Origin of the sequence: Nostoc sp. DedQUE12b (assembly GCF_034530835.1) — a bacterium.
Lineage (GTDB): Bacteria > Cyanobacteriota > Cyanobacteriia > Cyanobacteriales > Nostocaceae > Nostoc.
Genome location: NZ_JAVRCI010000033.1, coordinates 1 through 57,671, shown reverse-complemented (window position 1 = coordinate 57,671; position 57,671 = coordinate 1). Strand labels below are relative to the sequence as shown.

The 57,671-nt window shown below is 43.8% G+C and carries 50 protein-coding genes; 25 read left to right on the top strand and 25 right to left on the bottom strand.

The window, feature by feature from the left end; translation table 11 throughout:
- Positions 1-103 precede the first annotated feature (103 nt).
- The 3 genes from RMY16_RS17515 to RMY16_RS17505 form a co-directional block, all read right to left on the bottom strand.
- Entirely contained in the window at positions 104-1,321 is a 1,218-nt protein-coding gene (locus tag RMY16_RS17515; protein WP_322737471.1) for a glutathione S-transferase family protein, read from the bottom strand.
- 794 nt (positions 1,322-2,115) lie between these two features.
- Complete coding sequence (chrA, locus tag RMY16_RS17510) at positions 2,116-3,336, bottom strand: chromate efflux transporter (RefSeq protein ID WP_322737470.1); 1,221 nt, start codon at positions 3,334-3,336, stop codon at positions 2,116-2,118.
- The gene (locus RMY16_RS17505; protein ID WP_292740392.1) at positions 3,333-3,773 is read right to left on the bottom strand and encodes a beta-lactamase hydrolase domain-containing protein; all 441 of its coding nucleotides are present in this window, start codon (positions 3,771-3,773) and stop codon (positions 3,333-3,335) included. Before RMY16_RS17505 ends, chrA begins: the two co-directional genes overlap by 4 nt.
- Positions 3,774-4,378: 605 nt before the next feature.
- Here RMY16_RS17505 and RMY16_RS17500 point away from each other — a divergent pair.
- On the top strand, positions 4,379-4,921 hold the full coding sequence (locus tag RMY16_RS17500; protein WP_322737469.1) for a GNAT family N-acetyltransferase: 543 nt from the start codon (positions 4,379-4,381) through the stop codon (positions 4,919-4,921).
- Positions 4,922-5,209: 288 nt separating this feature from the next.
- Here RMY16_RS17500 and RMY16_RS17495 read toward each other — a convergent pair whose 3' ends face one another.
- Positions 5,210-6,571 (bottom strand): RNA polymerase sigma factor, encoded by a 1,362-nt coding sequence (locus RMY16_RS17495; protein ID WP_322737468.1) that lies wholly within the window; start codon positions 6,569-6,571, stop codon positions 5,210-5,212.
- A gap of 130 nt (positions 6,572-6,701) precedes the next feature.
- Between RMY16_RS17495 and RMY16_RS17490 the strand changes: the two genes are divergently transcribed.
- The 4 genes from RMY16_RS17490 to RMY16_RS17475 all read left to right on the top strand — a co-directional run bounded on the left by RMY16_RS17490 (position 6,702) and on the right by RMY16_RS17475 (position 8,469).
- The gene (locus RMY16_RS17490) at positions 6,702-7,061 is read left to right on the top strand and encodes a YciI family protein (RefSeq protein ID WP_322663763.1); all 360 of its coding nucleotides are present in this window, start codon (positions 6,702-6,704) and stop codon (positions 7,059-7,061) included.
- A gap of 34 nt (positions 7,062-7,095) precedes the next feature.
- Complete coding sequence (locus tag RMY16_RS17485) at positions 7,096-7,539, top strand: YybH family protein (protein ID WP_322737467.1); 444 nt, start codon at positions 7,096-7,098, stop codon at positions 7,537-7,539.
- 22 nt (positions 7,540-7,561) lie between these two features.
- A complete protein-coding gene (locus tag RMY16_RS17480) occupies positions 7,562-7,972 on the top strand; it encodes a VOC family protein (RefSeq protein ID WP_322737466.1) in 411 nt (136 codons plus the stop codon).
- 95 nt (positions 7,973-8,067) lie between these two features.
- Complete coding sequence (locus RMY16_RS17475; RefSeq protein ID WP_322737465.1) at positions 8,068-8,469, top strand: VOC family protein; 402 nt, start codon at positions 8,068-8,070, stop codon at positions 8,467-8,469.
- A gap of 293 nt (positions 8,470-8,762) precedes the next feature.
- Here the strand turns inward: RMY16_RS17475 and RMY16_RS17470 are convergent, their stop codons facing one another.
- The 4 genes from RMY16_RS17470 to RMY16_RS17455 form a co-directional block, all read right to left on the bottom strand.
- Complete coding sequence (locus RMY16_RS17470) at positions 8,763-9,203, bottom strand: hypothetical protein (RefSeq protein ID WP_322737464.1); 441 nt, start codon at positions 9,201-9,203, stop codon at positions 8,763-8,765.
- Between the two features lie 82 nt (positions 9,204-9,285).
- Entirely contained in the window at positions 9,286-10,140 is an 855-nt protein-coding gene (locus RMY16_RS17465; protein ID WP_322737463.1) for a DUF72 domain-containing protein, read from the bottom strand.
- Between the two features lie 180 nt (positions 10,141-10,320).
- Positions 10,321-10,992 (bottom strand): pentapeptide repeat-containing protein, encoded by a 672-nt coding sequence (locus RMY16_RS17460; RefSeq protein WP_322663773.1) that lies wholly within the window; start codon positions 10,990-10,992, stop codon positions 10,321-10,323.
- Between the two features lie 148 nt (positions 10,993-11,140).
- Complete coding sequence (locus tag RMY16_RS17455) at positions 11,141-11,635, bottom strand: hypothetical protein (protein WP_322663775.1); 495 nt, start codon at positions 11,633-11,635, stop codon at positions 11,141-11,143.
- A gap of 868 nt (positions 11,636-12,503) precedes the next feature.
- On the opposite strand from RMY16_RS17455, the gene aroF reads away from it, so the two are divergent.
- On the top strand, positions 12,504-13,394 hold the full coding sequence (gene aroF, locus RMY16_RS17450; protein WP_322737462.1) for a 3-deoxy-7-phosphoheptulonate synthase: 891 nt from the start codon (positions 12,504-12,506) through the stop codon (positions 13,392-13,394).
- 90 nt (positions 13,395-13,484) lie between these two features.
- Here the strand turns inward: aroF and RMY16_RS17445 are convergent, their stop codons facing one another.
- Positions 13,485-14,603 (bottom strand): LLM class flavin-dependent oxidoreductase, encoded by a 1,119-nt coding sequence (locus tag RMY16_RS17445; RefSeq protein ID WP_322737461.1) that lies wholly within the window; start codon positions 14,601-14,603, stop codon positions 13,485-13,487.
- 229 nt (positions 14,604-14,832) lie between these two features.
- On the opposite strand from RMY16_RS17445, the gene RMY16_RS17440 reads away from it, so the two are divergent.
- Both RMY16_RS17440 and RMY16_RS17435 read left to right on the top strand, forming a co-directional pair.
- Positions 14,833-14,973 carry a tyrosine-type recombinase/integrase gene (locus RMY16_RS17440; protein WP_322663781.1) on the top strand — a complete coding sequence of 47 codons (141 nt, stop codon included), beginning with the start codon at positions 14,833-14,835 and terminating at the stop codon, positions 14,971-14,973.
- A 486-nt stretch (positions 14,974-15,459) separates the two neighbouring features.
- Complete coding sequence (locus tag RMY16_RS17435; protein WP_322663783.1) at positions 15,460-15,762, top strand: hypothetical protein; 303 nt, start codon at positions 15,460-15,462, stop codon at positions 15,760-15,762.
- 93 nt (positions 15,763-15,855) lie between these two features.
- Here the strand turns inward: RMY16_RS17435 and RMY16_RS17430 are convergent, their stop codons facing one another.
- The 3 genes from RMY16_RS17430 to RMY16_RS17420 form a co-directional block, all read right to left on the bottom strand.
- Positions 15,856-16,614, bottom strand: a complete 759-nt coding sequence (locus RMY16_RS17430; RefSeq protein ID WP_322737460.1) for a sterol desaturase family protein — start codon at positions 16,612-16,614, stop codon at positions 15,856-15,858.
- Between the two features lie 272 nt (positions 16,615-16,886).
- Complete coding sequence (locus RMY16_RS17425; RefSeq protein ID WP_322737459.1) at positions 16,887-17,273, bottom strand: response regulator; 387 nt, start codon at positions 17,271-17,273, stop codon at positions 16,887-16,889.
- The gene (locus RMY16_RS17420) at positions 17,245-19,275 is read right to left on the bottom strand and encodes a response regulator (RefSeq protein ID WP_322737458.1); all 2,031 of its coding nucleotides are present in this window, start codon (positions 19,273-19,275) and stop codon (positions 17,245-17,247) included. The genes RMY16_RS17425 and RMY16_RS17420 overlap by 29 nt, the downstream gene beginning before the upstream one ends.
- Positions 19,276-20,078: 803 nt before the next feature.
- On the opposite strand from RMY16_RS17420, the gene RMY16_RS17415 reads away from it, so the two are divergent.
- The gene (locus RMY16_RS17415) at positions 20,079-20,483 is read left to right on the top strand and encodes an NIL domain-containing protein (RefSeq protein WP_094347724.1); all 405 of its coding nucleotides are present in this window, start codon (positions 20,079-20,081) and stop codon (positions 20,481-20,483) included.
- Positions 20,484-20,513: 30 nt separating this feature from the next.
- Here RMY16_RS17415 and RMY16_RS17410 read toward each other — a convergent pair whose 3' ends face one another.
- Entirely contained in the window at positions 20,514-21,581 is a 1,068-nt protein-coding gene (locus tag RMY16_RS17410; RefSeq protein ID WP_322737457.1) for a DUF3616 domain-containing protein, read from the bottom strand.
- Positions 21,582-21,858: 277 nt separating this feature from the next.
- Here RMY16_RS17410 and RMY16_RS17405 point away from each other — a divergent pair, with 277 nt between their 5' ends.
- On the top strand, positions 21,859-22,842 hold the full coding sequence (locus RMY16_RS17405) for a CHAD domain-containing protein (protein WP_322737456.1): 984 nt from the start codon (positions 21,859-21,861) through the stop codon (positions 22,840-22,842).
- Positions 22,843-22,900: 58 nt separating this feature from the next.
- On the opposite strand, the gene RMY16_RS17400 is transcribed toward RMY16_RS17405, so the two are convergent.
- Positions 22,901-23,125 (bottom strand): hypothetical protein, encoded by a 225-nt coding sequence (locus RMY16_RS17400; protein ID WP_322737455.1) that lies wholly within the window; start codon positions 23,123-23,125, stop codon positions 22,901-22,903.
- Positions 23,126-23,551: 426 nt separating this feature from the next.
- Between RMY16_RS17400 and RMY16_RS17395 the strand changes: the two genes are divergently transcribed.
- Entirely contained in the window at positions 23,552-25,153 is a 1,602-nt protein-coding gene (locus RMY16_RS17395) for a B12-binding domain-containing radical SAM protein (protein WP_322737454.1), read from the top strand.
- 663 nt (positions 25,154-25,816) lie between these two features.
- On the opposite strand, the gene RMY16_RS17390 is transcribed toward RMY16_RS17395, so the two are convergent.
- Together RMY16_RS17390 and RMY16_RS17385 are read right to left on the bottom strand one after the other, a co-directional pair.
- A complete protein-coding gene (locus tag RMY16_RS17390; protein WP_322737453.1) occupies positions 25,817-27,091 on the bottom strand; it encodes a HAMP domain-containing sensor histidine kinase in 1,275 nt (424 codons plus the stop codon).
- Positions 27,092-27,207: 116 nt separating this feature from the next.
- Entirely contained in the window at positions 27,208-27,882 is a 675-nt protein-coding gene (locus tag RMY16_RS17385) for a response regulator transcription factor (RefSeq protein ID WP_322663799.1), read from the bottom strand.
- Positions 27,883-27,981: 99 nt separating this feature from the next.
- Between RMY16_RS17385 and RMY16_RS17380 the strand changes: the two genes are divergently transcribed.
- The 4 genes from RMY16_RS17380 to RMY16_RS17365 all read left to right on the top strand — a co-directional run bounded on the left by RMY16_RS17380 (position 27,982) and on the right by RMY16_RS17365 (position 34,466).
- Entirely contained in the window at positions 27,982-28,368 is a 387-nt protein-coding gene (locus RMY16_RS17380; RefSeq protein WP_322737452.1) for a hypothetical protein, read from the top strand.
- Between the two features lie 205 nt (positions 28,369-28,573).
- Positions 28,574-29,923: an efflux RND transporter periplasmic adaptor subunit gene (locus tag RMY16_RS17375; RefSeq protein ID WP_322737451.1), complete on the top strand. Its 1,350-nt coding sequence runs from the start codon at positions 28,574-28,576 to the stop codon at positions 29,921-29,923.
- 141 nt (positions 29,924-30,064) lie between these two features.
- A complete protein-coding gene (locus tag RMY16_RS17370; protein WP_322737450.1) occupies positions 30,065-33,238 on the top strand; it encodes an efflux RND transporter permease subunit in 3,174 nt (1,057 codons plus the stop codon).
- A gap of 148 nt (positions 33,239-33,386) precedes the next feature.
- Positions 33,387-34,466 (top strand): WD40 repeat domain-containing protein, encoded by a 1,080-nt coding sequence (locus RMY16_RS17365; protein ID WP_322737449.1) that lies wholly within the window; start codon positions 33,387-33,389, stop codon positions 34,464-34,466.
- Between the two features lie 10 nt (positions 34,467-34,476).
- Here the strand turns inward: RMY16_RS17365 and RMY16_RS17360 are convergent, their stop codons facing one another.
- On the bottom strand, positions 34,477-35,499 hold the full coding sequence (locus RMY16_RS17360) for a phosphatase PAP2 family protein (RefSeq protein ID WP_322737448.1): 1,023 nt from the start codon (positions 35,497-35,499) through the stop codon (positions 34,477-34,479).
- A gap of 133 nt (positions 35,500-35,632) precedes the next feature.
- A complete protein-coding gene (locus RMY16_RS17355; RefSeq protein ID WP_322737447.1) occupies positions 35,633-36,268 on the bottom strand; it encodes an HMA2 domain-containing protein in 636 nt (211 codons plus the stop codon).
- A gap of 445 nt (positions 36,269-36,713) precedes the next feature.
- Here RMY16_RS17355 and RMY16_RS17350 point away from each other — a divergent pair, with 445 nt between their 5' ends.
- Positions 36,714-39,080 (top strand): WD40 repeat domain-containing protein, encoded by a 2,367-nt coding sequence (locus RMY16_RS17350; RefSeq protein ID WP_322737446.1) that lies wholly within the window; start codon positions 36,714-36,716, stop codon positions 39,078-39,080.
- A gap of 9 nt (positions 39,081-39,089) precedes the next feature.
- Here the strand turns inward: RMY16_RS17350 and RMY16_RS17345 are convergent, their stop codons facing one another.
- From RMY16_RS17345 to RMY16_RS17320, 6 genes are all read right to left on the bottom strand, one after another.
- Positions 39,090-39,668: an HMA2 domain-containing protein gene (locus RMY16_RS17345; protein ID WP_322737445.1), complete on the bottom strand. Its 579-nt coding sequence runs from the start codon at positions 39,666-39,668 to the stop codon at positions 39,090-39,092.
- Positions 39,669-39,919: 251 nt separating this feature from the next.
- Positions 39,920-40,228, bottom strand: a complete 309-nt coding sequence (locus tag RMY16_RS17340; protein WP_322737444.1) for a DUF5132 domain-containing protein — start codon at positions 40,226-40,228, stop codon at positions 39,920-39,922.
- Positions 40,229-40,298: 70 nt separating this feature from the next.
- Positions 40,299-42,548: a heavy metal translocating P-type ATPase gene (locus RMY16_RS17335; protein WP_322737443.1), complete on the bottom strand. Its 2,250-nt coding sequence runs from the start codon at positions 42,546-42,548 to the stop codon at positions 40,299-40,301.
- A 144-nt stretch (positions 42,549-42,692) separates the two neighbouring features.
- A complete protein-coding gene (locus tag RMY16_RS17330) occupies positions 42,693-43,529 on the bottom strand; it encodes a hypothetical protein (protein WP_322737442.1) in 837 nt (278 codons plus the stop codon).
- A 38-nt stretch (positions 43,530-43,567) separates the two neighbouring features.
- The gene (locus RMY16_RS17325) at positions 43,568-44,836 is read right to left on the bottom strand and encodes an HMA2 domain-containing protein (RefSeq protein ID WP_322737441.1); all 1,269 of its coding nucleotides are present in this window, start codon (positions 44,834-44,836) and stop codon (positions 43,568-43,570) included.
- Between the two features lie 726 nt (positions 44,837-45,562).
- A complete protein-coding gene (locus RMY16_RS17320) occupies positions 45,563-45,739 on the bottom strand; it encodes a hypothetical protein (protein WP_322737440.1) in 177 nt (58 codons plus the stop codon).
- Between the two features lie 29 nt (positions 45,740-45,768).
- Between RMY16_RS17320 and RMY16_RS17315 the strand changes: the two genes are divergently transcribed.
- The 9 genes from RMY16_RS17315 (at position 45,769) to RMY16_RS17275 (ending at position 56,882) form a co-directional block, all read left to right on the top strand.
- Positions 45,769-45,972, top strand: coding sequence for a hypothetical protein (locus tag RMY16_RS17315; protein ID WP_322737439.1), 204 nt, complete (start codon positions 45,769-45,771; stop codon positions 45,970-45,972).
- Positions 45,973-46,097: 125 nt separating this feature from the next.
- Positions 46,098-47,462, top strand: coding sequence for an LLM class flavin-dependent oxidoreductase (locus RMY16_RS17310; RefSeq protein WP_322663828.1), 1,365 nt, complete (start codon positions 46,098-46,100; stop codon positions 47,460-47,462).
- 72 nt (positions 47,463-47,534) lie between these two features.
- Positions 47,535-48,902 carry an LLM class flavin-dependent oxidoreductase gene (locus RMY16_RS17305; protein WP_322737438.1) on the top strand — a complete coding sequence of 456 codons (1,368 nt, stop codon included), beginning with the start codon at positions 47,535-47,537 and terminating at the stop codon, positions 48,900-48,902.
- 181 nt (positions 48,903-49,083) lie between these two features.
- On the top strand, positions 49,084-50,622 hold the full coding sequence (locus RMY16_RS17300; RefSeq protein WP_322737437.1) for an amidohydrolase family protein: 1,539 nt from the start codon (positions 49,084-49,086) through the stop codon (positions 50,620-50,622).
- 249 nt (positions 50,623-50,871) lie between these two features.
- Positions 50,872-51,540 carry a dienelactone hydrolase family protein gene (locus RMY16_RS17295; protein ID WP_322737436.1) on the top strand — a complete coding sequence of 223 codons (669 nt, stop codon included), beginning with the start codon at positions 50,872-50,874 and terminating at the stop codon, positions 51,538-51,540.
- A 178-nt stretch (positions 51,541-51,718) separates the two neighbouring features.
- Positions 51,719-52,339 (top strand): GDSL-type esterase/lipase family protein, encoded by a 621-nt coding sequence (locus RMY16_RS17290; RefSeq protein WP_322737435.1) that lies wholly within the window; start codon positions 51,719-51,721, stop codon positions 52,337-52,339.
- A gap of 110 nt (positions 52,340-52,449) precedes the next feature.
- Positions 52,450-53,448: an aldo/keto reductase gene (locus RMY16_RS17285; RefSeq protein ID WP_322663837.1), complete on the top strand. Its 999-nt coding sequence runs from the start codon at positions 52,450-52,452 to the stop codon at positions 53,446-53,448.
- A gap of 77 nt (positions 53,449-53,525) precedes the next feature.
- Positions 53,526-54,581: an aliphatic sulfonate ABC transporter substrate-binding protein gene (locus RMY16_RS17280; RefSeq protein WP_416211682.1), complete on the top strand. Its 1,056-nt coding sequence runs from the start codon at positions 53,526-53,528 to the stop codon at positions 54,579-54,581.
- Between the two features lie 435 nt (positions 54,582-55,016).
- The gene (locus tag RMY16_RS17275) at positions 55,017-56,882 is read left to right on the top strand and encodes an ABC transporter ATP-binding protein (RefSeq protein WP_322737433.1); all 1,866 of its coding nucleotides are present in this window, start codon (positions 55,017-55,019) and stop codon (positions 56,880-56,882) included.
- A gap of 113 nt (positions 56,883-56,995) precedes the next feature.
- Here the strand turns inward: RMY16_RS17275 and RMY16_RS17270 are convergent, their stop codons facing one another.
- Positions 56,996-57,370, bottom strand: a complete 375-nt coding sequence (locus RMY16_RS17270; RefSeq protein ID WP_322663843.1) for a hypothetical protein — start codon at positions 57,368-57,370, stop codon at positions 56,996-56,998.
- Positions 57,371-57,671 lie beyond the last annotated feature (301 nt).

Genomic DNA, 57,671 nt, shown 5'->3' with positions numbered 1-57,671 from the left:
TGTCTCCCCTCCCGAAGAGCGGGGAGGGGCTGGGGGTGGGGTGCAATGACTGTGGAAATCATAGCTAATTACCAGGACTTGATATAACTTGGAAATGCGATCGCTAATAAAGAGATGCCAACACTTTATCTGCTGCTGCGCGGAATGCAGTTGCAGCACCAGCGCTCATATCCCGTGGCGCACAGATGCGATTTCTCACATAGGCGAGTGTGATAGCACCAACCGCCGCCGCAGTCGGATCAGCATTGTCTTTACCACCCACGCGTCCCCACGGTAATGCTGCACCATTGCCATTGATGAGATAATCAGCCAGCAATCTGAGGTGAAAATCAACCGCTTCTTTAACGGCTGTGGTGTCGCCATTGACCGCCAATGCTTGCACCCCGGAGTTTTTCAGAATATCTCCTAAAGCAACTTCTCGGTTATCAGTCAACCTTTCAGCCGCTTCTGCCCGAAATTGGATTTCTTGGCTAATAGCCGGGTCAGGTGGCAAAGGATTGCCGATTGGTGTCACGCCCCACCGACGACGCAAAAGTAAATTGTTGGTGGTATCATCCGATTTGACGCGGTGATAAGCGGGACGCTGTTTGAGCGCTTCAAACCAAGCGTTGATCCGAGGATACCGGGGATTTCCCTTGAGGTGATATCCCCGATAAACGGGTAAGTTAGCCGCCAATCTGTCTAAATGGGGACTATAGGTAATATCTACGACGCTAAATGTTGACAAAAAGTATGGGCCAGGATACTTTCCGAGAAGCTGCTCCAGTTCGTCTAATTTCGCTTCAAAAGCTGCTTGTAAACTTGCTAATTCATGCGGATCTTCCGGGGCTTGTCTGAGAAATTTGTAGGCGATGTCTCTGACACCATTGGTTTCAGCATCCTCAAGCCATTGTCTAGCAAGGGCATTTTCTTCTGGGTCTTCAGGCAGCAAGGTTGGCCCAAATCGTTCTTCCAAGGCTAACAGAATATCTTTGGATTCGTAAACTAACTTGTCCTCAATTTTGGCCGCAGGGACAAGGGTTGTGGGAACTAAATCGGTATACCATTTAGGCTTGTTGCTCAAGTCGATAAACTCTGTTGCAAAGGGAATTTCTTTTTCTTCGAGAGCAAACCAAACGCGTTCGCAAAATGGACACCAAGAGTTAGTATCGCGGTAGAGCAGTACTAGCGGTTCTGTATCTGGCGGCAGTTTATGGAGACTGCTAGGGATGGGAGCGGTAGAAGGAGATTGCCCTGGTCTACGCACCCGTCGAGCCGGGGTATTTTTTTGGGCAATTTCTAACAGTTGTTCCCAATTAGATGCTGTGTCTTGAATTGACATATTTCACCTTAGTTTAAGTTAACTTTCTTTCCACAAATGAGTTAGAGTTGATTTATAAATTAAATATAAGTACTGGCGTGGCAAGGTTAAACTGTTGCTAACAAAATTCTCGGATGGTTGAGGAACGGAACCCAACACTCCGATCAATGTTGGGTTTCGCGTTGCTCAATCCAAACTACATCTATTTTTAAATAGATAAAAAGCTAAATTTTTGAACTCTGACTATCAACTACTAAAAAACCATGTACTTACCGTATTTAATGGTGATTATCACATAAAAGTAGTTTGAAAGCAAGATTTAATATATCTATTTTTTGACTTACTTAAGCCGTCAAAATCAGAAAAATCTCTATCAATTCCAGTCATAGAGAGCATAGAAAGCTTACAGCTATTTTCAGGTAAATAGACTACGCGGTAGGAGCGCAAGGCCTTCTTCATTGGTGTCAACTTAACGTGAAACCCTTGCCAAAACGTGATACTCAGTTGTCTGGCTTCCCATCACGATCTGCGTTACCCCACCCTAACCAATACGGTTCGGATAAGCATTTTTCACTTTCCTTATGATCTGGGGAAAGGGTAAGGGGTAAAGGATGTATTCAAAACCCTTCCCCTTTCCCCTTTACCCTTTAACCGAACCGTATTGCCACCCTAACCCTCCCCGTATGTATTGGGGAGGGAACTGGATTTTCTTGTTTCCCCCCTTTATAAGGGGGGATTAAGGGGGATAAAACGCATGTGGAATAAGCGTTTGAGCTTAAGTTGACACCAATAGGTCTTCTTGCACCCCTACGACTTCATCGAGTGTAGCCCAAGAGTGAAGCACCCCAGCCAATGAAGGCGCTACCAAATACTAGCCATGCAGCATTGATGCGAAAGCGAATAGCTAAAATGGCTGAGACGATCGCGATCGCCAAGCCAAGAAAATCTACAAATGGGGCTTGTGGTAATGTTAAAGTTGCCGCCCCCAGTTGCAGAGTAGTAACAACCATTAACGCTACAGCACTAACATTCACAGCATCCAAAAATGCTCTAGTCCAAGAAGAGGCTCGTAAGCGTGGAATTAGCGGATTCAGGGCAGCAACGAAAACAAAAGAAGGTAGAAAAATTCCAATGGTGGCAACAATTGCGCCAGGTATGCCAGCAATCACATAACCGATAAACGTAGCAGTGGAAAGTACTGGCCCAGGAGTAAATTGACCAATTGCGATCGCATCTAATAACTGCTGTTGTGTCAGCCAGCCGTATTCTTGAACTAATCCTCCTTGCAGAAAAGCCACCAAAAGGTAGCCACCACCAAACAAGACACTACCGACTTTCAGAAAAAACCAACCCAACTGCCATAAAGAAACGTTGGCTACAGTAGATGCAGTAGCTAGCGATGTAGCAAGTACAGCGGATGCTTTCAAAGTTGCACCTGTACTGAGACTAGCAATCAGAAAGTTGGCTTTATCTCCTGGTTTATCGTTTTTCTCGCCAGAATTTAACCAAACCATCCCCAGCAATCCCCCAATTAATAGGGCAATTACTTCATTTAATTTGAATAACAATGTCAGCAATGCCACAGCGAAAGCGATTACTAATAATTGGTGAGTTTTCACAGCCTTTTTGGCCAAGCCCCACAGGGCATTGATGATGATTGCTAAAACAGCTGGTTTAATCCCATAAAGCAAAGGAGCAATTTGGGGTAGAGTACCGTAAACAACATAAACCCAAGCAAACCCACCAGTAATTAGAACCGCAGGTAAGACGAAACAAACGCCTGACACAATCAGCCCCAGCCATCCTGCATAGATGTATCCTATGTGGATAGCCATTTCTGTGGAATTTGGCCCAGGAATTAGGTTAGTTGCACCCAGCAAATCTAGAAAATGCTCCCTTGTCAACCACTGACGCCGCTTAACCACTTCATCTTCAATCATGGCTATATGGGCAACCGGGCCCCCAAAGCCAATGACGCCCAATTTAAAAAACAGATTAGCGAGTTCACCCAAACGACTTGGTGCTGAGTTAGTCATTTTTGCTTGGCAATATACTTTTCAAGTAGGAATTGCTTGAGGTGGGGTTGTTCTAAATTTAAACCAAGCTCTTGAGCTTTCTGACTAATTTCCTCATAAGTCAGACCTTCACTAATAGCATTGGCAATCAAGGCGATACCACCAGCCCTTGCTCCAGCAGCACAGTGAATTAAAATTGGTTTGGGTAAGTTCTCAATCTCCTGAATTGCTAACTCTGTTTGCTCTTGATTTGCTTCTGAAGGCTTTAATGGCACATTAGCATATTGCAGTCCAGCCGCTTGAGCTTGCTGCTGTTCGTCACTGAGAAAACCTGCTTCATCGGGAGAACGCAGGTTCAGTACTGACTTAAATCCCTCTTGGGCTGCCTGTTTTAACTCTTCAGAAGTTAGTTGTCCAGCAGCGCTTAAGTCGTCACTAACTTTTTTAGTGTTGCTCATAATCTTTAAAGACACTATTCCGATAGTTTTATAGTAGTTTATTCTGTATACTATTTATAGAGCAATTTTCGTAGAGTGCTTTACCCGAAAATGCAAATACCTTCACTCAGAGAAAAATTTTGACGAAAAGCAGCTTCTGTTTCTTGAATTAGATGAAAATTACGGTTTTCTCGCAGCATCAATTTTTCCAGTATTGCCATCAGTGTTTCAGCACTAGCACTACTGTATAAATAATTGATCGCTTCAACGAAATAATCAGACTCAAAAGGCTGCGATTACTCTGCTTAAATTTAAAAAGCCCTGATAAAAGTTCAGGGCTTTGATTTATATGCGGTTTATTAAATGCCAGCCTAAAATTTTTGCTAGCGCTTTTCTATAGAATTAATCATCCCTGAATCGCTTGCTTAAAGATAGCGGAGAACTACCCGTTTTCTACCTGGGTAGCTATTTAATAAAGTCTTTAGATTTGTATATATCTTCACTCTGCGATGGCGTACCCGCCCGCCGTAGGCGATCGCTTCTTGGTAAAATTCCCCTATCCTTTGGTATTTGATTACACCACGGTAAATATGAGTAGGTAAGTGCTAACTAACCTGAGTAAAACCATGAACTATAACGTAACACCTTCAATGAGGATAAATCTCCGCCCTGCTACCTTTGCTGATTTGGATCTGCTGCGACATTGGGATGAGCAACCTCATGTGGTAGAGTCCGATCCTAACGATGACTGGGGCTGGGAGACGGAACTTGACCGCACTCCTGAATGGAGAGAGCAATTGATTGCTGAAATTGATGGTCGCCCCATCGGATTTCTTCAGATTATCGATCCGGCACGTGAGGATAGTCACTACTGGGGTGATGTTCCGGCGAATCTTCGCGCTATTGATATCTGGATTGGGGAAGAGAGTGATTTGGGCAAAGGCTATGGAACCCAAATGATGCAGCTTGCACTTGCTCGATGTTTTGCTGACCCGCAAGTGATAGCTGTACTCGTCGATCCACTTGCTGGCAATACCCGCGTCCACCGCTTTTATGAACGTTTTGGTTTCCGATTTGTCGAGTCTCGACGATTTGGTGACGATGACTGCTTCGTTTATCGTATGAACCGAGTAGATTGGCATCATGAAGGTGTCAAAAACAGGGTGTAGGGGGTAGGGTTGTAGGGAAGACGGCATTGGTAGGGGTATAAGCCCCCACCAATGCAAACCAGAGTGAAAAACCGGGCTTGAACGAAGAAGGTTGTTAGGGCTGTCTATTGCAGCCTACACCCCACACCCTACACCCTACACCCCGCCCCAACGGGGCTTAGTTACTGGGTTTGGGTTAAAGGTTTTTCCCTTTTACCCTTCCCCTTTTCCCCTTAACCAAAGTTTAATCAGTAACTGAACACAATCTTGGTAATCAATAATTCTTCGCGTGTCCGGTGATGCTGGATGTTAGGGCTGAACTTCGCGCAGCCGACGCTCCAGAAAGCGGCGTTCGCTGTCATTTGTAACCAGCATAAGCGCGATCGCGTAGCTCTCTGCGGCTGACGCTGAGGCTCCAATGCGGCGCAGCATCTCCGCACGGGTGGCGTGAAATAGATGGTAGCCATTAAGTTGGGGAGCAAGCCCATCAATGAGTTTGAGGGTCGTTTGAGGAGTTTCTATCATTGAGATCGCCACCGCCCGATTCAGCGACACAATCGGCGAGGGCTGCAAGCTCTCAAGCAAATCGTAGAGGCGGACAATTTGTAACCAGTCCGTTTCTTCTGCTTGTGCTGCCTGACAATGTAGTGCCGCGATCGCTGCTTGCACTCCAAACGGGCCAGTTTCGCCCCGCAATGCCTCTTCAACGAGCGGTAGCGCCTCAGCAATCTGCTGTTGATTCCAGCGACTACGATCCTGATCTTCAAGCAACACCAGATCGCCTGCCTCATTCAAACGGGCATCCCGCCGGGAGTCGTGCAGCAACATCAGCGCCAAGAGTGCAGTTACTTCTGAGGGCGGTTGGGGTGCCATCAACGTCCTCACGAGGCGACCCAGCCGAATCGCTTCTGTACAGAGGTCAGCCCTCATCATCGTCTCGCCCCTAGTCGTCGCGTAGCCCTCATTGAAAATCAGATAGATCGCCGTCAGCACTGCGTCCACCCGCACAGACAGATCGGTTGTGTCCGGCACTTTATAGGGAATACCTGCATCCCGAATCTTGCGTTTGGCGCGTACCAGTCGTTGCGCCATCGTTGCCGTGGGCACGAGAAATGCCCGCGCAATTTCATCTGTTTCAAGTCCGCCCAGCAGCCGCAGCGTCAAAGCAACCTGCGCCTCGATCGCCAGTGCTGGGTGGCAGCAAGTAAAGATCAGCCGCAGTCGGTCGTCTGGAATTTCGTCTGTATCGTAAGTTGGCTCCTCACGGGTTGGGATTAACCCGGAGGCGGCGTACCATTCCAATTTTTCCGTCAGCCGTGTCCGCCGTCGGAGGCGATCGATGGCTTTGTATCGGGCTGTTTTGACGATCCACGCACGGGGGAGATCGGGCACGCCGCTCGACTGCCATTGATTCACGGCAGCGATAAAGGCTTCCTGTACCGCTTCTTCAGCCACATCGAAATCCCCCACCAAGCGAATGAGGATGGCGACGATCCGCCCCCATTCAGCCCGATAAAGGGAGGCGATCACTTGTTTTACGTCTGTTTTTGCGTTTGGGATCATACCTGAATTGAAGGGGGCAGGGGGCAAGGAGGTATTTTTTCTCTTTTCTTCGATAAAAATTTTTGGCGAGGTGTCGATTTGAGTTAGCGCCGTTCGACTTACTAACAAAGGGAAACAAGGGAGGTATACCCAGATCGTACTAAACGATAAAAATTTTTGGCGGGGTGTCGATTTGAGCCAGCACCGTTCGACTTACGAAAGAAGGGAAGTAACAACGGGAAATAAAGGAGGCAACCCGATGAAATATTTGCTGCTGATTTACCTGGAGGAAAATGCCCTGAGCCAAACTGAACGGGAACATTGTTATGTAGAATCCGCGCAACTAGCACAACAACTCAACTCGAAGGGGCAGTATCTCGCAACCGCCCCACTCCACCCTGTGGCAACTGCAACCAGCGTTCGGGTGCGCGATGGCAAACCACTAGTAACTGACGGGCCGTTTGCAGAGACTCGCGAACAATTAGGCGGTTTTTTTCTGATTAATGCTCAGGATCTCGACGAAGCGATCGCGATCGCCGCGCGGATTCCAGGCGCGCACGTCGGCACCGTTGAAATTCGGCCTGTGATTGAAGTTGCAGGCTTGCCAGAGAATTTGTAACTGCACTCAACCTCAACCAAAAGGAGAGATGACAATGACAACCAAAAACGCGATCGCAACTAACGAAGTTCAGATTCGCCAACTAATTGCCGAGCAACAACGCGCTATCTGCGCCAAGGATGTTGAGCAAATCATGTCCCATTATGCCAACGAGATTATCGTCTTCGATGTTAAACCTCCTTTCCAAACCCAAGGGAAAGATGCTTGGCGTCAAGTGTGGAAAGAATGTTTGCCTTACTTCCCCGACACCTTTGAGATTGAAACACGAGACCTGAAGATTACCGTCAGCGAAGACTTAGCGGTTGCACACTGGCTATTTCGCTTCACAGGAACCCAAGACCATCCAGCAATGCAGACCTGGATGCGCGTCACCTCTGTCTGCCAGAAAAATCAAGGCGAATGGCAGATATTACACGAACATCTCTCGGTTCCATTCGATCCAGAGACTTCTCAAGCTGTATTCACGCTCAACCCATAGGCTAATCTAGTGAGTTAACGCCATGAAACCCAATCCTTATCTCATGTTCAACGGTAACTGTGAAGCCGCGTTCAAGTTCTATGAACACTGTCTTGGCGGCAAAATTGTCATGATGATGACCCACAAAGATGCGCCCTCAGCCGAGCATATACCTGCCGAATGGCATGACAAAATCATGCACGTCTGCCTCGATCTGGGCGATCGCCTCTTGATGGGGTCTGACAGCCCGCCTGGATATTTTGAAACACCCCAAGGCTTTTACGTGCAAATCAGCGTTGACGAGCCAGCAGAGGCAGAACGCATCTTTCATATCCTGGCAGAAAACGGAAAAGTGAAAATGCCGATCGATCAAACCTTTTGGTCTGTCCGCTTTGGTATGTTAGTCGATCAATTCGGCATTCCCTGGATGGTCAATTGCCAGCAAACTCCTTAACTTGTGGGGAGGCGCTTATGGGCGTCTTCCCTAGAGTAAAACCTCAGCACTTTTTCGCCGATCCTTTATTGTGAAATAATTCCAAAAAAGAACCCATGAGTACTCAAATTTTCGTTAATTTGCCAGTTAAAAACCTCAATCAATCGATCGAGTTCTTTACTCAACTCGGCTTTGAGTTTAATTCTCAATTCACTGACGAAACTGCCACCTGTATGATTGTGTCCGAAAACATTTTCGTCATGCTCTTGACCTATGAAAAGTTTAAGACGTTTACTCCCAAAGAAATTTGTGATGCCACAAAAAACACAGAAGTGCTTGTGTGTTTATCTTTTGATAGTCGAGAACAAGTCGATGAAATAGTTCGCAAGGCTGTCGCTGCTGGTGGAACAACCTATAATGAACCGCAAGATCACGGTTTTATGTATGGACATGGATTTGCTGACTTAGATAGCCACATTTGGGAAATTATCTACATGGAGCCAAGCGCAATAAATTAAGGTTGATTGCAGACATTTAAATAATGCTGCAAAGCAAAATTCCAAATTACAGCTATTTTCCAGTAAATAGACCACGCGGTAGGGGCGCAAGGCCTTGCGCCCCTACACAGGTGTGGTTCAAATACATGAACATTGCTGTACAAATGCAAATACTCCCAATACGGTTCGGATAAGCATTTTGAACTCAGAATAGGGTTTGGGGAAAAGGGCAATGGGTTTGCGGTTAAAGGTTTTTTATTCCCCTTTCCCCTTTCCCCTTTAACCGAACCGTATTGAAATCACTCCTACCTTCTTCAAATCACTCTTTGCCGCACATGTCGCCCATCAAACCCTTGCTTAATCCAATTCAGACATTCATATTCAGATTTGAATAACTTTGGAGCTGCAATATTATTTAATAACTCTGGTGGATAATGGTCATAAAAATATTTGTCTCCTTCTTGGAAGATGATAATCAAATTGTTCCGATAAACATAGCGAGACTTAAAACTATCCCCCCGATGAACAAACTCGGAATTTTCATCGATATGCTCTTTAGCAATATCAATGATGTTCTTAACGTCACTTCCATAGATTTCTGCTGGATTTTCTGCTTTATGAAATTTGCTTCTGTGCCCAATTTCAGATAGCATTTTATACGAATAAATTTCGTAATTGTCGGCTTTACCAAAAACAAATGGAATTATGAGATATCCTTTATATGAGACTGAATTTTCATAAAGAAGACGACTCATCTCAACCTCCTTTGATGGAACTACTCTAAAAATTTTTCTTTAACAGAAAAGTATTACAACCCCAATTATCTACTAAATACGATCACCATAAACTGAGTTGATTGGGGGGATGCTCAAGGTTATTCCAAGGTAAGGGTGGAACTGGTGTCCCACTTTGTTCTAATAGCTTTTGGAAGTGACGGGCCGTGCTGGGCGATCGCGCTTCTATTGGACAATGGACAAAGAAATAAATTCGCACTCCCATCTGTAACCATTGCTGAATCTGCCTTACCCACTCTTCCATAAATGGCTGATTCACTGATAAATTCGGATGAGAAATAAACCGAATCAGAGTAAAAGGTGCTGTCACACTCAATTGCAACGGTAATTTAGGTTTGCGCCGTTCCGATTGTAATTGGGGGTCATCATCTCCAGTGTAAATGGGACGCGAGTCTAACAGTACTCGTCCGACACCTAACTTTTCTAAAAGCGCTGTCAAATTACTAGCATGGGGTTCTTTGAACCAGTCGGGATGCCGAACTTCCACTGCTAGGGGTGCTTGTGTACGCGGCCAAGCTTCCAGAAAGTTGGACAAATCGTCAAGTAATGCAGGTGCATAGCTGGGTGGTAACTGGGCAAAAATTGGGCCAAGATGCTTACCTAAAGGGCGCATCCCCTCCAAAAAATTTAAAGCAGCTGGAATATAAGGTTTTAGCAACCCTTGATGGGTAATATCTCGCGGTAATTTTAGACAAAATTCAAAACCTGTTGGTGTTTCGGCAGCCCAACGAGTTACAGTTTCTTGGTTAGGCACGGCATAAAAGGTAGTGTTACCTTCTACAGTGGTGAAGCGACGACTGTAGAGATGGAGAAAATCAGCAGTGCGAGTACCTTGGGGATAGAGTTCGCCTACCCAACCTTTATATGCCCAAACAGCACAACCGATAAAAAAGTTCACAATGCCTAAAAGCCTTGATGTATCATATCCAATTTTACACGCAGGTTGTAGGGATGGATAAAGCTAGGTCAGATTCCCGACTTGTTTCAAATTGGTATTATTAGTCTGGATAATTGGTTTTTTAAGACGCGATAAATCGCGTCTCTACATGAGGATTTTGGTGTTATGGCGCAACCTCAGTTATTGATAAATTGAGCCATCAGGCATAATTGCCCCTGCTAAGTTAGTCCCAACTAATTTAACCAGAAGGCGCTCACCAGAGCGAATCCGCGCTCCCGTCAAGTCGGCTCCTCGCAAGTCGGCTCCACTAAGATCCGCTCCAATCAAATTAGCAGCGCGTAAATTTGCCTCCCTGAGATCGGCTAAAAGTAGATTTGCCCGAAATAAATTTGCTTCAGATAAATTTGCACCTCTGAGGTTGACTTTGTGCATAAAGGTATCGCTGAGATTAGCACCGCTCAAATTGGCATAACTTAGATTTCTGCCAGATAAGTCTTTATTGCTCAAATTTGCCCGACTGTAGTCTTTGCCACTCAAGTCTGAGTTTTGCTTTGGTGGTTTCTGAGTTGGTTGAGATGGTTTTTCTTGTTGAGGTGACGGTGAGTGATGTGTGGTTTGATATGTAGTTTGATGTGTGGTTTGATGTTTGGTTTTTAGAGAGCGCAACTTTTCACGAGCTTCATTTATGGCTTTCAGCTTATCTTGTGCTTTCTGCTGTAAACGGAGATTGTCTTTGGGAATGCGATCGGGATGCCAAACAAAGACTAAATCTTTGTAAGCCTGGTTCACTTCTTCAAGTGTTGCTCCAGGCTCTAATTCCAAAACTCTGTAGTACCGCTCCAGATCGCTCATACGATATTTTGGTGGACAATCAACTTAATTATGAGTGATGGAGTCATTTATACGCTGCATCATTTGTTATGGATTATGGGGCTTTGGGAAAAAGGGGGTAGGAGGCAGGGGGCAGAAGTTTTTTAATTTTTAATTTTTAATTGATTTCTCATCTCCCCATCTCTCCATTTCTCCATCGAGCGATCGCTCGAAAATATGCTGCAATTGGAATCTGATAGACTTCAATATAAATCCAGACAATAATTGATAAATGTGATAAGAAGGTTAATATCGTCCAAATATATGGCATCCAGGTAATGGGTTCCTTCAGATTAGCAGGAAAATAGTAAGCTACTATGCCAATTAGAGTCGTGGGAAGAATTATGAAAACTGCTGCTGCTAATCCATAACCCCAACCTAATTCCACACCTTCCAACTGGCCTTCTGTCCAACTAAACCCATTCCAACGCCAAGTCAAAGGTGGTTGCCTAGAAGGCATCTTGATTTGCTGTTGCTCTAAATTGACTGTAAAAATCTCTTGGCAAAAGTCACAAGCCATAGCTTCCATCAATGGCATGTGAGAAATCTTACCTATTCGACAGACTGGGCAGGGGTAAGCTCCATAATAGTCGAAAGATTGGGTTAAGATTTTGGAACTGGGCATAATGAGACAGATGATCCTAAAAAATTGATCTGGTGAATGAGAACTTGGGCAATAATGTATGGCGGTTGTCAATTCCCTGCAATAAGCTTTCGTAAGATGAAGTCAGGAGAATTATATATTTTAACTTCTCAATCCTGGCTTTTTCTTCTGAGGTTATATAACTATCGTCATGTCTAATGACAAGCCGCTGTTTTTGTCTACGCAAATAAGCAACTAGTAAAATCAGAACAGGGCGTGATTTTGAATTGTGCAAAGCGTTATTAGTCTTAATCCCCAGAGTTGTACTGAGTCTATCGTTTTTTTATAGTTTGTGCAGGTCTTGACAAAGCCTACTCTTTCTGCTAGCTTTATTTTACATAGGTATATTTTTTAAGTTTTCCAGCAAAAAGTCCGCAAATGCTTAACACAAATTCCTACTTTTATTTTTGGTTTAGGGTGGTTCACCGGGGGTGAATTAAGTTTCCTAATGGAAACCGCCCGGTGAACCGCAGAGCAAACTCTGCGGTTTTTGTTTTTTTAAGGAGAATTTCATTGTCATGGCTTATTTCATTAGTTGGTTTTATGGCTTTTACTTTTGGCCCAGAATAAATTCCGGGTAAATAGCGTCATGCCAATGAATCAAAACGCGCCCGGAACTTTATAAAGGTTTCGGGCTTTTTTGTTAATAGGGCATTGGGCATGGGGCATGGGAGACAAGAGAGAGATGAGGGGACAAGGGGACAAAGTGATAAACAAAACTCTTAACTCCTAACTCCTAACTCCTAACTCCTAACTCTTAACTCAGCACTCAGCACTCAGCACTCAGCACTCAGCACTCAGCACTGTTTTGCCCAATGCCCAATACTTAATTTTTCAGGAAAATATAACCATGATTAATGCCAAACTTGCTGCACAAGCCCATCTCAACCACCAGACAATCGTTAAAATCTCGAAAGAAGTCGCTTTCGGCGGTAAAGAACTGGTAATTATCGGCGGGCCCTGCACTGTTGAAAGCTTAGAACAAATGGAGATAGTCGCCCAAAGGCTATCTAATGCATCAGTACAGGGGTTGCGTGGTGGTGTTTACAAACCCCGTACATCTCCCTACGCTTTCCAAGGTATGGGAGAGTCAGGATTAGAGATTTTAGCTAGGGTGCGATCGCATTACAATATGCCAGTTGTCACGGAGGTGATGTCAATTTCTCAAATTGAAGTAGTCGCCGCTCACGCTGATATGCTTCAAGTTGGTAGCCGCAATATGCAAAACTTTGACTTGCTCAAAGCTTTGGGACAAGCTGGTAAACCAATACTACTCAAACGTGGTTTAGCAGCGACTATTGAAGAATTTGTCATGGCTGCTGAATATATCCTTAGTCACGGGAATCCTGATGTGGTGTTGTGCGAAAGAGGTATTCGCAGTTTCGACGATTACACCCGTAACGTCCTAGATTTAGGGGCAGTGGCAGCACTCAAGCAAATAACTCACTTGCCTGTAATTGTAGATCCTTCCCATGCCGTCGGCAAACGGGAGTTGGTAGCACCTGTAGCTAGGGCTGCGATCGCTTGCGGTGCAGATGGATTAATTATTGAATGTCACCCAGAACCAGAAAAATCTGTTTCTGATGCCCGTCAAGCACTTTCTTTAGAAGATATGGTGCATTTAGTTGATAGTTTAAAGCCTGTAGCTACAGCCGTTGGGCGGAGTATATCAGATGTCGGGGCAGGTTCCAAACCTGACTTTTCACGGCATGTGGAAAAGGTTATTTTGAGGGTTTCTTAAACCCTAACTTTTACGTTACCTATTTTCATTAACTTAGAGTTCTTGAGAATTAGACTGTGGAAAAAGCCACGCTGTTTCGTGGTTTGAGGACTACCGTGAAAAGTCAGGATCGATCCGGGGCCAGACCTCGTTCGCCATGAGCTCCATAGAGCGCCGGGCGAGCGCTGGATCGGTCCAGTCGTGGCCCGTGTAGAGCAGTGTGCCGAACGCGCCGACCTCGTTGCGGAATGCAAGAATCTGGTCTGCGACGCTCTGGGGGGTTCCCGTGATTACGAGACGCTCGATGCACCGCTTCGTAGAGAGTTCGGAATCCGGCTGGTCGGGAAAGTCGCGCATGACGTCCAGTGCGCCAGCCTTTGCGAGCTTGGTCCTCATGACGTGGAAGTAGAAGTCGTGCGCGCCGCCCTCGCGATGCACGTAGCGATGTGCCGTGGCCTCGTCATCGGCCACGAAAACGCTGCGCGCCACGCGCCACCCGGAAGCATGGGCACAGAGACCCGCCGATCGCCGGCCTTCCAGGTAGTTCTTAATGTGGGCCCGGACGACGTACGCACCCACGTAGGTCGCCGAGATTCCGGACCAGCCGCGCGCTCCCGCGGCGTGCGGTCCCTGAGCGCCCGGTCGGTTCGAGGTGATGGCGATGGGCGGATGGGGCTCTTGCAGCGGTCGGACAGCGACACCCACTCCGATGTTCCGATCAAGCCAGCGCTCTGTGGTGGTTCGGTAGAACTTGCCTTCGATCCGGTACGGCGGCTCTTCGCTCCAGATCCGGCACATGTGCTCGAGCGCCTCTTGGGTCTTGCGATTTCGGTCCGATCCCAAATCTCCGATGGCTTCTGCGTCACCGGGAACGCCGGGTCCGACTCCCAGGATCAATCGACCCTGCACCAGGTGATCCACCATCGCAACCTGCGCCGCCACCATCGCCGGGTGGTAGTTGGCGAGTGGAAGCACGCCGGTACCGAAGGTGATCGACGGGCACGCATCGGCGAGATTCGCAATGAAAGCGAGGCTTGATGTGATCGTCTCGGCCGAGTCGACGAGATGCTCGCCAATGAAGGCCTCGCGGTAGCCGAGCCGATCGGCGAGCATTACTGCTTCGCGATCCTCGCAGAGAACGTCCCCATAGGAACGGGACGGCGGGTGGACGGGCTGGATGAAGAATCCGAGCTTCAGGGAATTCTGCATTGAGTCTTTATAGTCGTTCATTCGTTCCGTGCCGCCCAACTACTTATTATACGGAAAGTTTTCGTATAATCTTTTTCTCAATCTTAATATATCAAGCATTACAACGAATTCTTGTCTGAATATACAGAAAACTTCTATATCAAATTATTGTGCGCGATACAAAGGGAAATGAAAGTCGGGTGACTATGCTACCTGAAAGTATGGCTGAAGAACTAAAGATCCACGTAGTGGAGAAGTTTGTCGTCATCGTTTGCACGAGAGTAGTTTACAAAAAGCGTTAAAACAAGGGGTTCGTCAAGCCAGTATTCAAAAAAAGGTAGGTTGTCATACGTTTCGCCACAGTTTTGCTACCCATTTATTACAAAACGGCTACGACATCCGCACAGTGTAGGAATTACTCGGACACAAGGATGTAAAAACCACAAAGTTAGGGTTTGAGAAACCTTCAAAATAACCTTTTCCACATGCCGTGAAAAGTCAGGTTCCAAACCCGCCCCGATTTTTTGGGCTGCTTAAATTTCAGCTTCAAGCGTAGTTTACCGCCGTAGGCATCGCTTCAATGTCTCAGCCAAAAGATTTATTTTGGGTTGACGGCAAACAGCGATCGCTTTCGTAGAATAAACTTGTTACTTCAGCTTTTCCATTTGTTCTCATTCTATATATAAATCTAAGTTATCGTTTTAACAAATAAGACTATTTGATTTTATTTTCCAAGTCGTTTTATCCTGAAATCAGTAGATATTTTAACTTTTACTAAATCGCCTAAAGAAGTTTTAGTATACGAGCTTTGAACTTTGAGAACCCAAATAAGGACAATAACTAAATGCTAGAGCAGCAGATTGATTGCCCCATCAGACCTAAGACAAGCGCGATGATTATGAAACTTTTTCAAATCACTCTAGTGGTCTTAGTACTTTTGCTCAACTTAGCAGTTGCTTTCCCCTCTTGGGCAGACAGTACGCCTTCTTTAACTAGCAATCCTAACTACTTTCAAGTTGGGCAAAAAGTGATTTGGCTTTACAAGCCCCGCGCAGATTCTGGCGATGTCCAAAGAATTCCTGCCGAAATAGTCAAGTTAAGTCCCAAGCAAGTGCAAATCAAGGTGTACAAACATAACAACGAATTTGTCAACCGTTGGGTGAATCCAAACAAGCTTGAGAATTCGACAAAAATTAAATAGTCAGTAGTTATTTGTCCTTTGTGATTACAAAGGACAAATGACTACTGACAGCCAACAGAAAAATATTTCACAAATGATTTAGGACTGCTATAGTTAAAACTCCCTTGTGTGGCTTTCGTTTTCATAATTAGGATCTTCAGTACCAAGCAGTTTGTCCCAGAACGTAAAATACAAACCGTAGTGTACTTTATACTTGCGATGATGTATGGAATGATGCATAGAACCGATAAGCCAGCTTCCAATCCAGTAACTTTTAGATGAGGAGGGAAATAGCTCAAATCCAAGATGAGTAAACACTGCCCATACTGTCATAGTTATCAGTGCGGTAACTAAGGTGACGAAATGCAGCGGAACTATGAAGCTTACACCTACAAAAAAAAGTGCTTGTACGATCGCTTCTGGTAAGTCGAAGGCAGCGGAACTCCAGGGTGTTGGATCTCCTGAACGGTGGTGTCCATAATGCATCCATCTAAAAATTAGAGGATGGTGAAACATCCGATGGATAAAATAAAAGTAAGTATCTTGAAGAATTAGCACTGCAATAAAGCTAACTATTAAATACCACAGTCCGTATTTCCAGATGTCAGCGTATAAAAGCGTTGCTCCCAAATTATACTCTGAGATCATAAACGCTCCAGAAATAGCAAAAACTACTGTGGAGATTACTGATAATTCAATATCCTTTTTAATGGAAGAATTCATCAACGGTTTCAAACGCAAGCTCTTGTTGGCGAGAGACTTTCCCAGAATTAAATAAAAGAGCAAGTATGCTCCGCCAGCAATCAGAAAGTATCGGGCAAGAGTGATACCGAAGAAGAAAAAGCAATAATACCAAAATGAGTGGTTCGTCAATTAGACCCATCCGTAATATTAATTCGGTGAAATGAAAATGCTGATTATGTCGAATTTTTTGGTCTTTATTACCAAAAATAACCAAATTACGATTTAATCTGTTAATCGACAAAATCCACTGCTTATTTTACAACATCAAGTAGTTCAGCAAATATATATTTATTAAGTTTTATTAATAAAAATTAAACTAATTTTTTTAATACCTAAAAAAACTTTTAAATTACTTTTCTCTAAGTCTACTTTCTATAAATTAATTTGCTATAGATTTTGTTTTACTTTTCTAAACTCCAGCCCAACGCTAGGGCTACTTCAGCAGCTAATTCTAGAGGATTGAATGGTTTAGCGATCGCACTAATCATTCCCATCTGATTATAGCGACGGCGATCGGAAGCTTGGATTTTAGCAGTTAAGAAAATAACTGGAATCGTTTTAGTTAATGGATTGGCTTGTAACTTTTCAAATGTAGTGATGCCATCCATCTCTGGCATCATCACATCTAGTAAAATTGCATCTGGTTGGTAAGTCTCAGCTTTAATTATGCCTTCTTGACCAGAACTCGCAGTCACTACTTTCCAGCCTGCGACTGTTTCCAAGCAAATCTTGGCAACTTCTTGAATATATTGCTCGTTATCAACCACTAGAATTTGCTTTGTTGTCATCACTGCTATCCTCTTGTTGATTCAGGGTAATTCCCTGAAGTAACTTCATCACCCGTTGTTCAAATTCCTTGGTAGTCACACGCCCGTTGCTCGAAAATTCTGCATCTGGACTTAGTTGGCTATTTGTAGTTGGCTCGAAACTACTATGAATCATAGGAATGTTGGAAGAGTCATCTAGATCAGTATCTTGGAAAGTCCTAAATAATGGCAGAGTGACGTAAAAAGTGCTGCCTTCACCCAATGCACTTTCAGCCCAGATGCGTCCGCCGTGTTGTTGCATAATGCTCTTGCAAATTGCCAAACCTAAACCAGTTCCATCATGGTTGCGTGAATCTGAAGAGTCAACTTGTTGAAAGCGCTCAAAGACACTCTCAAGTTTGTCTGTTGGGATACCGCGTCCGGTATCTTTAACTGTCAATAAAACTTCATTCCCTTGTTGTTGCGCTCCCCTGCTCCTCTGCCCCCCTGCCCCCCTACCTCCCTGCACAACGCGCTGCCGCAATTTCATCCGTTCTAAGCGATTGACGATCCGGGTTACTAGTTCTGGCCCGACAATGGGCTTGCTTACAAAGTCATCAGCACCAACGCTAAAAACTTGATTTACCATCTCGGCATCGCTATGCACAGTGAGGAATAGAATGGGTAACTCACACCAGCGCGAATCGTTGCGTACTAATTGGCAAAGTTCTATACCATTTGTATAAGGCAATTCCACATCCAGAATCAGCATATCTGGCGTAACTACTTCCAAGGTTTCCCAGAACTGACGAGGATCTTCAAGAGCGATCGCCTTCAGTCCCCAAGGACTAAGTAAGGTTTGCAAGAATGCTTGAATTTGCGGATCGTCATCCACAACTAATATTTTAATTTCTGTATATGAGTCATTTTGCAGCGGTTGTGTGACTGTTTCTAAAACTTGTGGGGTTGGTGATGCAGATATTACCGCTGCTTCGTTTCCGTCAATTTCCCGACGTAATAACTTTACCCCACTTTCGAGGTTGCTAATCTCAGATTGACTCAAAGTTTGACCAGAACTCAGTAATAGTTCGATATCACGTGCCAATTTTGAGCCAAGAGGCAAGCCAAAAGTGCCTAAAGATCCCGCCAAGGTGTGCGCCTCTTTGGCTGCAAGCGATCGCAAATCGAAATTTAAACTATTTTGGTTTAAAGTTGCGATCGCTTCCTCCAGTACCCTCACCTGCTCGTCTATACGCCCTTGAAATCGTTGCCAAATTTCCGCAACTGCCATTAATGTTTGCTGCTGTGATTTGAGATTGGATACCAAGGATTTTGCACGCTCCTCTGCCCCCCTGCCCTTCTCCTCCTCTGCCCCTGGTTTCAGCCGATAGCCAATACCATAAACTGTTTCAACCAAATCACTGGGCGCTCCTACAGCTTTGAGTTTGTGTCGCAACCCTTTGATATGGGTGCGAACAGCTTCTTCTTGTGGAGTGTCTTCATAACACCACAGATGTTCTAAAATCATGCCGCAGCTAAACACCCGGCGAGTATTTCGCAAGAATAGTTCTAAAAGAGCATACTCTTTGGGAGTAAGTGGCAGCAGATTTCCAGCATAGACCGCTTCACAGCTACTAGGGTCTAGCCGCAACTGACCATACTCCAGCACAGGTTGCGAGGTTACGCCTTTACGACGCAACAGTGCCCTAACACGAGCAATTAACTCTTCTGCGTCAAAGGGTTTAACTACGTAGTCATCTGCACCTGCATCGAGTCCGATCGCTTTCTCATGACTACTATCGCACCCTGTCAATAATAATATTGGCATTTGCAGACCATTAGACCGGATTTTACGACAAAGACTAATGCCATCCAGCTTGGGCAACACTACATCTAGGAGGATTAAATCATAATCGTAAATTTGAATAAAATTCCAAGCAGTATCACCATCAGTAGCAACTTCAACCGCGTAGTTTTGGTTAGTTAAAACGGTGGTAAGTGAGTATGCATTTAATTCATCATCTTCGACAACTAAAATTTTCATGTTAAAAGCTTTCCAAATTAAAATGGATATCACAGATAACAAGCAATTCAATTCAATTGTAAAATTGATATAATATCAATTCAATGCTGAATTTTAGAGCCTCTTCCAAAAGGTTTATATTTGCGGATCGTACTAATTAATAAATATCAATATTAATTAATTTTAATTGAATTTTTCTAGCTACCTGCTTAGGAGCAGATGGTGTAGTAGAAAGAAATATCTTACAGATGCTAACTTTATACTACCTTACTTAGAAGTTTTTCTAGTACAGAGAGGCTCATCTCCCGAATTTTAAAGAAGTCGGGGATATTTTTATTCGTAACTCCTACACGAATTGCTTATAGTTTAACGCCATAACACGAAATCCCCAATTTTGTAGGGGTGCAGGACTGTATATTGGTGTCAACGTAAGCTCAAATGGTTATAAAACAGGCATTTTACCCCACCCTAACCCTCCCCTTGCAAAGGAGAGGGAACTAGATTTTCCGGCTTCCCCCCGATACATTGGGGGGATTGAGGGGGGTACTTCGACTTGTGTGTACACCGTAGCTTGTGAAGGGGAGGGGAAGTTTTGGCTTTAGACAAAACTGGGATGACACGGTAAGTAACGGTAAGTTGACATCTATATACATCTATACGCCCCTACAGCCGATTTATGTGTTGTAAAGATTTTTGGAAATAGCGCTATGTATGTTGAGGTAGGAGCAATGTCTTTCTCTTGCCTTGCGTTGTGCAACTTACCGTAGGAGAGAACTGATAAAACTCTCAATACGCTACAACAGAAAAAACCCTCTGCTAAACCTGTGAAAAAACGAGTAACACTCACCTTCCCGAAACGCGCCGTGCAAATGCCAGTCACTTACGTACTGGCTAAAGAGTTCAACGTCGCTGCTAATATTATCCGCGCCCAAGTTGCCCCAAATCAAATTGGCAAGCTGGTAGTGGAATTATCGGGAGATATCGATCAATTAGATGCGGCGATCGAGTGGATGCGATCGCGTAATGTTAATGTTTCTTCGACATTAGGCGAAATTGCGATCGACGAGGATGTGTGTGTCCACTGTGGCTTGTGTACTGGGGTTTGTCCTACCGAAGCCCTCACCCTCCAGCCAGAGACGTACAAGTTGACATTCACGCGATCGCGCTGTATCGTCTGCGAACAGTGTATCCCCACCTGTCCCGTACAAGCAATTTCTACTAACATTTAACAATGTAAAATCCCAAATCCAAAATTGAAGTTAGCCCAACTTAAACACATCCGCCATTACACCATCATCACCCACCAGCCTACTTTTTGCAGGAGAGTCATAAACTACCAATAGCGAAGGTATATCAGCTACATCCTGAAACAGCGTCATTCCCTCAGCATGATCTTCCCGATTCCCATAAGGAATATCTTGCACAAAATCGGGATTGCTGAAGACATTTTCTCGCAAATTCACACCATTTACCCAGCGATAAACTTGCACGGGGCCATCTAAATCCATCGTTGGCCCAGCTAAAATCAATAAGTCTTTATCATCTACATACAAATCCCGAATTCCCAAACCATTCAACCAGATAAAATGCTTTTTATATAACTCCTGCAATTCTCCAATTTGCTTTAGTTTCATCAGTCCAGAAGTAGAATCTTCTAACTCTATTTCCAGCACTATAGCCCAACCCCGCAATACAGGCCCGCGCAAACCCAGAAAGACGCGGTTATGATAAATACCTATTCCTTCAATATCAAAGCCATTATCCTTTCCAGGAATTGCTGCCTGAATAAATAAGCCTAAATGATCGTCATTTGCTAAAGCTGTCATCAGCAAGTTACCCTGATTCGTCACCTCTAATTTAACGGCATTCAATTGCACATCTGGGTTTTCGGGGTGTGGGCAAGATGAGAATAGCTTACCGTCTATCAGAGGAATTCGTCCTAAAACGTAACGGTTAGGTTCTGATTCAATTTTTCCGAGCCTTTTAAAGTTTTTGGCATCTGTATTTTCAGCTTTGAATTTTTTGCGTTTGTAGCTGTGAGAACCAACAAACCATAAGTAATTATCAGTATAAGCCAGTCCTTCTATATCTATTTCTTTGTCTTCTGGTGCAGGTAAATTAATATATTCTGCTACACGAAATTGTTGATGATCTGTAAATTTATCAGTATCAACCAAAGAGAGACGCTCAATAGTAGAAGTTTCATCTGACCCTAACCATAAATACTTATCATGTGTTAGCAGCACTGCTGATAAGTTTTCTCTATGTTCTTTAAAAGAATCTGTAAAAGTCAATAAAACTTGATTTAACAAATGTAAGTTTGGCATTTTAAATTATATTGAGGAGTTGCAAAAATATTAGCTATAGCATTCTATTATATAAAATATTTATCTTAAAGCTATAGTCCATATCAAATTGACGGCGTGAATCTGCTATTTGAACCTTTGATAGATATTGTATATTTATAAAATAGGATGCAACTATCAATAGTCATAAGCCTACCTGACAATTCTCATGGCATAAAAAATATCAAAAGTAGATGCAAATTTTTAAATAATATTGTTATTATGCAATAACCTCATGAGGTAATCATTCAGACCTATTATGACATTAGCCATACAACCCACAGTAAAAACTCTCGGTGACTACGCCTACCAAGCGATTGAAAAACACTTTAAGAAAACCTTTAAATGGGAAAAATCAGTTAAGAAAGATGAAGATCCAGAAGCGCTACATCAAATGCGAGTGGGAATGCGCCGCCTACGGACAGCGGTAACTCGGTTTGGGCTAGCGGTAGATGTGCCGAAACCAGTCAGCGATAAAAATATTGGTAAAATAGCCCGTCGTCTTGGTAATCTGCGAGATTTAGACGTACTCAAAGAAAGTTTGGAAAACAATTACAAACCAAATTTACCTCGTAAAGAGCAGGAATCTCTAAAAACAGCTTTTATAGCTTTGGATAAACAACGTGAAGATGTAGAATCGAGTGTGCAGAAAACATTAAACGATGAATCTTACAAGTCTCTCAAAGATGCATTGGATAAGTGGTTAGAGAAACCCAGTTATCAACCTTTGGCATCTGTTTCGATTCAGCAAGTGTTACCAGACTTACTTTTGCCAGAAGTGAGTAACTTCTTACTGCATCCGGGCTGGCTAATTGGTACTGAAGTTGTAGAATCAGAAGTGAAGATCCAAAAAAACTGGAAACCGAAAAAGATAGAAAAACAATTGACAACAGAAGGTGAAAGTCTTCATAGTTTGCGAAAAGAAGCTAAACGTATACGCTATCTAATGGAATTATTTACTGACTTATATGGCGAGTCTTACGAAGCTTATATTACAGAAGTAAAAAATATCCAAGAAATTTTGGGTACGATGCAAGATAGTGCTGTTTTAACTGACTGGCTTACAGATGTATACAAGTCAGAAATTCAGACTCAGTTACCCACTTTTGCTAATTTGTTAACTGAAAATCGTTACCAGTCGTGGCAGCAATGGCAACCTTTGCAAGAACGGTATCTGAAAACTGAAACCAGACATAGTTTTCATTTAACAATACTGCACCCGCTTTCAGGAGTAATCAGTTAAAAGTTATTCTTGATTGAGAAAGGATTAGACTAACGAACAGATAATTGAATAGAAGCTTCTAGAGACAAAAATAAACACTGCTCTGGGAAATTTGTACAATACGGATCTTTTCGGCGGAACCCAAACCTGAAATTAGTTTAATAGTGCTTTCTGGAATTACTCTTTGCTCAATTTCTCTGGAGAGTACCTTGGCTGAAAAAGTTCCCAGCCTCCGGCTGGGAATGCGGATGGGCTGCTGCTTGCTGCCTCCTGAATTAGCGGCAGAGTCGCAATGAAAGAGCATTTTCAGTTCTACCCGGAAACTAGATTTTAAAATGATCCAGGGATAAAAAAGACGGGTTGCAGCCCGTCTAAATAGCTTGAAAGTGCAAATACACCTTGTATAGTATTGAAAATAACACAGTTAATTTTCTTAGAGTTGCCAATTTGCCAAGTGACAAAAAAAACAGGTTAATGCAAGAGACGCAATGAATCGCGTCTTTACGATCTAAATTTTGATCAAAAAATCTTAACCAAGAAATCAGAGTTTGAGAGATATTTTGCGTAAGTTCTATAATAATCGCTCTCACAAGATATTGCTTTGTCTAAATCAGTCATAGTATAAGTTACAGCTAGTGGATATAGAAGCTCCTCTAATGTGTTATCACCACTGGTTTAGTTTGACATGAACTCAACCACCAACGAAAATCAAAGTTTATAAGCATCAAATATGAACGTTTTACTTCTATACCCCCGCTTTCCAAAAAGTTTTTGGTCTTTTGAAAAAACACTGGCTTTATTAGACCGTAAAGCAATGCTACCGCCTTTAGGCTTGGTAACTGTAGCGGCGATCTTACCGCAAGAATGGAATTTTAAGCTAGTAGATCGAAATGTTCGTGTCTGTACAGAAGCGGAATGGGCTTGGGCAGATTTGGTTATTATGTCGGCGATGATTGTGCAAAAAGAAGATTTGCTCTCTCAGATATTGGAAGCAAAGCAGAGGGGTAAGCAGGTAGCTGTGGGTGGCCCCTTCCCGACAGCGCTACCAGATGAAATGACATCCGCCGGAGCAGATTACCTGATATTGGACGAAGGGGAAATTACCCTACCCTTATTTGTAGCAGCGATCGCACGCGGCGATCGCACAGGCATCTTTCGCTCTGGCGGTGAAAAACCCGATGTCACCAACACTCCAACTCCTCGCTTTGATTTGCTAGAGTTTGAAGCTTATGCAGAGATGTCGGTGCAATTTTCCCGTGGATGCCCCTTTCAATGTGAATTCTGCGACATTATTGTGCTATACGGTCGCAAACCTCGCACCAAAACCCCAGAGCAACTTTTAGCAGAACTTGATTGTCTCTACAAACTGGGTTGGCGGCGCAGTATTTTTATGGTAGATGACAACTTCATCGGTAATAAGCGGAATGTCAAATTATTTTTGAAGTCTCTTCTGCCCTGGATGGTAGAACATAACTATCCCTTTTCCTTTGCCACAGAGGCTTCAGTTGATTTAGCTCAAGATCAAGAACTGATGGATTTGATGGTAGCGTGTAATTTTGGAGCCGTTTTTCTGGGGATTGAAACCCCCGACGAAGAAAGTCTCACTTTCACACAGAAATACCAGAATACGCGAGACTCACTTAGCGAAGCGGTAAATAAAATTACCCGCTCCGGGCTGCGAGTCATGGCAGGCTTTATCATTGGATTTGATGGCGAAAAGGCAGGTGCAGGCGCACGAATTGTCAAATTTGTCGAGCAAACAGCAATCCCCACAGCCTTATTTAGTATGTTGCAAGCGCTTCCAGATACAGCACTTTGGCATAGATTAGAAAAGGAAGGACGACTCCGCAATAAATCTGCCAACATCAACCAAACCACGTTGATGAACTTCGTGCCAACTCGACCGTTAGAAGACATTGCTCGTGAATATGTGCAAGCATTCTGTGATTTGTATGAGCCAGAGCGGTTTTTGGAGCGTACATACAAACACTTCCGGCTTTTGGGCGAAGCAACCTACCCGAAAAAAGGCAAAGCTGCCAAGAAACCATTGAACTGGAAAGTACTCCGAGCGTTTCTGATTATTTGTTGGCGTCAAGGTGTACGTCGTCAAACACGCTGGCAATTCTGGCGCAATTTGTGGAGTATGTACCAGCATAATCCGGGTGGGGTGAGTAGCTACTTAGCTGTTTGTGCCCAAATTGAGCATTTCTTGGAATATCGCCAAATTGTCCGAGATCAAATTGAGGCTCAAGTAACTGAATTTCTGGAAGCAGAAGCTAGGGTAAAACCGGAAGCAGAAGTAATGGAAATGTTAGAAAGCGTCAAAAAATAACTAGTACCACAATGGGGTTGGGTTAAAACAAATTAGACTTCTTGGCATTTGTCGGGGTAAAGGGGAAGGGAAAAAGGGTAAAAAAACTCAAAATCCTTTCCCTTTAACCTTTTCCCTAAGAGTGCAAAAATATATTTTTGCAAGAGACTCCATAAGCTGCGCTCACAAGGAACAATGAAAATAATCTGGGAATGATTTTGCGTTGTTTCAGCCTCTATTTTTAAGGCAGGTCTATTGTCAAACGGTGATTGAATTTTATCAGACAGATGCGATCGCCCGCTCAATCACACCAGGAGACAATCATTATCTCTTTGTGTGATTGAATGATCCAAAGTTATACTTATACCTCAAAAAACTGCGACAACTCTCGTTAAGCTAACGCGCCTATATATTGCAATACGGTTCGGATAAGCATTTTGAACTCAGAATTACCTTTGGGGAAAAGGTTAAAGGTTAAAAGTTTTTTCCCCCTTTCCCTTTCCCCTTTAACCGAACCGTATTGCTATATATTGCACTATTTTCCGTGTAGATCGTCATTAGTCATTAGTCATTTGTGTTTACCAAAGACAAATCGACCCAGCTGTTCATGGCATAGGTGCTGCAATGAAACAGAATCTTGAAACTGGTGAACATTTGCCAGAGTGAAAGCTTGAATTATTTTTGTCAAAGTTTTAGGGGAAGGCTAATTTGAAAGGTGGAGCCTTGACCTAGAATACTATTTACAGTAATCTGTCCTCCGTATCGTTGCACAATTTGTTGAGCGATCGCAAGTCCAAGTCCAAAGCCGCCTGTTTGCCGAGATCGGACAGTATCTACACGATAAAAACGATCAAATATGTGTGGCAAATCAGTGGAGGGAATGCCAATCCCATTGTCTTTGACCTGAATTACCGCAGAGTGAGACTGAGTAAAAAGATATAATTCTACCTTTCCATCTGCTGATGTGTACTTGAAGGCATTAGTCAGTAGATTAATCACAGCTTGTTTGAGCAAATTAGCATCAGCTTTTAACATCATTGGATGCTCTGGAAGGTGAGCATTGAAATTGAGATTTTGGGTAGGAGCAAGGGCTGCGAACTCCTGAGCAAGCGATCGCAATATTTCACACAAATCAATAGGTTTTAATCCGGTTTCCGCAAGGGAGCCATTATGACGCGACAAAAAAAGCAGATCGTTGATCAACGTACTCATGGACTTAGCAGTTTGGACGATATTTTGCAACCGCAATCTTTGCTCCACGGGGTCTTCGGGAGGCATCAGAGCAACTTGGGCATTGCTTAATACCGTAGCAACGGGTGCGCGTAATTCATGAGAAGCATCGGCTGTAAATTGCTGCAATTGCTGATAAGCACGGAGGCTTGGCCGCATTGCCAATCCGCCCAAAAACCAACCTGTAATGCCAATTACACCAAAAGTTACGGGAACCCCGAAAGTTAAAAACAAGCGGGCTTGGTTTAGTCCAACGCGTAAAGAGTTCATGGGAACTGCCGTTTGGAAATAGCCAATCACCACCTTACCTTCCAAAACAGGAAGTGTAACTTGGCGAACCCAGGTTCTTGTACTAGATGATTCTGAGTCTATTGGTGCTTCTACTGTTTGAAAGCCAGGTTTTGCGGTCAACTGTTTGCCACCCGATGAACCGATAAACTGCAAAAGTTGTTTATTAGAGTTATACCACCGTGCATACATTAGCCCGCCATTCAAGGATGCATCACTTTCTACAGGAGTCTGGCCGCGCTGATTTTGCCATTGACTTTGATAAAGCGAGTATTGGGTTTTGACGGCAAAGGCTTTACTTTCTGAAAAGAGTTCGTCGTCAAAAACCCGCAACTGTTCTTCGACACTCAGACAATAGCCCACCCCTGCAAAAGCGAACAAAATTCCACCCATTGACAGGGCAAACCAGTGAGCGAGATTACGACGGCTATGATCAAACATTAGTCATTAGTCATTAGTCACTAGTCATTTGTCATTTGTCATTTGTCATTAGTTTCCTCCCCTGCCCCTCTGCTCCTCTGCTCCTCTGCCCCACTGCCTCACTGCCTCCTAACGACTTAGAAAGGCGGATTTATTCGATAGCCCATCCGATGCACTGTTTCTATCCAATCTTTCACGCCAATGGTTTGTAGGCGCTGGCGTAAGCGGCGAACTAAAGTAGTCACTGCGTTACTTTCTGGTTCCTCTCCCCAACTCCAAAGGGCTTGCTCAATCTGGCTATGAGATAATACTTGGCGGGGATGACGCATTAAATACTCCATCAATTGAAACTCCCGGCTAGAAAGTTGAGTTGTCAATGAACCAAGTTCGAGCGTCAAACTGGATAAATGAAGTTGCAAATTGCCCAAGCTAAGTATATCTCCTTGCCACATAGGCGATCGCCTTCCTAGCGCCCGGACTCTTGCCAATAACTCTAGGACATCCACAGGCTTTACTAAGTAATCATCGGCTCCAGCATCTAAACCCATTACTTTATCTAAAACCGTGTCTTTCGCCGTCAGCATCAATACAGGAGCCAGCTTACCTGCTCGTCGAAATACTTGACACAATTCTACGCCACTCACTTTAGGCAACATCCAATCTAGAATCAGCAAGTCATAGTCTTTGCGAAAGGCAAACCATTGTGCTGTTTCCCCATCAGCGAGCGCATCGACTGTATGCCCCACCTTTAATAAGGCTGCCCGCAGTGGCTCTAACTGCGATGGGTCATCTTCGACTAGTAAGATCAACATCCTATTTGCTCAGGTTGCCGTAATTTTTGCTTGCTAATTTTAGATTAAGCTAAAAGGATGACGCAAAAGTGACGGGAAACACTCAACCTTATACCTTCCATGCAGCAACTCCAACTTTTTCAAGTGTTGCGATCGTTAGGCTTTGTGTTTTGGTTGTCCTTGCCGTTGATTGGGTTAGTTTTTTGGCTGGGGAGCGGTTTTGTCGGAGATCGGATTTTAAGTCGCTCCAATCTCACCAAAAAATATCTGCTAGCAGATACCCAATCGGCACGACAGATTATGAAAAGGATAGTAGCAATCAAAGTGGAAATTCTCCCCGAAAAAGGAATTTCACGGGTGAACGTTAAAACCAACAACTCAGTTCTCACAAGGATAGTATTTGAATTTCCAATCACAGATATAAGTAAACTTGAAATCGCTCTTAGTCAAGAGTTAGGCTTACCGCGCGATCGCGTTAAAGAACTAATAGTTGAGTCGAAGCAGTAGAAAACTTTTTGACCAATTGACAAATGACCAATGACTAACCTTGACATTTCTTTGTCATATTTATCCAATAAACTACAGAAAAGGTAACGTAAATTTACTTTTATCTAAATAATTGATTGTTGATAGCGAACATTGGACTATTCATTGTTCACTTTCAACGGTTGATAGTTAGCCCTCAAACCTCAGCAGCTCACCGTTAATCGCTATGGATACTTCTGAAAATCAAGTTTCAACGGTTGAAACCCAATCAGATAGTTCTGTGCCTTCTGAGTTAGCACCTACTCGTTCGCGTAAACCTTGGTTCTGGAGATTGCTGATTCTATTTTTGGCAACCGGTGGCATTATCCTCTGGCGGATGCTCGCTCCTGGTGGCGCACCACGCTCCTCGGTTGCACAACAACAAGGACCACCCCCAAAACCAATTGAAACAATCTCCCTCGCAACAGGAAATGCTACAAGAAGTGTCCAGTTGTTGGGACAAGTAGAAGCCACTCAGCAGTCAACAATCCGCGCTCAAACTGGTGGAATTGTCAAGCAAATTTCAGTGCAACCAGGCGATCGCGTGAAAATAGGGATGGCGATCGCTTTACTGGACGATACCGATCAGCAATTGGCAATTAGCCAAGCACGAGCGCAACTGGCACAACAACGGAGCAATCTGGCACGTTTGGAGGTTGGTACTCGAAAAGAAATCATTGCTCAACGTCAAGCGGCTGTCACATCTGCGAAGGCGCGAGAACTGGAAGCGCAGGATAACCTGAAACGGACTAGCAATCTTGTTAAAGAGGGCGCTTTATCTCAAAGAGTGCTAGTGGAAGCTCAAGCACAATTAAATAACATCCAAGGAGAACGGTTAGAAGCCGAGGCAGAACTTGCCGAAGCTAAAGCTGGGCCGATTCAAGAAGAAATTGCCGCTCAACGGGCAAATGTAGAAGCAGCTAAAGCCACCTTAGCTCAAGCAGAATTAGCAAAACAGCGAACTCGGATTTTGGCATCGGAATCGGGAATAGTGCAAACTCGCCATATCAGCAATGGCGATTTAGTCCAAAGTTCTGGTCAAATTGTCACCTTAGTAGCAGGCGATCGCTTCGATATTTTCCTTGAGTTACCCGAAGAACTCAGTGGTAAAGTTACCCCAGGTATGACAATCGATCTCACAACTCGCGCTCTACCGCAATGGAAACAACGCGCCACTATTACTGCTGTAGTCCCTTCTGCCGATACTGCTTCTCGTCGCCAGCGTGTGCGTGTCCAAATTAACAAACCCCCATCAGGATTAATACCTGGAATGGCGATCGCAGGCAACCTAAATATGCCCTCGAATCGCTCTAGCTTTGTGGTATCACGAGATGCATTAACCAGAAGGCAAAACGAGTGGCTAGTTTTTGCAGTTGCTGACGGCAAAGCTAAACAAATTCCAGTCGAAATGGTTGCTGACATGGGTAAAAATGTCGCAATTTATCATCCTACTTTACGCACTGGTCAACGCATTGTGCTACGTGGCGGTGATGGATTGCAAGATGGTGCGCCTGTAAAGATAGTTGATCCAACTTAAAACATCAGACTTCTTGCAGAAAGAAGTCGGTTAAAGAGGAAGAATCGTCTCTTTCTCTTTTAACCTTTCCTTCTTCAAAATACTGCAAACCCAGTTTAAATATAATTTTCTGAATTACGAATTACGAATTACGAATTAGTTATGAGTTTTATTGAAACCGCAGTTCGTTGGCGACATGGAACTTTTGTTTTGTTTTGCTTAGTAGCAATGTTCGGGGTGTTCTCCCTACTAAAGTTACCCCTAGAATTGCAACCAGGAGGCGATCGCCCTGAAATTACGATCACAACCACCTATCCCGGTGCAGGCCCAACAGAAGTAGAAGACCTGATTACCCGCCCCATTGAAGAACAGATGCAAGAGGTGCTAGGTGTCCAAGAAATTAGCAGTACTTCTCGTGCTGGACGCAGCAGCATTACCTTAGAATTTGCTCAGGATGCCAACGCCAGAGAACGGATGATAGATGTTCTCAACCGCTTGCAACAGGTGGAAAGCTTGCCTCCAGAAGCACAGGAATCGAATGTAGAACTGGTGGGTGGTAACAGTTCACCGATGATGTGGATTCCCTTTGATACCAAAGAAGGATTTCAACCAGATGCAGACCGTTATCGGGACTTAGCAGATGAAGTGGTGATTCCCCGTTTGCGCCAAGTCGAAGGAACTGGGCAGTTTTTATTAGTGGGTGGACAAGAACGAGAAGTCGAGGTGAAGGTTGATCCGAAAGCATTAAGCGATCGCAACCTCGCAATTGGCGATGTAGTAAGAGTTCTTCAGGAAAACAACCGCGATATTCGGGGTGGGCCATTAATTTTAGGACGACGGGAATATCGAGTCCGCACAATTAGCAGATCACAAGATTTATCGCAAATTGAAGGCTTTGTGCTGCGACGCGACCAATCAGGCACAGTTTACTTGCGAGATGTAGCAAAAGTACAGATGGGACGCAAACCGCAAGATAGTGCGTTAATGTTCAACGGCAAATCTGCGGTGGCGGTGGGTGTGATTCGTCAAATTGGGGCGAATGTGCCTGAAATTGCCAAAGGTGTCCGGGCGGAAATTGCAGCATTGCAAACTGAGTTCGACAGGGAAAACCAAGGAATTCGCTTTGTCTACAACTACGATGAAAGCGAATATATTAACCAATCTGTGGCTTTCGTTCGAGAGAACTTGGTTAGTGGTGGATTGCTAGCAATCATTGTCTTGTTGCTATTTTTAGGTTCGATGCGAACCGTTGCTGTAGTTGCCATAACTATTCCTATTGGCACAATTGCTGTATTCATTGTTATGTCTGCATTTGGACGAACATTGAACATCATCAGTTTGGCAGGACTTGCGTTTTCTGTGGGCATGGTGGTGGATAACTCAATTGTTGTAATTGAGAATGTCTTTACCCACATGCAGCAAGGCAAAAACGCACTTCGGGCAGCAATCGATGGCACCCAGGAAGTCTGGGGCGCAATGCTCGGTTCTACTTTGAGTAACATAGTCGTGTTTGTCCCGTTGTTAATGGTGACGGGTGAAGCAGGACAACTCTACACCGATATGGCGATCACTCTTTCTGCCTCTTCTCTATTCTCGCTATTTGCGGCATTAACTTTAGTACCAATGCTATCAGGATTGTTCCTCAAACAATCGGAAGCCATGCAAATGATGCAGGGTGGAGAATATCGGGGCGGTAATTGGTTTGAGCGCATGGTGGCCAAAACCTCTGCGGTGTTTCGTCATTTCCAAGGCAAACTGGAAAACTTTCTCGCCGCTACTGTTAGTTGGTCACTGGGACGTAGGCATATTCGTCGCAGATTAGTTGTGCTGTCGATTCCGATTGTTTTATTAGTAGCTAGTATTTTTCTCTTGCCACCTGCCGATTATCTACCCGAAGGAAATCGTAACTTAGTTGTATTGCGGGCGGAACCTTTGCCGGGAACCAGTATCCCCGAAGCGATTCGGCAATCTGAATCTGTGCAAAAATTTCTGCGATCGCAACCAGAAGTTGAGCGCATCATGTATGTTGACCGTCCAGGGGCACTGCGAGGTATTGCCACTATCTTAAAACCAGAATTTGCCACGACTACGGGACTCGCTGATATGGTGGATCGGTTACGCGCCCAAAGTAGTAACTTTCCTGGATACCGTTTTGTAATCCCAACACGGATTTCTATCTTCCGCGATCCGGGTAAAGAATTTGAAGTGGATATTGTTGGGGCTGACTTAAATCAGATTGGTGACTTAGAAAAGCAAATTACCGGAAAATTGCGATCGCTTCCAGGGGTTCAGAATGTGCGCTCAAACTTTGTATTGGGTGCAGGAGAATTACAAGTGATTCCCAACCGCGAACGCATCGCGGAGGTAGGACTTTCGGAAGCAGAAATTGGTTCGATGGTAGAAGCAGCATTGGGTGGTAAAGTTGCCTCCGATTACATTGATGGCAAAGAAGAATTAGATGTCTCAGTGGAATTACAAAATACTGCTGTGGAAACGCCAGAACAACTGCGCCAATTGTCTTTATATGCACAAGGACGACAAGTGCAATTAGGGGATATTGCCGAAGTCGTGGAAACAACCGGAGCTGATGCCATTAACCACGTTGATTTAGAGCGCTCAATTAGTCTTACTGTTTCTCTTGCACCCGATGCCCCTCTTGCTACGCTGGTGGAACGTACCGAAGCAGAAATTCTGAATCCATTGCGTGCCAGTTTACCAACAGGCTATCGACTAGAATTGTCAGGTTCAGCAGATCAGTTAGCAATAACTGTTGGTCAATTAGCTGCTGCCTTTGCATTTTCGATTTTGATTACTTACTTGTTACTGGTGGCGTTGTATCGCTCATTCCTTTACCCAGTGGTGATTATGGCAACAGTGCCGATGGGTATGAGTGGCGCACTATTGAGCCTAGTAATTGCTAACCTGATTCCGGGAATGAATGTGGCATTGGATATGATTACAGCCTTGGGATTTGTGATCCTTACAGGTGTGGTTGTTAACAACGCCATTCTACTAGTTGATCGCGCCTTGCAACTCCAGCAAGCAGGTGAGGATTATGATGCATCCTTATATAATGCGACAAGCGATCGCTTACGTGCCATTTTCATGTCTGCCGGAACTAGCGTTTTGGGGATGTTACCGCTAGCAGTTCTACCAGGACAGGGTTCAGAGCTATATCAAGGGTTAGGCATTGTTTTAACAGGTGGTCTGGCTTTTTCTACTATTTTGACACCTACTGTCGTACCCGCACTTATGGGTTTACTGTACGATCTTTCTGGACGTAAATCGCCGCGATCGCCAGCTGCAAAAAAGCCGGACAAACTAGCTACTAACTAGGATGTTGACCTTGTGAGACATTAGTTGCACAGTATTAGTTACTAAAATGACACAGCAAGGATAAAAAATTATGCTGGAGTCAGTTTTTATTTGTCCGAATCAAGCAAGGTTTATTTGCTAGGTTTGTTGCAGTTTCAGCAATATCGCTATGAAATTACCCATCCTATTTAAAACCTTAACATTACTTGGTTTTTTCCTGACTATACCTTTTAGTATGATTCCTACCTTTCAGGTGATAGCGAATACACCTAATACTTCTACAGATACTGAACAAGTAAAGCGGTTGAAATTAACTTTATCAGGACACACTGAACCTGTCCGTGCATTAACTCTTTCCGCTAGTGGTCAAGTTATTGCTAGTGGTAGCGATGATAAAACAATCAAACTGTGGAATCCGGCTACAGGTGTATTGCTTCGCACTTTAACTGGACATCGGGAGCGCATTAAATCAATCTTGATTACTCCAGACAATCAAACTCTAATTAGTACAAGTTTGGATAACACTATTAAATTTTGGAACACGCAAACAGGAAAGGAAATTCGCACCATTGTTGAAAAAACCGGGGTAAGAGCAATGTTACTGACCCTAGACGGACAAACTTTAATCAGTGGTAGCGGCGATAACACTATCAAATTTCGGAATCTCAAAACTCAAAAAATTGACCGGATTCTGAAAGTAGAAACAACAGCACTTGCAATTAGTCCTGATGGTAAAACCCTCTTCAGCGGAGGTGAAAATGGGGGAAAAATTAGGGTTTGGAGTCTGTTAACAGGTAAACAACTAGGCAGCTTTACCCCACCACTACCCAAAAAAGAAGACCTGATCAACGGTTCGGAACGAGCATCAGCCCCAATTACGCTTGCTGTTAGTAACGATGGGACAATGCTCCTGTGTGGTGGACATGACGATAGCTTTCAATCTGGTGGAGTCAGAAGCACAGATGGTAAAGGTTTCAAAGCTTGGGACTTGAAAACAGGAAAGCTAGTTCATAATTTATCGCTTGGTATGAGTATTAATACGTTAATTATAAGTCCCGATAGCAAGACATTTATTACTGGTGGTTTAGGTAGAGAAATCATATTACGCGACATCAAAACAGGGAAATCAGTCATGAAACTTACCGGACACGCAGGCGGGATTTATGGACTTGCATTAAGTAGTGATGGAAAGACTTTATATAGCGGTAGTGGCGATAAATCTGTTAAAGTTTGGCAGATAAAACCATAGTTATAAAAAGTCACTGTATATTTTCTGAGAGTTGTTTCCTAGTGGCCTCCAAGCTAAGAATACAGAAAATCAACCACAGTAAACCTGCGGCATAGCCAGCTGTCACATCAGTTAACCAATGTACTCCTAAATAAAGCCGACTGAAACCAATGGCAGCAATTAAGACAACAGTCAAGGCATAAATCCAAAAGCGCCATTGAGGTAACTGTTTTGCTAAAATATAGCCGATAAAACCGTAAATCACTATTGAGACCATTGCATGGCCGCTGGGGAAACTGTGTTGACCCACATTAATAATATGTTTCCACAGTGCTGGACGCGCTCTACCAAATAACAGTTTCATCAAGCAATTTAGCAAGATTGCACCGACTCCAGCAATGCCTAAGATAGTTGCTTCCCGACGACGATTATAATATAAAGGACTAATTGCCAGCCCCAAAGAAGATAACAGCATTACTACTGGATCGCCGAGAAAAGTGATACTAATCATAATGCGATCGCGCAGTGGTGTATGCAACTTCTGAATCAAAAGCAAAATGGCTTCGTCAAGATTATATGCATACAACAATCCGGTGGCGCATACAAGAGCGCCAACAGCCCCCAATACCGGAATAAGTTGACTACCTGTTTGGTTTAATTGTCGCTGCATAGATATTTGAGGCAGTATGGCTGAATCAGATATGTTTCGGTTATTACCCCCAACGAAAGCAGTATTTTCTTTAGTGACTGCGGCAGAAGCAAGTGATTTACTGCTTTTTTGCCGATAATTTAAGAGGATGTCTTGAATGAGGAGAGCGATCGCGTTTAAACTCTTATCTGGAGTAAAAATAACAAGCACATTCCCTGTGTAACTATTAGCACTAGCTTGCAAGATTATTTTCTGCTCTAATAATCTCGATTCAAGGTATCTTTTAAGGGCCTCTGAATGATAAAGTCCATTTACCTTATATCTAGCTCTTCCTTTAACAGCAGTATGTATTGCTTGAACCCAATGATTTTTATTGAGAAGTTCATCGAAATAAGCTGTACCCATTTTTTTTAATTGATAATAGGGACATTTAGATTGGGGGCTAGGGAAGAGAGATTTTCATGCGTTCTGAGGGAGCGCAGTTATTTCAAGCCTACTTCTTAACCATCAATAATGTTAATGGTCACTGTATTGGCAACTACACAGCCTTAACTTCCCTCACAGGTTGCAGTTGTAAAGGCTGGGACTTCACCTCACCATTGCCGCGCAATCGCCATCGCTTGTTGGGCAAGATAAACATGGTGGCAGATTTTAGCCTCTTAATTATGCTTCTTGAGGTAGAAAGTATCCGTTCCCAAACGTCTGTCCTAACCCTTCGATACACAATAACATTACGTGCTTGGTTGATTTTGCGTGTACTATCAATTAAGTTGATTACAGCGTCAAAGATAGTCCCGATGATTGATTTGGTCGTTACCTCTTTTGGCAAAACCACATTTTGGGCAGTTTGAATCAGACCGATCAGATGCTCGCGCATTTGATTATCTGAAATTCCACCTACTTGATAATTGATGACGATGGATGCAGCTTTCGGGTTAGCACGAACATTTGTAACCTTAGTGTCGGATTCTATCACCAATTTGAGTTGATTAGCGTACTCAGGATCTTTGGCTAACAAAGGAATCCGAAAACGAATGCGCCCAGGTATTGCATGGACAATGCTATATAATATCTTTTTAGATGGCGCTGTTTTCTTAGCTACGCTTTTAGCTGCCTTTTTTGATGGTAAACGCAGATTAAGACTAGAACTTTTGTCAGAATTATTCGGTTTCATAAAAGTCATAAAAACAATTTTTAATTTAAAAAATAAAAAGCATAACCGAGGTTTATAAACTTATCTCTTGATGTTCTCAGAGAGCGTTTTATTAAACTGCATTGACTTTACTTTATTTATACCTATTCCTTTGAGGGAAAAAATCTATCCCAGTAGTGAATCTAACTGTCGCTGCTATCAGGTTGATTAAGTTTCTTTAACACTACGTTTCGCTAATAATCTTATAAATACTCTCTCCCCTCTGTTAGATGATTATCATTTTTATTTCCAGATGTTTAAGTATATATTCGGCTTAAGATGTCAAGTTTTTAACTTGCAATAGTTGAGCTACTATATTCCCAAATAGTAAAATGAAGAGTATATATGAATTTACTGGCTGGCAGTATTGCCCTGATTTCATGCAAGCGTTGCTTGTTTATTTTCTTTAGTTTTTAGGTATGTGTTTATGCAGCAAGGGTTAAGTTTACTAATTCAACTAGTACTAGAGTTTGCACCTGTTGTTGCAGAGCTAGTACAAAAGAGAAGTCAAGATTTAGCTCTGAGCAAATATGAAGCGATTGAAGCAATTCCTGAATTAATCAAAGCTCTAAATCCTTCAAATAAAAAAAGCAGTTATATTGAAGACTTTGAACAAGAAAAAATTTTCCAACAGCAATTAGTAGCCGAGAATCACCAAACGCAACTAAGAATAGCCGCCCAAGAGCGAGAAACTGCGCTCAAGTTACCAGAAGTCAATAAAATTCTTGATAGCTGGCCTTTAAGATTGTACCCTTCACAAATTTTAGACCACACCAATTATGAACGCACTCCACTGAAAATTTTTATCGCTCCTCCTCAAGTACATTTTGACCACTTTGACGATAATACAGATGGAAGAATTTCCCAAATTGAGTTAATGTTGGCTGAAGGATTACGAGATTTTCTCAACAAGCATTACTCTTTACACAGTCAAGTTAGACCAACAGAATTATTGGCAGGAGCTTGGGATAGTAAGCGTTTTCACAGTGAATCAAGTATTAAGGCTCTGTTTGGAATGTTGAAAACAGAGCCAACTTTGATTTTAGAGTCAGAAAAAGATGGAGATTATTTAAATTTTCGGATTGCCTACTGGGGTTTGGGACAAGGTAATTATTATTATAAAACAATTGCTCGTTTACCTTATCGAGAAATTTTGGAAGAGTCTGCTAAAAGACGAGCGTTAGAATGGAAAAAAATCAGAGATGAACTCTTGGCATTGGGAGAAGACTTAGAGGAAATTAATCAGATTGGAAAAGACAATGTTGTTAATTTGGCAATTTTAGAAAAGGTAGAAAAATGGAATCAAAAAGGAATTGATGTTAGTAAGTTATCTTTACAATATCAAGTCAACCGTCAAGACTTTGAAAACCTTTGCCAGGTTTTGATTACTTATCACTGTTTGGTTGCAGGTTGGATAGCGGATGTTTACCACCTGGTTAATCATGGTGTAGCTCCGCTACTACCAGAGTTGCTGCCGAGTTTGCTGTCAGATACTTTTGATTTACAATCAGTACAGATTATCGCCTCCGGTTATAAGCAAGTTTACCAAGCTCTAGAAAATGAGCGTTGTTACTGGATTCCAGAATTGGCTTTGCAATTAGCCCAGAGTTTATCTCATTTAAGCGATGCCTACGGTGGTAAACTACGCTCTTGGGCAAATGAACAACTTGATTATTCTGTGAATACATGGTTACAACTACGCCAAATATCACTACAAGATTCTACTAACCCGCTTCAGGCAATGCAATTAGCCGTCAGTGTCGAAGATGAAGAATATGTGAAAAAGTTAAGAGAATATTTTGTCGCGGTGGGTGATAGTCAGAGTCTTGCTGATGTTGAGGAAATTTTGAATTGCGTCGCCAACCTCAAACACCAAGTAACGCTACAACATATCGTTCTCAGCCATACCCTAACTGGACATTCAGAAAAAGTAACATCTGTTGTCATTAGTCCTGATTCTGAGAGTTTAGTTACCGGGTGTGCAGATAAAACCATCAAGGTATGGAATCTTAAAAGCGGCAAACTTATTCGCACCCTCGTAAAAGATTTAGGCGAAATTTCCTCTATTGCGATTAGTCCTGATGAACATTATCTCGCTGTTGGTAGTTGCCAACATCCCAAAAGTAATGTGCGAGTATACAACCTCAATTCTGGCAAATTAATCCACACTCTGTTAGGACATCAAAAACCGGTTAACTGCATCGCCATCAGTCCTGATGGACAAATTCTTGCTAGTGGCAGTAATAAAATCAAAATTTGGAATTTACATAAAGGCGATGCCTCCGGCGGGCTATGCCAACGCATTTGTACCCTTTGGCATTCATCAGCAGTTAATTCTGCTGCTATCAGTCCTGATGGTACAATTCTTGCTAGTGGTAGTTCTGACAACAAAATTAGGTTGTGGAATCCACGCACGGGCGATCCATTACGCACCCTCAACGGACATTTAGGTGGGGTGAAATCAGTAATCATCAGTCCTGATGGCGAAATTCTCTTTAGCGCTAGCACAGACAAAACTATCAAAATTTGGCATTTAGCTACAGGTAAAGTGCTACAAACTTTAACTGGACATTTAGAAGAGGTAAGATCCTTAGTTGTTAGTCCTGATGGAAAAATTCTCTTTAGCGGTAGTGCAGACAAAACCATCAAAATTTGGCATTTGCTGACGGGAGAGTTACTGCAAACTATCACAGAACATTTCGGGGCAGTAAACTCTATTGCTATTAGCTCCGATGGTCAATTTCTTGCTAGTGGTAGTTCTGACAAAACCATCAAGATTTGGCAGATTAATTAAGCTTTTTAGTTACTCGTTTGATGATTGTTTGTGGCTAGTTCCGTGCAATTTAATAAAGCTATCAAAAGCATACCATGCTAAAACATACCAAGGAATAACTTCTAACTGCAATCCTTTATTAAGTAGTTGTCGCAGCGAAAGACTAGCTAATCCTAAAGGGAAAAGAATCCGCAGATCGAAAGCACCATCTGTTGACTGTTTGACACGCTGGTTTAAGTCAACAACCGCAGATGATACTCCTGCTGCTGCCTCGGTGTTACCCTCGGAAACATCGGCAAAAATTATTCCTAAATCTTTAAGTGTTGCTAGCACATTTTCTAAACTGCCATCTTTACCATCGTGATTGATAACAATACTCCCATGATGGACATTTGTCTTAACTTGATTAATGTGAGAATTTTCTGACAAAGCATTGGCAATGCGTTGCATCTTTTCTGGCTGACGATGGGAATGAGCCAGTCTTAACCGTAATCTTCCGGGAGTCGAACTAACAACTTTTGTAGATATTGGTTTTGGTGGTGTTTTAAAAGTGGGTTTGTCTATAATTTTTGGCATTTTATTGTAAGTGCTATGACCATTTGTCAACATGCAACCACCTTTTTTACTTGTGTGATAGTGGATTTTTTGTTGTGGGTTTGTTATTTACAGGAATGAGTACAAAATTAAGGAATAATATGTCTGCTTGATTACTTATTAAACCTGGAGAACCCCACCCCGCCAAAGCTGTGCTTTGTCTCCTCTCCCCGCCTGCGGGGAGGGGTTGGGGGTGGGGTTCTTTTATTTTGGTAATTGGAAGTCGCCTATGGCAAAGATTTTAACTTGCTAATGGGCGGATGAAATTATGCACCATTATCGGCGACATTATCCGCATTGGTGGCAGACGCTTCAAATACGGGGGTTTCTTTTTCTTCAGCAAGTTCGGCTCTGGCTTCGGCTACCATGTCTTCCCAAGTTTCGCCCATTTCTGCAAAGGTTCCTTTGCTTCTTTCATAAAGACCAATTCCGCCTTTGATGACTGATTTGACTAAGGGTTTACCAACTCCAGCGACAATGGGCAGCAGAACGGGTGCTAAGAGGACTGCACCAATTCCGGCTATAATACCGGGAGCGCCTGCATCTTCAACAAAATCACTAATTTTAGGTGCCATGTTCAATTTTCTCCTATTAATTAAGAAACTTCGGAAAGCTTTTTAAGATACTCTTGGCGGCATAGTTGCATCATCTTACCGATGGTAGAGCTTTATGTTGACGACTTTTAAGAATCGGACGTAACCCGTTGACTCCGGCGACTACGGTTGAGCCATTGTTGACTACTGTTGCAGCTAAGGGGTTAAGGCCAAAGAAAACGGCGATCGCCATTGCTGCTAAATTAGGAAAGGCAACAAGTGCTGTGTTTTGCCGAATCAATTGCTTGGCTTGACGAGCGATCGCGATCGCTTCTAATAAACCATGCAAGTCATTCTGCATCAACACTAAGTCTGCTGTCTCGCGGGCTATCTCAGAACCGTTGGCAAAGGAAACCGAAACATCAGCGTAGGCTAAAGCTGGCGAATCGTTGATCCCATCACCTACAAATGCAACCGTCTTACCTTGTTCATGCAGTTGGCGGACAACTGTTGCTTTTTGTTCTGGAAAAGCTTCTGCGTGAGTATGCGTTGGCAAAATACCAAGTTCAGCAGCAACAGCAGTAGCAGTTCGCTTATTGTCGCCGGTTAGCATGTGAATTTCTACACCTTCGACCGTCGAAAGTGCTGCGATGACTTCCCGGCTTTCGGGACGGAGAAGGTCACTATATTTAATAATACCTTGAAGTTGACCGTTGCTAGCGACATAAATCGCTGAATTTGGAGATTTTTGGTGGCCATTTAACGCTTCCATGTCAATGCCACTGGTACGCAAAAAGCGATCGCTCCCGACGTAAACTGTCTCTCCATCAATCAGAGCTTGCACGCCCAAACCTAATTGATAATCCCACTTGCTACGCGGCAAAATTTCCACTTGCTCTGCTTGGGCATAGCGAACAATTGCTTCTGCTACTGGATGAGTTAAACGTTGTTCGGCGGCGGCGGCTAATTCCAATACTCGCAATCTTGAGGTTGCTGGATTGAGGCTTTCCACACTGACAACATCGACTTCTCCCTTAGTCAGTGTCCCTGTTTTATCAAAAACTATGGTATCAACTTCTGCTAGTTGTTCTAACGCCCGTCCGCTACGGATGAGAATACCCCGTCGGGCAGCATAAGTTAATGCTGCTAAAACAGTTGTGGGGACTGATACTCGAATACCTGTAGCAAAGTCTAGAGTTAAAACACTGGCTGCCCGTGAAGGGTTGCGAGTTGCGGCAAATACTGCCCCACCAAGTAGCAAAGTTGGCACAACAGCTTTTTGAGCAAATTTCGTGGCATAATTCTCCATCCGCGTATCGTGGACAGGCGCTTCTTGCATTAATTTAATGCTCTGTCCGGCGCGCGTATCGTTCCCTATCCATTCTGCAAGAATATAAATTCGTCCTTCTCGTACCAATGTTGAAGCGAAAACTGGTTGTCCTTTTTTCTTCAGCACTGGCATCGACTCGCCAGTTAGTTTCTGCTCATCTAGGAGGGCTTTACCTCGCAAAATGCTGCCATCAACTGGCACTTGTTCGCCAGGGTAAACAATCACTGTATCCCCACGCTGCACATCTTGAATGGGAATTTGTTGTTTGTCGCCATTGCGTTCCACCCAGACAAATTGCCCTAGAGAACTAAGTAAATCTAGAGTTTGTTGAGCAGAAGAACGAGCCGTGCGATCGCGGATATTTTCGCCCACTTCAATTAAACTCAGCATCAGCGATGGTGTGAGAAATTGCCCTTGGAAGGTAGTAATAGCGATCGCCATCAAATCCAAAAAGTCAATATTCAATTTTCGCTCTACACTAATACCTTCCCAGGCTCGTTGGATAACGGGAAGTGTAGCAATGGCGATGGGAAGCACCACTATCAAAGGCGGGATCGATAATCCTAATGGCCCTCCTAGTACTGCTAAAGTAGTTGCAACGGCAGAGAGTTGTAAACCTGGCCAAGATGGCTCTTTTTCGGTTTCTGATAAAGATGTATTTTTGAGAACGACTACTTCACTTGCAGCCTGAATCAAATCGTGAAGGTGCGATCGCATCTTCGCATTAGAAACTTTATCAGATTTATAAGTAACTGCAACTGACATTGCCGCAGGCTTGACACGGACATTCTTCACCAGCGCATCTGCTGACAACAACACTTCAAGACGTTTGGCATAATTTGCATCACAGCGTAAGCGAGGTACGCGAAACCGCAGTCTTCCGGGTGTTGTGTGGACAAGGCTGTAGGTAACGTTAGGCAACTCTCTTTTAGAGTGTCCATTAGTGTCAATTAAAGAAACTTTTCCATTTCCTTCCAACACAGTGAATTGAGATTTTGGGGGAGATGGTAGTTCCAGTGCTACTTTTGCCATTTACTTTTCTTTGATCCAAATATTGTTACACTTCGATGAAAATCAGGTTCTTTACCTTAGTAAAGAGAGCAAATTAGCCACCAATCCTGCGAGATTGATTAGCTATCAAAAGTTTGATTATTTGTAATTTGCTGAATTTGTTAGCTAACTTATTGCTGTGGCGGGATCATTGGCAGATTCAATTAGATTGGCTAGATGAGATATTGGTGTTGATAAAAAGCTTTGCACTCGCTTCTGAGAATTCTGCATCATTCCAGTTTTATAGGTAATGACAACCGATCTCGCAGCGCTATTAACTCGCTCACTTGTAACTGTAGAATCTGATTTGAGTAATGTCTCTAACCGTTGGACATATTTGGGATCGCAGGCAATTTGAGGCACGCGAAACCTTACTCTTCCGGGAATTGCATGAGCAATGCTATAAGCTACTTTTGCAGGTTTTTTTGCTTGTTGAATTACAGACGAGGATACCGAATTGCTTTTAGTCTTAGAGACTGACGCATCCGCAGAGGATAACGAGAATGTTGCTGATTTCTGCTTCTGGGCTTCTCTTTTTGGCTTTTTATCCTGCCTGTCTTTTGTTGTCGTCACCGCAGTTGAGTATGGTTTGAATTGGTTTGCACTTGCTGATACCATTTCTGGATTAGCAGCAAACTGAATCAAATTAGCCAAATGCGATCGCATGTCAATATCTGACTTTACATCAAATTTATAGGTAATGGTAATTGACCCCACCATATTAGTATTGACTTGCTGATTTATTACCAAAGGCTCATTAGCAAGCAAGGCAAGAAGACGTTGCACATATTTTGGATCTTCGCTAATTTGAGGTATGCAAAACGCCACTTGTCCGGGAAATGCACAAATAATGCTATATGCTACCCTTGAAGGCGGCGTTACTGGACAATTAGTCTCGTCTGTGACTGTTTGCTCTTGTTTCTTGTCTAAATTTACTGCCGTTTCTAAATTTAAACCAGTCATAACTGCCCTCCAGTATTCCGCAATTTGAAACTGTATATTTAAGTTCCCAAGGGTAAGTTCGCCATCATACCTAATGACAATGACATCGCAGGCGATTTTAAGTTAGTCCACGGACTAGATAACTCTAGAGTTGTTTGGTTTGCTGTTGTTGCGTCTGTAACTTCAGCCGTCTGAGTAACTTGAGTAGTATGATTTGCCGTTGTTGCGTCTGTAATTTCAGGAGTCTGACTAACTTGAGTAGTATGATTTGTCGTTGTTGCGTCTGTAATTTCAGGAGTCTGACTAACTTCTTCTAGGGGTTGTTTCGCCGTTGTTATCCCTACTGTTGGTGGGTTTATCTCCAACGCTAATTCCATCAGACTCACCCAATAAGATAATGGAATATCATGAGACTGATAAGCGATCGCGATCGATGCTGCATCAAAATTCACACGCACGCTTGTAACTTGAGCATCGGTTTTCACTATTCTCTCAAGTCGCCGCCCATAGGCTCGATTTTCAGCGATTTTCGGCACATTCAACCGAATACGTCCGGGAATTTGATGAACTAGGCTGTAGTCAATCTTTGCAGGTGCTACTACCTCACTAGTCTTATCAACATTTGTTGACTTTTCTTGTTGAATAGTAGATTTGCGCTTTTCTTTTGATAGTGTCGACTCAAATTTTATATCGCTTTTTATCGCAGAACTGGTATGAGAATTTTTGCTGTTTTCTGATGTCGAAACTTGAGAGCCTAGATAACCAATTACACCACGGGTTGCATCCGCCGCAATCATGTAAACTGGAATCGATACCCAGCCATGAATTCCCAACCCTCCTGTTACCGCCAAGCCTGTCATCATCGGAATTAAGGAAATACCTTGCTCTTTCCAAAATGAAGGCGATTTCCAAGCTGCAAAGGGATCGGTCTTGCTAGGTGAATCAGACGAAGCCTGGGGCAGTTGGATATCAAGATCGGATTTTAGCGCTAAAATTTGCGGTAATGAGAGCTTATCTTCATCAAAATTAACTACCAAACTACCCGTTTGCTCATTTACGCTAACTTCCCTCACTCCTTCTATGGAGCGTAAATCTTGGGCTATGTTGTTTAATATCGAGTTAAGACTACTGTCAGTAGTCCGGAGTCGCACGCGCCCGGCAGTTAAATGAACTATTTGCAAGCCAGCTGAAGGCTGTGACTCCGTTGACTCTGCCATCGCTTTAGTTGTATTATGATTAGCTTTATTACTTTGTTGTGTAGAGATTAAGTCAGATGAGATTTTACCCCACGGATTTAATTTTTCGTGATTACTGATACTTTTAGCCATTTCCTCGATTACCCAATAGCTCAATCAAGCGATAGGTTAACAACAGGTTAAATGTAACACGTAGCTTTGGGGTTAAATCTATTTCTTCCGGATTATTTTCTATTAAAACTTATTAAGATTTGCTGTTCATATTCTTGTTTAGTAAATACGTCTAAAGTAAGTAAACCAAAAAGTTTTGTAAGGATTTAGGTCAAATAGTTAGGAAGTAGAGACGGGCAAAACTGATAATTAATAGAATCAGCCAGTAGTGCTTGTACAAAGAAATCAATCACAGACCAATCTTGACAGGGACAAGTCTAGAAACATCTTAATTTTTCCAGCATTCTCTCCAAGCATTTGGCTCGTCGGTTTAACTAGCTTTGGTCTAACAATTTTGGAAACAGGCTCAAGTAGTTTGCCCTCATGCATATTTCGCTCCCATGCAAGTAGATTTTAAAATTTAAGAGTTCTGTCTGTGCTGAATTCTAATTATCTAATCGTAGCCACTGGAGGCAGAGCCTCCCAGGATGGATTCCCAGCCTCGAGCCTGGGAAGCAGTCAGGGCTAGGGCTATATCTTAAACTTAGTGTCATTCGGTCGAAGGAACCTAGAGAACTGTGTAATAAGCTTTCAGTACCATAAATAACTATATACTCAGTAAATAATTAGTTTGTAATACTTAATATTCGGAAAACTAATAATTAGTTCTCCATATTATTGTGATTTCCAACACATCTTTTTTTGTATTTATTGTGTAGGCTCTATCTGGTGGGTAAAATTACTAGATAAATTTATGGTAGTTAGAGCGCCAAACAGCAGCATTCCTAATTCTGCTGTGGGATTAACCTGACTTACAGTTAGGTTATTTGATTTTTGAGCAATTAGTAGGTAACTGAACGGCGAGTTACTAGAAAATCTTTGCATGACGACATTCAGTGTCTAGCAAGAGGTGAATGCTTGAATGGCTGACACCAATACCTCAAAGTTTTACGGGGAAAAGATTTTATCGATATGCCATCGGAGGATTTTTTGGACGTATATCAGTGGTTAAAACCATGATGCTGTCGTCTTTTCATAAGCACTTGCCACTTAATAATGTGGGTTTGATCAAAATGTGTAATGCATTTGAGCAGTTAGGAATTGCCAACCTTTCGTAGCAGCAGTAATCATAACTGGCGTAGCGCAAATCAGCGATACCGACCCTAAGCTTCTCTACGAGACGCTCCGCGTAGCTTGCTTCCCCGCAGGGGTACGCTAACGCACTATAAGAAAAGAAAAATATATGAGTACAACACGCAAGTTTCGTTTAGGTGCATTCATTCAAGCTACCGGACACCATGTCTCTGCTTGGCGACACCCCGATTCACAAGCAGATGCTGGATTGAATTTCGAGCATTACAAGGAAATTACCCAAACCGCCGAACGCGGCTTATTCGATGCAGTTTTCTTGGCAGATAGTCCAGGAGTTTGGGGCGGCGCTCCAGAAACTCAGCATCGCAATGGTAAAATTGCCCATTTTGAGCCTGTCACCCTCTTCTCGGCCTTATCCTCTGTAACCCAAAACATTGGCTTCATTTCCACCGCCTCGACTACTTATGAAGAACCCTACACCTTGGCACGTAAGTTTGCTTCCCTAGACTACTTGAGTAAGGGCCGGGCTGGGTGGAATGTAGTCACTACAGGCAATGAGAATGCTGCACGTAATTTTGGACTTGAGCATCACCCGGAACACAGCCAGCGTTATGAACGAGCTGAAGAGTTTGTGGAAGTGGTGAAAGGTCTATGGGATAGTTGGGAAGACGATGCTTTCATCCGTGACAAAGAGTCTGGTGTCTATTTCGACCCGGATAAACTGCATACATTGAACCACAAGGGCAAATATTTCTCTGTAAAAGGCCCTTTAAACGTTGGTCGTCCGCCCCAAGGTTATCCGGTGATTGTTCAGGCTGGAGCCTCCGAATCGGGACGGGACTTGGCTGCACAGACTGCCGAGGTGATTTTCACCGCCAATCAAACCCTAGCCGATGCCCAAGAGTTTTATGCTGATGTCAAAGGTAGGCTAGCACAATATGGGCGATCGCCAGACGATCTCAAAATCATGCCTGGTGCTTTCCCAATCATTGGCCGTACCGAAGCAGAAGCTCAAGAGAAGTACGAATTCTTGCAATCGTTAATCCATCCCGATGTCGCCTGGGGAATTTTAAAGAACTATTACAAGGGTGTGGATTTGTCGAAATATTCTTTAGATGATGTAGCTCCCGAACTACCCAGCGACACCAACACTAACAAAAGTCGTCTCAAACTAGTCAGAGATTTGGCTACTCGTGGCACTCTCACACTGCGCCAACTGTATCTCTCTCTTGCTACTGCACGGGGTCATCGCACCATACTTGGTACTCCCGAAACCATTGCCGACCAGTTAGAAGAATGGTTCAACAACGGTGCAGCCGATGGCTTTAATATCATGCCGCCAATCCTTCCCACAGGATTGGATGAATTCGTTAATCTAGTCGTTCCTGTCCTCCAAAAACGCGGACTGTTCCGTACCGAATACGAAGGCAGTACCTTGCGCGAAAACCTGGGATTGCGTCGTCCGGCCAATCGTTTTGCTGCTAAACAACTAGATGAAAGATTGGTGTTGGCGTAAATGACTTTTCATATCTGCACCGTGCTTCAGCACACATGAAAAGCAATTAACTATCGCACTGTAAAAAAAGATATGAGCACAACACGCAAGCTTCGTTTAGGCGCATTCATTCAAGCCACCGGCCACCACATCGCGGCTTGGCGTCACCCCGATTCACAAGCAGATGCTGGGCTAAATTTCGAGCATTACAAGGAAATTACCCAAACCGCCGAACGCGGCTTGTTCGATGCAGTTTTCCTAGCCGATAGCCCCAGCCTACAAGACAATAGTGAACCAGAGGTGCAGAAGCGCAACGGTAAATTAGCTAAGTTTGAGCCAGTGACACTATTTTCTGCACTGGCCCAATTAACCAAACACATTGGCTTTGTTGCTACCGCTTCAACCACTTATGAAGAACCCTACACACTTGCACGTAAGTTTGCCTCGCTAGACTATCTGAGTAACGGTAGAGCAGCGTGGAATGTAGTCACCACAGGTAATGAGAATGCCGCAGGTAATTTCGGCCGTGATGAGCATCTAGAGCATAGCCAGCGCTATGAACGCGCCGAAGAGTTTGTGGAAGTAGTGAAAGGTCTGTGGGATAGCTGGGAAGATGATGCTTTCATCCGAGACAAAGAATCTGGTGTCTATTTCGACCCAGATAAACTGCATACACTCAACTACAAAGGCAAACATTTTTCTGTCAAAGGCCCTTTGAATGTCGGTCGTCCGCCTCAAGGTTATCCGGTGATTGTGCAGGCTGGTGCTTCAGAAGTCGGCCGTGAACTGGCGGCAAAAACTGCTGAAGTTATTTTTACTGCTAACCAAACACTGGAAGACGGACAGGAATTTTATGCTGATGTGAAAGGTCGGTTGGCTAAATATGGCCGCCAACTGGACGATTTGAAAATCATGCCGGGTGTGTTCCCGGTGATTGGCCGCACTGAAGAAGAAGCTCAAGAAAAATACGAATTCCTGCAATCGCTAATTCACCCATCGGTAGCATGGGGTTTACTGGAAACGCGTTATAAGGGCATCGATTTATCCGGCTATTCACTCGACGATCTCGCCCCACCTTTGCCCAGTGATACCAACGGTGGTAAGAGCCGCCTGAAGTTGCTGACGGATCTCGTAAATCGCGGCAATCTCACGCTGCGCCAGTTATATCTCTCTGTCGCTACGGCGCGGGGTCATCGCACCATAATTGGTAGTCCCGAAAGTATTGCTGACCAGCTAGAAGAATGGTTCATCAACGGTGCGGCAGACGGCTTCAATATTATGCCGCCAATCCTACCTACAGGGTTGGACGACTTCGTTAATTTGGTCATCCCCATCTTGCAGAAACGCGGACTGTTCCGTACCGAATATGAGGGCAGTACTTTGCGTGAAAATCTGGGATTGCCTCGACCGGGCAATGGTTTTACTGCCAAACAAGTGGATAAGAACCTGGTGGTGGCGTAAATGAATTTTTCACGGATGCTTATGCCATACCTTTTAAACCGTACTTTCTGTAGATCGCCGCCTTACAGAAAATTGTAGGGAGACGCGATAAATCGCCGTCTCTACAGGAAATTTATTTGTCAATAGCAGCATTGATGCTGAAAAACTCTGTAATTTTTGTGCCGTAGGCAAGGAAAAAAACATGACTGAATATAGCCGATTGAAGACCTCACGCTCTGCTGCAATCAGAGCAACCCTTGATTATCCAGTAATCGACACCGACGTTCACACCAATGATTTCACGCCAGCTTTTGAGGATTATATCGCTAAGTACGGCGGTGTGAAACTTGTAGATGAGTTACGTAAGACGGAAGCTTCCCGTCTTAACTCTAAGAGCAACGGTAAAGACTGGTATCAACAAACTCCTGAAGAACGTCAATATAACCGCACAATCCGATCGCCTTGGTGGGCTAGAGTTACCAAAAATACATTGGATCTCGCCACTTATACTCTCCCCGGATTGCTTTATGAGCGTCAGGCGGAACAGGGATCGGACTATTCGGTGCTATTTCCCAATAATGTCTTAGCACCAGCTGGAGCTAGCCCAGAGAATCGTCAAGCACTGCAACGCGCGGTCAATCACTATCATGCTGATATTTACCGGAAATATAGCGATCGCTTGACACCGGTTGCTGGCATTCCCTTAACTACTCCCCAAGAAGGCATTGAGGAGCTAGAGTTTGCCGTGAAAACACTGGGCTTAAAGGTGATTAATATTACTGGCGGTGTAAAACGGCCAATCAAAGCGATCGCTGATAAATATCCAGCCGATAAATTCCCCGAAATCGCCAAGTATGCTTCTTATATCGACTTCTACGGACTAGATAGTGAATACGACTACGATCCTTTCTGGGCCAAGGTCGTGGAACTTGGCGTACCCGTCACCACCCATTATGGCAGTCAGGGTTGGACTGGCCGCTCTTCCATCAGTAATTACATGAACAACCATATCGGTCACTTCGCCGATGGTTCGGAAGCATTTGCGAAAGCGCTGTTCTTCGGCGGTGTTACCAAGCGTTTCCCGCAGTTGCGTGTAGCGATGCTCGAAGGTGGCGCAGATTGGGGTGCGCGTGTCTACATCCATTTGGTAGATCGTTTCTTGAAGCGCAATATCAAAGCACTGGAAAACTACAATCCAGCATTGACGAATGCCGATGAGTTGTTTGAAATATTTGAGCGCTACGGTGCAGAAGTTACTCAAGGGCATTCCCTCGATAAGGACGAATTGACCAAGACTGTACTGGGAGCTTCATTCAGCCGTCATAGCCGTGCGCCGATTGGTAGCGAATTAGATGATTTTGCCGCCGCAGGTATTGAAACAATTGAAGACATCCGCGATCGCTGGGTGAATAGTTTCTTCTTTGGTTCCGAGTCCGACGATCGCACGATCGCTACGGCATTCAACGACAAAGCCAATCCCTTGGGAGTCAAAATCAACGCTATCTATTCCTCCGATGTTGGTCACTGGGATGTACCAGACCTCACCTCCCCCTTGGCTGAAAGCTGGGATTTGGTTCAAGAAGGCGTCCTGACCGAAGCCGACTTCAAATCCTATGTATTCGCTAATCCCTACAAGTTTTACACCCAAGCTAACCCCGATTTCTTCAAGGGTACAGCGATCGAATCCAAGGTAAGTAACACCGAATTTAAACAAGTGGACAAGAGCCTAGTAGTGGCATAAAGAGTGCTGAGTTTCGAGTGCTGAGTGCTAAGTGCTGAGTGCTGAGTTTCGTTAGCGGTAGCGGGGCGTTTAGCCCGTGCTGAGTACTTCTTAATTCACTCAGGACTTAGGACTTAGCACTGAGTAGGGTAAAAGGCGAGATGAGGGAGCAGAAGAGAAGTTGCAGTAATGTTTTTCTCCTCTGCTCCCCTGCCCCTCTGCTCCCCTGCCCCTCTGCCCAATCCCCAAATCAAATTAGGAGTCACAACAATGCCTGTTGAACAACGCTCTCACGACACCAACAATGGTTCCTTGCCTTATCTTTTCTCGCCTGTTTCTGACAATGCCAACAAACCTGCGCCCTTAGTACTTTTTCTGCACGGAGGACGCGATCGCGGGACGGATTTGAATGTGCTACTAAAATGGGGTCTACCTCGTTTCGTGGATTTATCCAACTCGTTACCTTATGTCTTTGCTGCACCCCAAATTCTGGCCGAACAGACTTGGGCAGATCGAGCAGATGATGTGCTTACTTTGCTTGATAAACTGATTGTTTCCCAACCCGTCGATCCAGCGCGGGTGATATTAGCCGGGTTCAGCTTAGGCTCTGCGGGTATCTGGCATATCGCTGCTTTACATCCCGATCGCTTCGCAGGTTTAGTACCTGTATCTGGACGTGTACCAAAAACATTAGCAGAAAGCGAACTAGCTGTACTCAAAAACATTCCCGTTCAGATATTCCAAGGTGGACAGGATAAAAATCTGCCGATTGAGGATACAGAGAATTTTGTTGAGCGCTTACGCAAAGTCGGGGGGAAAGTCGATTTGACAGTGCTACCGGAAGGCGATCATTTTATTGCAGATGAAGTATACGGCGATCCGAAGTTACAACAGTGGCTAATTTCCCAGAATCGGCGTGAAATTTCTGTAGTTGCTTGAGGTGAAATTTCTGTAGTTGCTTGAGGTGAAATGTTCAAAAACTAACTTGCAATATTCAGTGGGGTAGGCAGCGTCCTGCCTGCCTAACATAACAATATATTAATATCTTCTAGAATCATGAACATAATGCTTCTTCTCAAGGCAAAACCGAGCTTTTTCGGCAGAATTAAGTTGAATTATGTCAGATTCTCGCAAAGAAATCAGAATTTGTTTTATTGGTGAATCTTTTGTCAATGGCACAGGCGATCCAGAGTTTCTGGGTTGGACAGGTAGAGTGTGCCGCAATGCTGAGTCAAGAGGATACGCTATCACCCATTACAACTTGGGCGTGCGGGCAGAGACGAGTCGGTATCTCAAACAACGTTGGTACTCGGAAGTCTCTTATCGTCTCCCAAAAGAATCCGATGGTCGAGTAGTGTTTTCCTTTGGGGCAAACGATTCAGGATGGGCGGGTAAACAGCAAGGAATCGAACTTTCAGAGTCGATCGCAAATGCTCGCAGTATCTTAAGCCAAGCAAAGCAACTCTATCCGATTTTGATGGTTAGTCCGCCACCCTGTGGTGATGTCGATCAAGAAAAAAGAAATCAAATTCTTGCAAATCTGTCAGAGGAATTCGCGTTGGTTTGTAATGAACTAGATGTTCCGTATCTTGATGTGTTTTCTAGTTTGGTGAAGTCACCAATCTGGCTAGCAGAAGCAAAAGCTAATGATGGCGCTCACCCAAAAGCAGATGGTTATGCAGAATTTGCTGCGATCGTCCAAAACTGGGAAGGTTGGTTAAATTGGTTTACACCTTAAAAATCATGGCTTAGTCGATGTGTCAGGGTTTTAGTTTTGCGTTAGCGAAGCGGAACGCACGTCGCATTCTATTTAAAAATTTCCACGCTTTCTCTATTAACAACATTTTTATGACCTTACCAACTACCAATCTCGGTAAAACTGGATTGACCGTTTCGCGTCTTTGTCTCGGCACTATGACCTTTGGTTTGCAGACCGACGAAGAAACTTCCAGGCAAATCCTCGACACTGCGGCCGATGGCGGTATCAACTTTTTAGATACAGCCGACGTTTATCCCCTCGGTGGTGGGCTTGCTACTGCGGGACGCACTGAAGAAATCGTTGGGCGCTGGCTCAAAGGCAAACGCGAATATTTTATCTTAGCTACCAAGTGCGTTGGTCGAGTTGGCCCTGCACCTTGGGATCAGGGGGCTTCGCGTAAACATATTTTGGATGCGATTGATGCTTCCCTGCGACGACTGGGAACTGATTATATCGATTTATATCAATTGCACTCCGACGATGCTTCAACCCCCCTTGATGAAACTCTGGAAGCGCTGGATGCAGTGGTTCGTGCTGGTAAGGTGCGCTACATCGGGGTTTCCAACTTCTTAGCCTACCGACTCGCGCGCGCCTTGGGTCGTGCTGAGACGCGCAATTTAACCAAGTTCATCTCAATTCAGCCCCGCTACAACCTGTTATTCCGCGAAATTGAGCGAGAACTATTGCCCCTGGCGAAAGAAGAAGGATTAGGTGTAATTTCCTACAATCCATTGGCGGGTGGTCTACTTACAGGTAAACACAATTTTACTCAAGGCCCCACATCAGGTACGCGTTTTACGCTAGGTGCTGCCGCAGAACGTTATCAAGAACGCTACTGGCGCGATCGCGAGTTCAATACTGTCGAAGATTTACGCACGGTAGCGGATCTCGCTGGATTTTCCCTCACCACCCTAGCAGTGGCTTGGGTATTATCTAATCCCATTATCACTGCCCCGATCATTGGCGCTAGCCGTCCAGAACAACTTGCTGACAACCTCAAGGCGGTAGAACTAAAACTTGACGACAATTTGAAACAAAAGTTAGACGACATAACCGCCGAATACCGAAGAGGAGATTCTCTTCGTTAGAAATTATGGAAATGACAAATGACTAATGGCAAATGACAAATGACTCAAATCAGAAATATCTCATGGATAAAATAGCTATGATTAAACGCCGTCGTTTTCTTCATTCTGCTACTTCCGGGCTATGTGGATTTTCTATGGCATATCTGTTAGGAAGTTGTAGCGAACAAAGCCAACAATCTTCTTTTACAAACAGTATTAATGCCAATGAAGGTTCCCTTGGGATAAAAACTAAAGTTCTACGCATGGGATATCAGAGTGCGGGGGATCTTTTCCGAAATCGGAAAGTTTTAGAAAAACGTTTGGAACCGTTGGGAATTAAGGTAGAATGGGCGCAATTTGTCCAAGGGCCACAACTGATGGAAGGGATGGCCGCGGGAAAAGTTGACGTGGGATCGGTGGGAGAAACACCACCAATTTTTGCACAAGTGGCTGGCTCAAAACTTGTTTATGTAGTCGGTACACAAAGAAACCGAAGAACGGGGACAAGTAGCGTTATTGCTGTTCCACCGGAGTCTCCCCTTCAGAAGTTTGAGGATATCAAGGGTCAAGAAGTTTACTTTCAAAAAGGCTCGGCATCGCACTACTTTATTATCAGAGCGTTGCAATCAATCGGCTTGACGCTCAAAGATATTAAAGTCAGAAGTCTGCCGACTATCGAAGCGCGGGCTGCTTTTATCGAAGGTAAAATTCCAGTTTGGATGACAGGAGATCCGCACTATGCGATCGCTCAAAAGATGGGTCGAATTCGAGTGCTTAAAGATTCTGTTGGGCTAGATTCTCCTGGTGGCTATTATATTGCTGACAGAAAATTTGCCGAGGAAAATCTTGGCTTGCTAAAAATTATCATTGAAGAGCTTAATAAGCTCGACAAATGGGCAGAGGCAAATCGAGGCGAAGTTGCCAAATTGATGATTACCGAACAAAAGCTCGATCCAGATGTGGTAGAAATAGCGATGTCTCGGCGTACTTTCGCAGGACGCAGAGGACTCAGCCCTGCACTAATTAAAGAACAACAACGTGTGGCAGATTTGTTTTTTGACGAGGGTGTAATACCAAAGAAAATCAACATTCAGGAAGCGTTACTCCCACCTGATGTCTATGCTGCAATCACACCAAAAGAAATTATGGTCTAGTAGTTCGCTTTCGTGACTTGGCTGGATAAAGGTTACAAGGGAACTTGGCTGGGTAAAGGGGAAGGGGTAAAGGTTAAAAGTGTTTTATCCCTTCCCCTTTAACCTTTAACCTTTCCCCAGCTTTCAAAAGTGTTTTATCCCTTCCCCTTTAACCTTTAACCTTTCCCCAGCTTTCAAAAGTGTTTTATCCCTTCCCCCAGCTTTCAAAAGTGTTTTATCCGTTCCCCTTTAACCTTTAACCTTTCCCCAGCTTTCAAAAGTGTTTTATCCGTTCCCCTTTAACCTTTAACCTTTCCCCAGCCTTCATCCGCATTTTTGGGTTGATAGACCATTAGTAGAGTACTTCTAAAAGTCTCTAATGCCATCGGACGGCTTATCTAGTCGTCCATTTTTATCTAGTAGAAAAGTTAAAATGATGCTAAGAGATCGACTTTAATGACGAAAAAAGCTAGACAATCCAAATCCTTTCAACGTGCTCCTGATGCACCAGATTTACCATCAACTCCATTTAGGTTCATTTGCTATTTTGTTAACCAGTTTCGCTGGTGGTATGTGTTATTGGTGATCCTGGAGGTAATACACGCAACTTGCGGCATCATGTTGCCTTATGCTATTGGCGAGATCATCCGGGGCGTGACGCGATCAACCGGGGACAGCAAGCCCATTTTTGATGCCATGAAGCAACCCTTGATGTTGTTCATCGGCTTGAGTGTGGGTGAAGTGGTATTTGGGCGCTCGGCTGGACTCTTGCAAACGATTCTCCATCCCATCCACCGACAGCACATTGTGCGATCGCTATATGCCTATTTACAACACCATTCGCATCGCTACCTAAGCAGCAGTTTTTCCGGGGCATTGGCACATCGGATTAGCGAAACTTCTCTAGGTGTTACCCAGACGATGCAAATGCTGATTAGTGAATTTATGGCAGTAATTGTTGTGTATATCGTCGCCACGATGTTACTGTATCGCGCCTATCCTCCACTGGCTGCACTCGTGGGAATATGGGCAGTTCTCTTCATCAGTATTTCGTTTTGGCTGGCAACTCGCTGCCGATTTTACTCCAGGAAAGCCGCAGCTGCCAGAAGTGAGACAACTGGCATCATTGTAGATACAGTCACAAATCTCACTAGTAGCCGACTGTTTGCTCGCTTTGGTTTTGAACGACGTTATTTGAATGAGCAATTAAGGCGCGAACTCAAACACGTGAGAGAGTCCAACTGGTACTCAGAGCGAATTCGCTGGTTTCAGTTCATCTCAGCAGCTATTCTGAAAATTAGCACACTGTATTACTCGCTTTCTCTCTGGAGTCAAGGAGCGATCGCTACTGCTGACTTTGTTGTAGCAACTAGCTTATCACTGTTGATCATTAGTGAAGCCCGCAATTTGAGCCGCCGTTTTCTGGAATTTTTTGAACATGTTGGGAATGTCGCCAATGGTGTTTTCACCATCGTTCAACCCCACGAATTAGTCGATCGCGAGAAAGCGATCGCCCACTCAATCACTCAAGGTAAGATTGAGTTTCGCCGGGTGAATTTCAACTACACAGAAGAGAAAAAAGTTTTCAACAACCTTTCTGTCACTATCCAAGCGGGACAGCGTGTCGGACTGGTGGGCTTATCCGGCTCTGGAAAATCCACCTTTGTCAATCTGATTCTGCGTTTATTCGACCCACAATCTGGACAGATTATCATTGATGGGGTCGATATTCGAGATATGACTCAGGATGCTTTACACGCTCAGATCAGTTTGATTCCCCAAGATCCGTCTTTGTTTCATCGCACTTTGCTAGAAAATATTCGTTACGGACGCTTGGATGCAACCGATGAGGAAGTAATGGAGGCTTCGCGAAAGGCTCATGCTCACGATTTCATCGTCCAAAGTAAGGATGGTTACAATTCTCTGGTGGGCGAACGTGGTGTCAAGTTGTCTGGAGGGCAGAGACAGCGCATTGTGATCGCGCGGGTAATCCTCAAAGATGCGCCGATTCTGATCTTAGATGAAGCCACCTCTAGCCTCGATTCAATCACCGAAAAAGCGATCCAGGATACCCTCGACTTAGCAATGAATGGGAAAACGGTCATTGTAGTAGCTCATCGATTATCTACTATCGTGCATCTAGATAGAATTCTGGTGTTCGACAAAGGTCGGATTATCGAAGAAGGTTCCCACACCAAACTGCTGGCACTCGGCGGCGCTTACTACAGATTATGGAAAATGCAAGCAGGTGGATTTCTACCGGAAAATCTCGACGAGATTCGCACTGGCACAGATAACATCGAAGAGGGAATGATCGCTTGATAAGTTTTGAAAGTTTGTAGTAAAGACTTTAATGTTTAGAAAATAAGGACTAAAGTCCTTACTACGAACTTGCTTAACTATTAATTTAAACTTGACTTGATTAGTTAAGTTAGTTAACTTGCAACTGCAACCGACTTTTTGCGAGTGGGACGCCTGCGGTTTGATTTTTTCTTTAGTCCAACCGCTTGGGCTTGATCGCTATCTGAACCATATTGTCCGCGTACAACTTCTTTCATAGCTAATACAGCATTGTGAAATTCCCATTCTGCCAATCGAGCAGCATCAACAGCAGCACGGTATAAAGCTAGTTTCTCAGTTTCAGCCTGTTGCAATGCCAACATTGCTTGATAAGCTTGCTGAATGTTTGCAACAGAGGCATTAGAACGGCTTGTATCGTAGTTGCTCACAGTTTGCAAACCGTGGAATGAAGTAACATCTTGACTAATGGTTTGAAGACGCAAACGACGTGTTGTATCTTGGTTAGGCATATATGTATACGTGCTAAACTCTATATTTAACGTGCCCAATACAACGCAATAAATAACAGTAAGGTGAAGTTTTTAGCTAACCTGTAAAGCTCTTAATTTTCCCCTTTAATATAGATACGGTTACGGGGAGAGGATTTGAAGCTTTTCTCCAAATTTAAAAAATGCAAAGTGTAAACGCGACAGTTTAAAACAAAGATAGGGAATTCCGAGAAATAAATTATCCAATATTGTGGGGTGGGCATCTTGCCCCAATACTTCTCGGGTTTTGGGGAAAAGGGGAAAGGGAAAAGGGAAAGAAAAA

Coding starts and splice junctions, on each gene's coding strand:
- RMY16_RS17515 (WP_322737471.1), bottom strand. CDS start 1,321: ATGTCAATTCAAGACACAGCATCTAATTGGGAACAACTGTTAGAAATT.
- RMY16_RS17435 (WP_322663783.1), top strand. CDS start 15,460: ATGAAACTTTTTCAAATCACTCTAGTGGTCTTAGTACTTTTGCTCAAC.
- RMY16_RS17340 (WP_322737444.1), bottom strand. CDS start 40,228: ATGGCACCTAAAATTAGTGATTTTGTTGAAGATGCAGGCGCTCCCGGT.
- RMY16_RS17320 (WP_322737440.1), bottom strand. CDS start 45,739: ATGCAAAGATTTTCTAGTAACTCGCCGTTCAGTTACCTACTAATTGCT.
- RMY16_RS17290 (WP_322737435.1), top strand. CDS start 51,719: ATGTCAGATTCTCGCAAAGAAATCAGAATTTGTTTTATTGGTGAATCT.
- RMY16_RS17355 (WP_322737447.1), bottom strand. CDS start 36,268: ATGAAACCGAATAATTCTGACAAAAGTTCTAGTCTTAATCTGCGTTTA.
- RMY16_RS17470 (WP_322737464.1), bottom strand. CDS start 9,203: ATGAGTCGTCTTCTTTATGAAAATTCAGTCTCATATAAAGGATATCTC.
- RMY16_RS17505 (WP_292740392.1), bottom strand. CDS start 3,773: ATGAGCAACACTAAAAAAGTTAGTGACGACTTAAGCGCTGCTGGACAA.
- chrA (WP_322737470.1), bottom strand. CDS start 3,336: ATGACTAACTCAGCACCAAGTCGTTTGGGTGAACTCGCTAATCTGTTT.
- RMY16_RS17425 (WP_322737459.1), bottom strand. CDS start 17,273: ATGACAACAAAGCAAATTCTAGTGGTTGATAACGAGCAATATATTCAA.
- RMY16_RS17365 (WP_322737449.1), top strand. CDS start 33,387: ATGAAATTACCCATCCTATTTAAAACCTTAACATTACTTGGTTTTTTC.
- RMY16_RS17360 (WP_322737448.1), bottom strand. CDS start 35,499: ATGGGTACAGCTTATTTCGATGAACTTCTCAATAAAAATCATTGGGTT.
- RMY16_RS17390 (WP_322737453.1), bottom strand. CDS start 27,091: ATGTTTGATCATAGCCGTCGTAATCTCGCTCACTGGTTTGCCCTGTCA.
- RMY16_RS17275 (WP_322737433.1), top strand. CDS start 55,017: ATGACGAAAAAAGCTAGACAATCCAAATCCTTTCAACGTGCTCCTGAT.
- RMY16_RS17285 (WP_322663837.1), top strand. CDS start 52,450: ATGACCTTACCAACTACCAATCTCGGTAAAACTGGATTGACCGTTTCG.
- RMY16_RS17500 (WP_322737469.1), top strand. CDS start 4,379: ATGAACTATAACGTAACACCTTCAATGAGGATAAATCTCCGCCCTGCT.
- RMY16_RS17370 (WP_322737450.1), top strand. CDS start 30,065: ATGAGTTTTATTGAAACCGCAGTTCGTTGGCGACATGGAACTTTTGTT.
- RMY16_RS17335 (WP_322737443.1), bottom strand. CDS start 42,548: ATGGCAAAAGTAGCACTGGAACTACCATCTCCCCCAAAATCTCAATTC.
- RMY16_RS17460 (WP_322663773.1), bottom strand. CDS start 10,992: ATGAGCGATCTGGAGCGGTACTACAGAGTTTTGGAATTAGAGCCTGGA.
- RMY16_RS17455 (WP_322663775.1), bottom strand. CDS start 11,635: ATGCCCAGTTCCAAAATCTTAACCCAATCTTTCGACTATTATGGAGCT.
- RMY16_RS17350 (WP_322737446.1), top strand. CDS start 36,714: ATGCAGCAAGGGTTAAGTTTACTAATTCAACTAGTACTAGAGTTTGCA.
- RMY16_RS17280 (WP_416211682.1), top strand. CDS start 53,526: ATGATTAAACGCCGTCGTTTTCTTCATTCTGCTACTTCCGGGCTATGT.
- RMY16_RS17270 (WP_322663843.1), bottom strand. CDS start 57,370: ATGCCTAACCAAGATACAACACGTCGTTTGCGTCTTCAAACCATTAGT.
- aroF (WP_322737462.1), top strand. CDS start 12,504: ATGATTAATGCCAAACTTGCTGCACAAGCCCATCTCAACCACCAGACA.
- RMY16_RS17325 (WP_322737441.1), bottom strand. CDS start 44,836: ATGGCTAAAAGTATCAGTAATCACGAAAAATTAAATCCGTGGGGTAAA.
- RMY16_RS17410 (WP_322737457.1), bottom strand. CDS start 21,581: ATGCCAAACTTACATTTGTTAAATCAAGTTTTATTGACTTTTACAGAT.
- RMY16_RS17475 (WP_322737465.1), top strand. CDS start 8,068: ATGAGTACTCAAATTTTCGTTAATTTGCCAGTTAAAAACCTCAATCAA.
- RMY16_RS17420 (WP_322737458.1), bottom strand. CDS start 19,275: ATGAAAATTTTAGTTGTCGAAGATGATGAATTAAATGCATACTCACTT.
- RMY16_RS17380 (WP_322737452.1), top strand. CDS start 27,982: ATGCAGCAACTCCAACTTTTTCAAGTGTTGCGATCGTTAGGCTTTGTG.
- RMY16_RS17485 (WP_322737467.1), top strand. CDS start 7,096: ATGACAACCAAAAACGCGATCGCAACTAACGAAGTTCAGATTCGCCAA.
- RMY16_RS17490 (WP_322663763.1), top strand. CDS start 6,702: ATGAAATATTTGCTGCTGATTTACCTGGAGGAAAATGCCCTGAGCCAA.
- RMY16_RS17385 (WP_322663799.1), bottom strand. CDS start 27,882: ATGTTGATCTTACTAGTCGAAGATGACCCATCGCAGTTAGAGCCACTG.
- RMY16_RS17375 (WP_322737451.1), top strand. CDS start 28,574: ATGGATACTTCTGAAAATCAAGTTTCAACGGTTGAAACCCAATCAGAT.
- RMY16_RS17345 (WP_322737445.1), bottom strand. CDS start 39,668: ATGTTGACAAATGGTCATAGCACTTACAATAAAATGCCAAAAATTATA.
- RMY16_RS17405 (WP_322737456.1), top strand. CDS start 21,859: ATGACATTAGCCATACAACCCACAGTAAAAACTCTCGGTGACTACGCC.
- RMY16_RS17400 (WP_322737455.1), bottom strand. CDS start 23,125: ATGCTCTTTCATTGCGACTCTGCCGCTAATTCAGGAGGCAGCAAGCAG.
- RMY16_RS17480 (WP_322737466.1), top strand. CDS start 7,562: ATGAAACCCAATCCTTATCTCATGTTCAACGGTAACTGTGAAGCCGCG.
- RMY16_RS17395 (WP_322737454.1), top strand. CDS start 23,552: ATGAACGTTTTACTTCTATACCCCCGCTTTCCAAAAAGTTTTTGGTCT.
- RMY16_RS17445 (WP_322737461.1), bottom strand. CDS start 14,603: ATGAACGACTATAAAGACTCAATGCAGAATTCCCTGAAGCTCGGATTC.
- RMY16_RS17310 (WP_322663828.1), top strand. CDS start 46,098: ATGAGTACAACACGCAAGTTTCGTTTAGGTGCATTCATTCAAGCTACC.
- RMY16_RS17315 (WP_322737439.1), top strand. CDS start 45,769: ATGCTTGAATGGCTGACACCAATACCTCAAAGTTTTACGGGGAAAAGA.
- RMY16_RS17330 (WP_322737442.1), bottom strand. CDS start 43,529: ATGACTGGTTTAAATTTAGAAACGGCAGTAAATTTAGACAAGAAACAA.
- RMY16_RS17305 (WP_322737438.1), top strand. CDS start 47,535: ATGAGCACAACACGCAAGCTTCGTTTAGGCGCATTCATTCAAGCCACC.
- RMY16_RS17300 (WP_322737437.1), top strand. CDS start 49,084: ATGACTGAATATAGCCGATTGAAGACCTCACGCTCTGCTGCAATCAGA.
- RMY16_RS17295 (WP_322737436.1), top strand. CDS start 50,872: ATGCCTGTTGAACAACGCTCTCACGACACCAACAATGGTTCCTTGCCT.